The organism is Mucilaginibacter gossypiicola, assembly GCF_900110105.1.
GTDB classification, from domain to species: domain Bacteria; phylum Bacteroidota; class Bacteroidia; order Sphingobacteriales; family Sphingobacteriaceae; genus Mucilaginibacter; species Mucilaginibacter gossypiicola.
The window spans coordinates 808195-865865 of sequence record NZ_FOCL01000004.1 but is presented as its reverse complement, the minus strand read 5'-3'; the positions used below and the strand labels follow the sequence as shown (position 1 = coordinate 865865).

Here is a 57671-nt window from a genome sequence, read left to right as displayed (position 1 = left end):
TTTCGCCCGAGCCAAAAGAAGGCATTGATCTTAAAAACCAGTTTGATGCATGGCAAAAAGGGCTGTTGGCTGTTTTACCAGAATACATGGTTCCGGACGATTTTGTGGTGATGGACGCGATCCCGATTACTCCTAATGGCAAGATAGACCGCAAGGCGCTGCCTAAGCCAGATTATAACATTATCTATCGCGAAGGTGAATTTGTTGCACCACGTACTGATAATGAAAAACTGGTGGCTAAAATATGGCAGCAGAATATGGGTATCGAGCAGATCAGTATCCTTGATAATTTCTTTGAACTGGGTGGCCGATCATTAGTTGCCGTAAAAATCATGGCTGCTATTGAACAGGAAACCGGCAAGCGTTTGCCACTGGCTACCTTGTTTGAGCACGCTACGATCGAAAAACTGGCCGCACGGCTTGAAGGTGATGAGGTTATCAGCTGGGAATCGCTTGTGCCTATTAAGCCAGATGGTAGTAAAATGCCATTGTATATTGTGCACGGAGCCGGTTTAAACGTATTGTTGTTTAATGCCCTTGCCATGAATATGGATGCAGAACAACCCGTTTACGGCTTACAGGCACGTGGCCTGAATGGGATAGATGAGCCACTGGATGTAATGGAAGAAATTGCAGCAAACTACATAGCCGAAATCGTTGCTAAAAATCCGGATGGCCCCTATGCACTGGCAGGCTATTCATTAGGTGGCATTATCGCTTATGAAATGGCAAACCAACTCATTGCAGCAGGTAAAGAGGTAAAAATGGTGGCTATGTTTGATACTTATGCCGACCGTTCAGATATAAATGACAGCAAGGCTAAAAAGATAGTTGATAAAACTGCCTTACGCGCCAAGCAATTTGCCCATAGTTTTGTGTTATTAGCCGAAGATCCTAAACGTACTATTGAGTACAAAGGACTGATGCTTAAACGCCAAATGATAAAGCTTTACTGGAAGGTGTTTAAACCCAACCAAAAACGCGAAGGATTTTTTGCTTACGATAACGAAATTGACGAGGCAAGCGAAAAAGCATTACGCAACTATGTATTAAAGCCGTTAAACATAACGCTTGATTTATTCAGGGCCAAAAAGCGGACCTTTTACATGGAAGATTTCGAGTTTTTAGGTTGGAAGCCGTTCGCCCTAAAGGGTGTAAATGTACACGAAATTCCGGGTGAGCATAACACCATATTTGCTCCGCCAAATGATAAAGAATTTGCCGAAGTATTGCAAAAGTGTTTGGACAGGGTTGCCAAAAATTAAGTTAACTGTATTTACCTGTAAACAATGCAAACCGTATTAAATTTTTCAGTCACGTTAAATTTAACCGGCAGTGTTAAATATGGAGACAACTACCGAAAAAGATATAAAATCAACCGGCAAAGCAAGGGTTTATTTCTCCAACTTAAACGGAGTAAGGGCTCTTGCTGCGCTTATGGTAGTTATATCCCATATCGAGCTGCATAAGGTTGATTTTCACGTAGCCCGGATCCCTTATATAACTATATTTAATTTTGGTAAAACGGGGGTTACTATTTTCTTTGCGTTAAGTGGTTTTTTGATCACTTATTTATTGCTTGAAGAGAAACGCAATTTTTCGGGCGTTAACTTCAAGGCATTTTATATCCGGCGCATGCTCAGGATATGGCCGCTGTACTTTTTGCTGGTAATTATAGGCTTTTTCATCTATCCGGCGCAGGGGGCAACAACAGGTCTGTGGCTGTCGATATTTTTTATGCCCAACCTGGCTTTTTGCCTCCAAATGCTACCGGAAATTTTCAACCCCATCTGGTCAATCGGTACGGAGGAGCAGTTTTACATATTCCATCCCCATTTTTTCAGGATAAAGAAAACCCAAAATATCCTTTATGCTTTTTTGATTTTTATTGTTTTGATATGGTCGTTGCAGCTAACTATAAACAACCTCAATCACTCCAATGAAATATGGAAACTTTTCAGCCAGTTTTTTTACTATGCCAGATTTGACAATATGATGATCGGGGCAATTGTGGCTGTTATATTTCATAACACCAGGCACCCCACATTTAAGTTTAAGTTACAGGGACTGTTTGATTTGATGTTTAAGCCCTATATACAGGTTATACTCTCAATAATTTTTGTGGGTTATGTTTATCTGTACCTCATTCACGATATCCCACACGGCGATGTTCCGCTGGCTATTATTTCTTCGCTGCTTATCGTAAACCTTAGCCAGGCCGAAACCAGCATTTATACTATAAAGGGCAAAACGCTTGATTATATGGGTCAAATCTCATACGGCATTTACCTGCTGCATAAGTATCCATTATTTTTAATTCTCTATCTTGTAAACAAATACATACCAACCATGAATATGGTAATGCAGAATATCATCATTTATGCGGCTACCATTGCATGTGCCATAGGGCTGGCTTCATTATCTTATTTTGGATATGAAAAACCTTTCCTAACCATTAAAAAGCGTTTTCAGAAAATTACACAGTAATATTTACTGCTGTTTAAGCTCAATTACCGATGTAAAAGTGTTTACGCCGGTATCAGGTTTGTGTTTATAATTAAATGCATCGCTGGCGCGTGCAATTATCATCAGGCCATAATGTTCATTTAAGCCCATGATAGTATCCTTGTTAACATACCGCACATCAAAATCTTCGGTAAAAAACTCAAGCTGGTTGCTATTTTTCACCCGGCCCTTTAACGTGCCGAAGTCATCGCCATAAATGGCTATTTCATTTTGACTAAACTTACTATGTGTTAACGGCCAGCTTAATGATACTTGCCTGGTATTAATTTGCAGCGGCTTCCCCTTGTCTTGCTTGCTTATATATAACTTGTTATTTTTCAGGTCGACCCCAATCCGGGTAACATCATTCCCCATGTGTTTGAGCGAATTGGTAAGCAGCTCAATCAGGATAGTTTTTATCCTGAAACCGGCATGATCATCAACTATATCTTTTGCAATATTCTGTATATAGCTGATGATCTGGACAGTTAAAGGATAGATACCTTCGGTTTCGTTATTAAAAACAAATTTTTTCACTGTAATAAAATTCGTTTATGCCCCGGTTAAAGCCTCCTGTGTATTTGTGTAGATCCTGAACACCTTATCAAGCCGCACCAATTGAAATAATGATCTGATATCGCTATTTAACCCTACTACGGCAATATCGGCACTATTGTTCATGGCCAGTTTAAGCGCTGATACCAACGCTCCCAAAAAGGAACTGTCTACATAGGTAACCTGCTCAAAATTTACAACAACAAACTTATTCCCGTTATTGATCAGGCTGATCAGCTCGCCTTTAAACTGCTCGGAATTTGACAGATTTGCTTCTTTAAGCTGTATATCCGCAATTAATGCGTTATTAAGCAAATGTGTTTGTAATATCATTAGCTGTTTTTTGAATAAATATTAAACTGCAATCGTCAATTTGTTCATTCGCTTTCTGGTTCAAAAAGCCATCATGTTTCAGACTTTCGAATGAATTAAATTTACCAAGATATTTTGCAATTTCATTGATAAAACTATCCAAATCCGTCTTTTTTCCAACCGGCGTTTCTTTATCAATTAAGCCGTCGGTTATCAGTAATAATTGATCACCAGGTTGCATCGTTAACAAATGCTCATCAAAACCACCCTCTTTGCTAATCCCGAGTAATAGTCCTGATGAGGTGATCCTGTTAATCCTTTGTTCGGCATAACTAAAATATAAAAGCGGTAAATCCCCCGCACCGGTATAACTCAACGTTTCATGTTCCGAATCAATCATAATGAGTGAAAGCGTCGATAAAACTTCACTCACAACCGGGTCATGATAAATAACCAAATTGATTTTTTGCATGATGCTCCTGGTTGACACATCCCCTTCCGAAACACATAGCCTCACCGCCGCCCTTATATAACTCAAATAACCAAAAGAAAAGAACCAGGCGCCCCATTTTTTCCCCATAACATCCCCCATAATGATAAAGGTATACCTGTTATTAATCGTTATGGCATCGATAAAATCCCCTCCAGGATAATTTTCGAAGGATTTATGCCAGAAATCGATTTCAAAACCTCGAATGCGGGGTGTTTCCTGCGGAACAGAATACAAATTTAAGGCCATTGCCGCGCTGCTTAGCTCTCTTATGGTATGCTCATGCCGTTCGCGGATGCTATTCAGAAAATTATTGATCTTTGAAATAACAAAAGTAATAGGCGTATCCTTGTCAATGTAATCAATGGCGTCCATACTCATTCCCGTTATCATATGGGCATGATCAGTAACAGACGTTAAAAACATAAAAGGAATATTCTTATACTCGGGTATGGCTATTAAACTTTGCCTGAACGCAAAACCATCGGTTCCGGGCATCTGATAATCAGATAAAATAAGATCAGGGATTTCCTTTTCAAGTAATGCCATAGCCTCCTCTACACTACCTGCTCTGCGGCTGTCAAAGCCTTCTTTTTCCAACGCCTGGCCAATAACCAGCAAAACAAGCGGACTATCATCAACCAGGAGTATTTTCGAACGTTTCGGCATGGTTTGTGCTTTCAGGAATTGATTTTCCGGAGTATGGCGTTTATAAACAAATATACACCTGTTAATACTATTAATACAGATATTACATCCATTAAAGTTATGCCGTCATCCTTTGAAAAATAAAAAATGGTAAACATTTCAAAATACGGCGGTGCCGGCATAATGATCATGGCTAATCCAAGTACAATCATAGTAACAGAAATCCCTATCAGTACTATCCGCTTTAATTTTTCATGCAACAGATACTTCTTTGATTCACGGCTATCAACCGGGTGTTGGGTAAGTAAAAGCTCAAGGTTTGTTACCATGTCCAGGCGGCTTTGTTCCTGGTTTAAAACGCTAAAGGCATCAAATTTTTGTGAGCCCGAATTATTGTCGACTGCGTTATTTATTTTTTGTTGTACGGCCTTAATATGTTCTTTATCAATACTTCCCTTTTTGAGCAGCTGTATAAGTTCATCAGCTTTTATGTTAAGCAATGCCTCATCATTATCAGGTAGGTTATTCTTCAAAGGAATATAGTGATATAATTAGTTAACTTTTACTCATATTAGCCGTAAAAAAGCCATATTGATAATAACCCTTTTTAAATGAAAAAAGTTTCTGTTGTAACTGTAAATTTCAATCAGCCTTCGGTAACCGAAGAAATGTTATTATCGATTAAAAATACAAGTACTTATAGTAATATCGAAATAATTGTTGTCGATAACGCAAGTAAAGCGGATCCGGTACCTGCCTGGCGAATAAAATATCCTGAAATAATATTTATCCGCTCGGATATTAACCTGGGCTTTGCAGGCGGTAATAACCTCGGGCTCACAGTTGCAACCGGCGATTATATTTTCATGGTAAATAATGATACCGAGTTTACTCCTGGCCTTGTTGAAAAGCTGGTTGAAGTAATGGACGGTAATGCTGCCGTAGGCATGCTATCGCCTAAAATCAAATATTTTAGTGATAAAAACCTGATCCAATATGCAGGTTATACCCCAATGAACTATTATACCTGTCGTAATAGTGTTATTGGGCTGAAGCAAAAAGATGAAGGGCAATTTGACCATATCACTGCCCCTACTGCATATTGCCATGGGGCCGCAATGATGATCAGGAAAGAAGCCATTGAAAAGGCGGGCATGATGTGCGAAAATTTCTTTTTATACTATGAAGAAGTTGACTGGTGCGAGCATATTATCAGGGCAGGTTTTAACGCCTGGGTTTGTACCGATGCCCTTATCTACCACAAGGAATCTGTGTCGGTAGGCAAAAAAAGTAAGCTTAAGGAATATTTTATGAACCGGAACAGGATCCTGTTTATCCGGCGGAATGCCCCGCTGTTCAAAAAGATTTTCTTTTACTTTTATTTTCTGCTGCTTGTAGTGCCCCGCAACCTGGTTAATTATATTAAAGAAAAACAATACGATTTTATACCAATGCTTCTTAAAGCAGTATGGTGGAATTTTACGCATTCAAAAAACAGCAGCAATTTAGGATATCCCATTAACACCATAGCATGAAAATAATTTTAGCCATAAGCCTTTTTATTGTTTTTTACACTTTTGCCGGATACGGTATTTTCCTGTACCTGATCATCAGGATCAAAAGGGCATTTAAAGGCAAAAAAACACTTCCTTCAGAAAATCTGGATGAATTGCCGTCCTGTACTTTGATAATTGCCGCTTATGATGAGGAATATTTTATTGAACAAAAGATCAGCAACAGTCTTCAGCTTAATTATCCCGAGGGAAAACTGAAACTACTTTTTGTTACCGACGGATCATCAGACAAAACCCCTGATATTATTGCCAGGTACCCGCAGATACAATTATTGCACAGGCCCGAACGGGCAGGTAAAATAGCTGCCGTGCACCGTGCCATGGAATATGTTGATACCGACGCCGTTGTATTTACCGACGCCAATACGTTTTTGAATAAAGATGCACTGATAAAAATTTGCAGGCATTACAGCGATGCAACAGCAGGCGCAATTGCTGGCGAAAAACGCGTGCATATTGATGAAAATGCCGATGCCAGTGCGGCTGGTGAAGGCTTTTACTGGAAATATGAATCGGCCCTGAAAAAATGGGACTCTGAACTATACTCGGTTGTTGGTGCGGCCGGCGAATTGTTTAGTGTACGACGTTCGTTATATCAACCTGTTGAACCCGACACAGTACTTGATGATTTTATGATTTCGATGCTGATAGCCGCCAAAGGATACCGCATTATTTATGAACCAGACGCATATGCTACCGAAACAGCATCCGAAAATGTTTCGGAAGAGTTAAAACGGAAAGTAAGGATAGCCGCCGGCGGCATCCAGTCCATTTTAAGGCTTAAAAAATTATTTAACCCATTCCCCTACCCGGTTTTGTCATTCCAATATATCAGTCACCGGGTTTTAAGGTGGACAATTACCCCCTTCCTCCTTATACTTTCATTTGTCCTCAACATCATCCTCGCCCTTAAACCGGGCGAAACAGCTATGCAAGCGTTATTATTGGCACAGGTATTGTTTTACTTGCTGGCATTGCTTGGCCTGGTAATGGAAAAGCGGCAGCTGCGTATCAAAGTTCTTTTTATCCCTTATTATTTTTGTGTTATGAACTATGCAGTATTGGCCGGTATCATTCGTTATTTCAGCACGAAGCAAAGTGCTGTTTGGGAAAAGGTGCAACGAAAGCAGTAAAACATTGATTATTAGTTAAAAGGACAATTATTTTATAGTTTAATATTTTGAATGAATAAAAACACGCCATTAAAATAATTGGTGATAAAGAAGATTATATTAAAAAAATTATCTTCAGCTGCTTTTCAAATTACCTGTCAACTAATTTAAAAGTATTATTCCGATCGCTAATCACGATCAAACCTTATTGAGCCTGATGAATATTGAGCCGGGGATTATTTTAAAAAATGGGGAATCTATTACCCTCACTGTATATGATTTGTTTGACCAACAGCGGATAAAATTACCCGATGCTGTTGCTGTTGTACACAATAACGAAAAATTTACATATAATGACTTGCACCAAAAGGTAGCGGATTTAGCTGCAACAATAACTGCAAGGGCCCGAAACTCAGAAATTATTGGCGTTAGTACATTTAGGTGTATTGAGACCATAATTAGCGTGTTAGCAATATTAAAGACAGGTAAAGCTTATTTACCGCTTGACCCGGACTACCCCGTTGATCGGCTCAAACAAATCGTAACTGATTCTGGAATTGAGTTCTGCCTCACCATCAAACAACAACGTTCAAAATTTGAGGGAGTAGGATTAACCCTGGTAAATTCAGATGATGAGGGTTCAACGCCCCCTGCTGGTTCTTATACAAATCAAAAAACAGATATAGCCTATGTATTATATACATCAGGTTCAACCGGTACCCCCAAAGGGGTGGCTATGGGTAATGCCGCCCTGGTAAACCTGCTGCTATGGCAACAGGAAAATTCTGCTTCTGCACAGGGGATAAACACCCTTCAGTTTGCACCACTAACATTTGATGTTTCTTTCCAGGAGATCTTTGCTACGCTGAGCAGCGGCGGTACTTTGTTTTTGGTTGATGAAGAACTTCGGATAGATCCGGTTAAACTATTGCAGTTTATTGATGAGCACGCCATCAACCGCATATTTTTGCCCTTTGTAGTATTACAATATCTTACTGAAGCCGCCATAGCCAACAATCACATTCCCGTGTCATTGAAAGAAGTAATGACCGCCGGCGAGCAACTAAAGATCACACCGCAGATAGTAAGCTTTTTTAATGCTTTACCACATTGTGTGCTTTTTAATCAGTACGGCCCAACAGAAACTCACGTAGTTACTGAACTGAGGCTGGAGGGCGATGCATCGTTATGGCCTTCGCTCCCATCCATTGGCACTGCGATCAGCAATACGGAGATCATTTTATTGGATGAAAACCTCAACAGAGTCGCTAACGGTGAAACCGGCGAATTATGTGTTTCAGGTATAAGCCTTGCAAATGGTTATCTCAACAAACCCGAATTAACAGCAGAAAGATTTATAGACTGGACGGAAGGCAATAAAACTATCCGGATCTATCGTACCGGCGACCTGGCCCGCTTCATGAGCGGCGGTAATATTGAGTACCTCGGCCGCCGTGATACACAGGTTAAAATACGCGGTAATCGTGTAGAAACAGGTGAAATAGAAGTACTGATCAATCAGCTTGATAATATAAAACAGGCAGTAGTAACTGCCCCTGCAGATGCTGCCGGACAAAAACGGCTTGTAGCTTACCTCGTATCAGCCGGTGATAAAGAAGATACCGGGGCAGTACGCCAATCTCTCGAAGAACAACTTCCTGATTTTATGTTGCCGTCGGCCTATGTGTGGTTGAAAGAACTGCCTAAAACTACCAGTGGCAAGGTTGACAGAAAAGCCCTGCCCCAACCTGATATCAAGTGCCCGGAACTTGATGTACTTTACAAAGCCCCCTCAAACCCAACAGAAAAAAATGTAGCTGCCGTTTTAATAGAGTTGTTACAATTTGACAGAGTAGGCGTTGATGATAACTTTTTCCAGTTAGGCGGTAATTCATTGCTGGCTTTAAAAACGGTGGCATTGTTAAAGCAGCGTTTCGGCTACGAAGTTCCTATTACTAAGCTATATCAATATCCAACTATAGCCGGCATTGCTAAGCTGGTTAATGGAGTAAATAAACTAACCGCTCCTGTCTTAGCACAAAAAACAAATCCGACAGATAGCAATAGGGACGTTGCCATAATTGGCATGGCGGGTAGGTTTCCCGGGGCTGACACTATCGATGAGTTTTGGCAAATCCTTGCCGAAGGCCGGGAAGGCACGAGTTTTTTTACTCAGGAGGAATTAGATAAATATGTTCCCCTTTACGAAAAAAACAACCCTGCCTATGTAAAAGCGCGGGGCATCATTAACGGTGCCGACGAGTTTGATGCCGGATTTTTCGGTTTTAATCCTCGTGCTGCCGAACTGATGGATCCCCAGCAAAGGATCTTTTTGGAGCTTGCCTGGGAAGTATTAGAAAAAACGGGGCATCTGCCCCAAAAGTACGATGGGCTTACCGGCGTATTTGCAGGCTGCGGCTACAATACCTATTACAACAATAATGTATTAACTAATCCTGAAATTGTTGAAACCGTTGGCCATTTCCAGGTACGTACCCTAAACGAAAAAGACTATATAGCTACACGTACTGCCTATCAGCTAAACCTAAAAGGCCCGGCCGTTGCGGTATATTCAGCGTGTTCAACTTCGCTGCTGGCTATAACACAAGCGGTGAGCAGTATCCGCAACGGGCAGTGCCAGGTTGCCGTTGCAGGAGCCGCATCTGTTACATCCCCCCTGAAAAGCGGCCATATCTACGAAGAAGGCGCAATAATGAGCATAGATGGCCATTGCCGTCCGTTTGATGCCGAAGCTTCGGGCACCGTTTTTAGCGACGGTGCTGGTGTGGTGCTGTTAAAAAGCTTTGAAGATGCACAGCGCGATGGTGACACCATTTATGCAGTTATCAAAGGCATTGGTGTAAATAATGACGGCGCGGAAAAAGGTAGTTTTGGCGGGCCAAATGCTTATGGGCAGGCCGGCGCTATAGCCGCAGCAATTGCCGATGCCGGAGTAAATGCATCAACCATTAGCTATGTTGAAGCTCATGGCACTGCAACCCCACTTGGCGACCCTATTGAGATTGAAGGGCTTAACCTTGCTTTCGGCGAGCAGGCTCAAAAACAATTTTGCGCCATAGGTTCGGTAAAGAGTAATTTCGGGCATCTAACGGGGGCTTCAGGAGTTGCAGGGCTCATTAAAACAGTGCTTGCTATGCGTAACGGACAAATTCCGCCGTCCTTGTTTTTCAAAAAGATCAACCCTAATATTGATATAGAAAACACGCCGTTTTTTGTCAATGCGGAGCTTAAACCCTGGGATGCAGAACTAAAGCGTGCAGGCATCAGTTCTTTTGGCGTAGGCGGCACCAATGTACACGTTGTTTTGGAAGAATATAAAACTTCTGAAATAGTTGAACAAAGTACAGACAAACCCTTGAAACTGATTAGTTGGTCGGCCAAAAATGAGCAAAGCTTAGATAAATATGCCGGTAAACTTGCCCACTTTATAGAGGCAAATAAAGGCATCAACCTCAACGATGTTGCTTATACTTTGCAAACCACCCGCGCGGATTTCAACTATCGCAGGTTTGTGATAGCAGCAGATACTGATGACCTGGTTGTGAAGCTGAATTCGGCAAACACCGATCCTGCTGCTACCAAAAAACTGAATACAGTTGCGTCAGAAGTTGTTTTCATGTTCCCGGGCCAGGGCTCGCAATATATAAACATGGGGCACGACCTGTATCAAAATGAGATTGCGTTTAAGGAAGCAGTAGATGAATGTATAAGCTTATTGCAGGGAAGTATCTACGCTGATTTGCTTGACGTTATTTTTGCAGATCGTTCGGACACACAATCGGCAGAAAGAATAAAGAATACACTATATACCCAACCTGCGTTATTCATTTTAGAATACGCCATGGCCAGGTTATGGATGAGTAAAGGTATCCAACCGTCGATATTAATGGGGCACAGCATAGGCGAATTTGTAGCCGCGCATCTTGCGGGCGTATTTAGCCTAAAAGATGCTTTGATGTTGATATCTGAACGGGCACGTTTAGTGAGCAGCGCTCCGCATGGTCGGATGCTATCTGTACGTATTGAAGAAGAACAGCTAAAAGCTATTTTACCTGCCCAACTTTCCATTGCAGCTGTAAACAGCAAAAAACTATGCGTGGTAGCCGGTCCTGAAGATGCTATAACCAGCTTTACCGAAGAGCTTTCTCAAAAAGGGATTCCTGCAAGACTGCTTTTAACCAGTCATGCCTTCCATTCTTTAATGATGGATGATATTGTGGACCCTTTTAAAGCAGTGGTAAAATCTGTAACATTAAATAAACCGCTTAAACCTGTGGTGTCAACTGTAACAGGTACCTGGCTAAGTGAGGCCCAGGCTACTGATCCTGAATACTGGGCAAATCATTTACGCAGCACGGTCCGTTTTGCAGATGCTTTAAATACCGCAACGGAAGATGATAGCAGGTTACTGCTTGAATGCGGCCCCGGAAATATCCTGGCCACCCTGGCTCGTCAGGAAAATGCCGGTAAAAACATTTCTATAATATCCGGTTTTGAGCAAAATGACTCATTAACAGAATATCACAGCCTGTTAAAAACACTGGGCCAACTCTGGTTAAATGGCATCGATCCAAACTGGGAAGCAACCTATTTAGGTCAAAACCGTAAAAAGATTGATATCCCAACCTACGCTTTCGATCATAAACGATATTGGCTCGAACCCGCCGTAACAATAAATATTGTTACAGAAACCTTAACACAACAACAAACAAATATTAAACCTACGCAACCTGTACTGATGAGGAAGGATATTTTAATTGATAAACTTAAAGAGATTTTTGAGAATGCTGCCGGTATCGAGATAGATACCGCTGCCACGGGCATTACTTTTATTGAAATTGGCTTCGATTCTCTTTCACTTACCCAAATAGCTACCAATTTAAAAAAGATCTTCAACGTACCCGTTACTTTCAGAAAACTGTTTGAAGAATATAATAGTCTTGAACTGCTTGCAACTTACCTGGACAACAATCTACCGGCAGATGCCTTTCGGCCACAGGTAGTACCTGCGGTTAACCCTGCATTTCAGCATAGCCAAACCGGCACAACTCCCCAGCAGCTATTGGTTAATCCTTCGATACCCGGTAATAACGGGGCTTTTGCTCATTCAACCACAGGCCAGGGAAACAACGATATCGCCATCAGCTTAATATCTCAACAGTTGCAACTATTAGCCAGCCAGTTAACACTAATCCAGGGAAATACGCCTATAGTGCAAAATCCGGCTGCACAAACATATAACTCACCTGCTCCCATCGCTACACCTGCCAAATCATTATTGTCACTTGCTGCTGATTTTACCCCGGAAGAACAGGTTGAGCTGAAAAAACCATTTGGAGCAACAGCTCGGATCGAAAAACAGGTGCAAGGCTTGAACGATAAACAGCAGGCATTTTTAAAAGACTTAACAGAAAAATATAACGCAAAAACAAAAGGCAGCAAAGCCCAGACACAAAAAGACAGGCCTTACATGGCCGACCCACGTGTAGTGAGCGGATTTAGACCGTTAACCAAAGAGATTGTTTATCCTTTGGTGGTTAACCGCTCAAAAGGCAGCCGCGTTTGGGATATTGATGGCAACGAATATATAGATGCACTTAACGGCTTTGGATCAAATTTTCTGGGTTACCAAACCAATGTATTGAAACAGGCTGTTTTAGAACAGGTTGAAAAAGGATATGAAATTGGGCCGCAGCATGAACTTGCCGGCGAGGTTAGTAAACTCATCTGCGAGTTTACCAATTTTGATCGTGCTGCTTTATGCAATACCGGCTCCGAAGCTGTTTTGGGTGCGATGCGTATCGCACGTACGGTAACAGGCCGCTCGCTTATTGTTGCTTTCAACGGTTCATACCATGGTATTAATGATGAGGTTATTGTGAGGGGTACCAAAAAGCTTAAAACCGTACCTGCCGCACCAGGCATTATGCCGGATGTGGTGCAGAATATGCTGATCCTTGATTATGGCACCGAAGAATCGTTAAAGATCATTGCCGAACGCGCGCATGAGCTGGCAGCTGTTTTAGTAGAACCGGCCCAAAGCCGCCGGCCGGATTTTCGCCCGGTTGAATTTTTGAAACGTGTTAGGGAGATCACCCGCCAGTCGGAAACCGTTTTAATCTTTGACGAGGTAATCACCGGCTTCAGGATGCATCCCGGTGGGGCCCAGGCCGTGTTTGGGATCAAAGCCGATCTTGGTACATACGGTAAAGTAATCGGCGGTGGTATGCCTATTGGCGCTATTGCCGGTATCAGCAAATATATGGATGCCCTTGATGGCGGTAACTGGCAGTTTGGAGATGATTCATCGCCCGAGGCCGGTGTAACCTACTTTGCAGGCACCTTTGTACGCCACCCGCTGGCTCTGGCTACTGCAAAAGCATCGTTAAACTATATGAAGGAAAAAGGCCCTGCCTTGCAGGAGGGCCTTAACGCCATGACCAAACGCCTGGCCGATGCGCTGAATGCCATTTGCGAAAAAGAAGGTTTACCCTTGCATATCCCCTCTTTTGGCTCACTTTGGAAGATCAAATTTGATTACGAACTGGCTTATGGTGAGTTGTTATTCACTTTAATGCGTTTGAAAGGAATCCACATCTGGGACCTTTTCCCTTGCTTTATTACGGCTGCCCATACAGATGAAGAGGTTGATCAAATTATTAATGCCTTTAGCGAAAGTGTTAATGAGCTGATTGAAGTTGGTATTATGCCAACCCACAAACCCGAGCCTGCAAAAGTTGAGCCTGCAAAAAATGGTTTGCCCGCCGAGCCGCCCGTTCCGGGTGCTAAATTGGGCCGCGATAAAGATGGAAACCCCGGTTGGTTTGTAACCGACGCAAATAATCCAGGAAAATATTTACAGGTAAAGATCAGCAACAACTAATTTTGACTACTACTACCCTATACGATACTATCCCGGTTGAATTTGATCCTTTTGCAGGGCCTGAGCTTGTTGCTATTGCCCCTTCAACCGAGCCTCAGTTAGAGATTTGGGCATCATGCCTTATTGGCGGCGATGAAGCTAACTGTGCCTATAACGAATCTTTCGCCCTTCAGCTTTCCGGCTTGCTTGATCAGGAAGCCATGCTTGAGGCATTGCAGGAAATTACCAACATACATGAGGCTTTGCGCTCAGCCTTTAGTGCCGATGGTAAATCTATCTGCATTTACAGAGAATTGCCGCTCGACTTCAAATTCGCCGACATGTCGGAAAGAAGCGCTAACGAGCAGCAATCATTTATTACCGAACAAAACAACCAAAACGCGTTTACCGCGTTCAATCTCATAACCGGTCCGCTGTTTAAGGTACAACTAATTAAGCTTGGCGAAACCGAGCACCGCTTAACCTTTATAGCACATCATATTATTTGCGATGGTTGGTCTATAGGCATCTTGATGCAGGATTTAAGCAAGCTTTACTCAGCCTACGCAAAAGGTGAATTTATACAGTTACCGGAAGCTCCGGCATTCAGCAATTATTCAATTGAACAGGAATTATTTACTGAGAGCCGGGAATACAGGGACACCGAACAATATTGGTTAAAACAATTTGAAGGCAGCAATTATCTGCTCGACCTTCCTGCAGATTTACCCAGGCCAGCAGTACGCACCTACAAAAGCAACCGCCTTGATTTTGATCTTGATAGAGATCTTGCTTCGGCTTTAAAACAATTAGGCAAAACAAATGGAAGCAGTTTCGTAACTACGCTGCTGGCCGCTTTCGAAGTGTTTTTACAGAGGATTACCGGGCAGGAGGAGATCATATTAGGCCTGCCGGCTGCCGGTCAGTCAGCCACCGGCAATTACCGTTTGGTGGGGCATTGCGTCAATTTGCTGGCATTAAGAAGTTATCCGCAAAATGACCAATCATTTCGTAGCTATCTTAAGCAACGCAATTCGGCCATTTTAGATGCATATGACCATCAACTTTATACATTTGGCGAGTTACTGAAAAAGCTCAGCATCCCCCGTGACGCTTCACGGGTACCATTAGTACCCATAATGTTTAATATTGACATGGGCATGGATGATGATGTTGATTTTTATGGATTAAAACATCATTTAACAAGTAACCCGCGCGAGTACGAAAACTTCGAGATCTTTGTTAACATATCCGGGCGCGACGAAGCTTTGATACTGGAGTGGTCATATAACACCCAGCTGTTTAGCGAAAAAGCCATCCGCCACATGATGGATGAATTTAGCTTTCTGCTCAATGAACTGGTTAATGATCCGGATACCCTTATCGGTAATATACCGGCATCTAACCGTACAGCCATAGTTGAAAAGTTAAAATTTTGGAATAACACAGCTATAGCTTATCCTAAAGACAAGGCTTTATATCAGCTTATCAACTGGCAGAGCGGTTCGATAGCAGTAAAATTTAAAGATCAGGGGCTTACATATAAACAGCTAAACGAAATCAGCAACCAGTTAGCCTCAATGCTAATTGCTAAAGGCGTTAAAAAGGGAGACAAAGTTGCTTTCGCTGTTGATCGTTCTATTGAAATGCTGGCGGTTATCCTGGGTATTATGAAGGCCGGTGGAAATTATGTGCCGCTTGACCCGCAATTTCCGCTTGAGCGAATCAATTATATGCTTAGTGACTCGAAGGCTGTTGTTTTATTAATATCTGAAAAGTATAAAGGCCAGTACCAGTCGAACGCCACTGAACTTACATTAGAAACCGAATGGACAAGCCTTTCGCAATATAGCACCGATACGCCGGATGTTACTGTAACCGGCGATGACCTTGCTTATATTTTGTACACATCGGGATCAACAGGAATGCCGAAAGGTGTTCAAATTAGTCAGCATAGCCTGGTTAACTTCCTGTACAGCATGCAAAAAGCACCGGGAATGACTGCCGGTGATAAGCTATTGGCGGTAACTACCATCAGTTTTGATATTGCCGGGCTCGAATTGTTTTTACCTTTACTAAGCGGTGCACAGGTAATTATTGCCGATACCGCTACTGCAAAAGACGGCCGTGCACTGCTGGATATCATCCGCGCAGAAAATGTAACCACCATGCAGGCTACCCCCTACACCTGGCGCATTATGCTCGAAGCCGGATGGGACGCAAGCTTGCCTGTAAAAGTGATCTGCGGCGGCGAGGCATTACCCAAAGAGCTGGCTGAAAGGATCCTCGGAAAAGCCTCGTCATTATGGAACGTTTACGGGCCTACAGAAACTACCATCTGGTCGACGATTAAAGAGATCAGGGCCGAAGACACGGCAATTACCATTGGCCGCCCTATCGATAATACTTCGATTTACATTTTAGATAAAAACCTTAACCCACTGGATACCGGCTCAGTAGGAGAAATTTTTATTGGAGGTGACGGCCTGGCAGCAGGTTATTTAAACCAACCTGCACTTACAGCCGAAAAATTCATCACCGATCCCTTTTCAAATCATCAGGGTGCTAAAATGTACCGTACAGGCGATTTAGGAAGGTTCATGGACAACGGTGAAACCGAGTGCCTTGGTCGTGCAGATGCACAGATCAAAATCCGCGGTTATCGCATTGAAACGGGCGAGATAGAATATCATCTCATCAACAAAGCCGATGTAAAACAAGCTGTGGTTGTTGCCCAGCCGGATAAAAACGGCGTTAACAAGCTCGCAGCGTACATTGTTATAAACGATAATTATATAACCGGGCACGAATCAGCATTAATAAAAAAATGGCGGGCTTCATTGAAAGATTCCCTGCCGGATTATATGGTGCCCGATGATTTTATCGTGATATCTTCTATCCCATTGACCCCAAATGGTAAGGTAGATAAAAAAGCACTTATCCAAAATAGTGCTGTTGCTCCTACCGAAATTGTCAACTTATATGTAGCACCACGAACCGACGTGGAAAAAATGGTTGCCGATATCTGGAGTGAATTTTTAAGTATCGAAAACATTGGCGTTTACGATAACTTCTTTGAGCTTGGCGGCCACTCGCTTATTGCGGTGCAGGTGATGACCCGTATTGAAAAGATTACGGGAAAGCGTTTGCCTTTAGCGGCACTTTTTGAAAATTCGACAGTAGAGAAATTATCCCTGATGCTTGAAATGGATGGCAAGTCAATAGTATGGGATTCACTTGTGCCCATAAAGCCAACCGGCAATAAAATGCCTTTGTATATTGTACATGGTGCAGGGCTTAATGTTTTATTATTTAATGCTCTGGCTATCAATATGAGTCCAGACCAGCCGGTTTATGGCTTACAGGCCAAAGGCCTTAATGGAATAGACGAGCCGCTAACCGAAATTAAAGATATAGCCACGCATTATATATCGGCCATACAAGCTCAAAACCCTAATGGCCCCTATGCTTTAGCCGGTTATTCTTTTGGTGGTATTATAGCTTATGAAATGGCTCAACAACTGGAAGCACAAGGCAAAAAGGTAAAAATGCTTGCCATGTTTGATACTTATGCGTACCGGTCGCCGTTTTTTGATCCATGGCTTACCATGCAAACCAAACGTGCCAAATTCTTTTTGCGCAAGCTGAAGTACAATTTCCTTACCGGCGAAGGTCTTTCTCAAAACATAGCGGGTAAAACGAAAAACATTAAGCGACAGGCAACAAGGCTTTTGTGGCGTTTTAAGAACGATGAACAACAGGAGGGCTTCTTTGGCTATTCCAACAAAATAGATGAGATGAACCAGCAAGCCGAAAGAAACTATCAGCTAAAGCCTTACAATATTTCGATTGAATTATTCAGGGCTAACAGCCATACTTTTTACATGGATGATTTTGAATACCTTGGCTGGCGGCCTTACGCTTTAAAAGGTATCAACGTACACCCTATTCCCGGCGAACATAACTCTATATTTAAAGCGCCTAACGATAAGATCTTTGCAAAAATTTTGCAAAATTGCCTCGATGAAGCAGCTAAAAAATAAGCTATGGATTTAGTAAAGGTTGAAATCCGTTATCTTGACAATGTTGAATGGCAGCAGGACCTAAACCTCACTACAGGCGCTCATGTTGATGTATGGAGAATTAACATAGCCAATCATCTTTCATTTATCGGGGAGCTTACTAAATTATTGCTGCCCGATGAAATAAACCGGGCAGGCAGATATTACCAGGAAAAAGACAGGCAGCGTTTTGTGATGAGCCGCGGTGCTCTGCGGATCATTTTGGGCAGATATCTCGGCCAGCAACCCGAAGACCTCCGTTTTGACATTGGCCCTAATAAAAAGCCTTTTGTAAAAACTACCGGGGCTACGGTCAACTATAATGTATCCCATTCGGATGAGTGGGTAACCATAGCTGTATCAAAAACCGGAGTGGGTATCGACACAGAAAAAATTGATCGTTCATTCGCCTATAAAGAAATCCTTGCCGATAATTTTAGCGAAGATGAAATCAGTTTCATTAATCAAAATAACCCGGAAGAAAAATTCATTCTCCTTTGGACCCGTAAAGAAGCCATTACCAAACTCACGAGCCAGGGACTGGACGAGCGTCTTAAAGACATTCCTTCTTTAGATGGTAATCACCAGATAAACAATAAGATCATCAATTCATCTAAAGAAATTAAGCTTATAACTTTCAAACTTGACGATAACAATTTGGCCACGCTGGCCTATGAAAGTGAAGATCAGGTTGCAATCCGGTTTTACGACATCGACCTACTTTGATTTAAATAAACCGAATTTAAGGATACAGTAAATGGCCCTTACGCCATCCTTCCATCCTATCTTTTTACCTTCTTCATAGGTACGGCCATAATACGAAATACCTACCTCATAGATCCTTATACGGGGAACACGGGCAATTTTCTGGGTAACCTCGGGCTCAAATCCAAAACGCTTTTCGGTAAGTTTAATAGATTGAATAAGCTTAGTGTTAAATAACTTATAGCATGTTTCCATATCTGTAAGGTTAAGATTTGAAAACCAATTTGAGGCAAAAGTAAGCCACCTGTTACCTATGGTGTGCCAGAAAAACAGGATACGATGCGGGTTGCTTCCCATAAACCGCGAACCGTATACCACATCGGCAAAGCCTGCTACAACGGGCTTTAACAAATCGTTATATTCAGCAGGATCATACTCAAGGTCAGCATCCTGGATGATCAGATAATCCCCGGTAGCTTTTGAGATGCCCGTATGCAAAGCGGCCCCCTTCCCCATGTTTACTTCATGTTTAAAGTATTGTATATTAACATCAGGGTTACCAAGCTTATATTTATAAATGGCAGCTTCTGTATCATCCTTTGAGCAATCATTTACAATGATCACCTCTTTTTCAATATCATTGATAAGGTTTACCTCTTTAATTTTGTCTAAAATTAAATGTATGGTATTACCTTCGTTATAAGCCGGGATAATAATTGATAATTTTTGTATCGTCATTTATTGTATTATTGCCACAATTATAGTTGTATAAACCTGAACTGGCTTAATATTTTTATATTTAGTAATGCAATTTGTGCTAAAACGAGCTAAAAGTTATTTAAAAAAGCCTAAAGTAATAGCATCGCTTTTCTTTTTGTTTGTTTTAACCCTCATATTTTGGTTTTGTTTGCCCAAGCCCTTATTTAATAGTCCAACGTCGTACGTAATTGATGATGATCAGGGTCAATTACTTGGGGCATCCATCGCCAGCGACGGGCAATGGCGTTTCCCTTATAATGCCGATGTGCCTGAAAAATTTAAACAATGTATTATCACTTTTGAGGATAAACGTTTTGAGCGCCATCCCGGCTTTGATATTGTTGCTTTCAGTCGGGCCATCAAACAAAACCTCAACTCAAAAAAAGTTAGCAGCGGCGGCAGCACCATCACCATGCAGGTGATCAGGCTGGCTACCAAACATAAACGCAACATATGGAACAAGCTAAAGGAAATTTTCATGGCCATGCGCCTTGAAATAACCTATAGCAAAGGCGAAATCTTAGCTTTATACACCAGCAATGCGCCCTTTGGCACCAATGTTATTGGATTGGATGCCGCGTCATGGCGGTATTTTGGCCGCAGTCCGGATAAGCTTTCCTGGGGCGAAATGGCGGCTATGGCTGTGTTGCCCAACTCTCCTTCGTTAGTTCACCCCGGCCGGAACAGGGCTATATTGCTCCGCAAACGAAATTCGTTATTGGACAAGCTCCATAAAGCGGGTATTATCGACAGTACCACTGCGGCCCTCGCCCGGTTGGAACCAGTACCCGACAGACCAATGCCTTTACCCCAGCTCGCCCCGCACCTGCTGCAACGCTTTAAAGCGGACCACCAGGCAAATCCCGATGGAGATACGCGCATTACAAGCAGTATCAAATCATCGCTTCAACAGCAGGTAAATGATATCCTGGAGCAACACCATAGTTTATTAAAAGCGAATGATATCAACAATATAGCAGCTATTGTGCTTGACGTTGAAACAGGTTCAACCCTTGCCTATGCGGGCAATATAGCCCATCGTGAAGATCCACAGATGGAAAGCGATGTTGATGTAATAGATGCTCCCCGAAGTCCCGGAAGTACCTTAAAACCGCTGCTTTACGCTGCAATGCTGCACGACGGCCTGATATTACCCAACAGCCTGATGCCCGATGTACCTACCATGATAGCTGGTTATCATCCCGAAAACTTTGACCTGGGTTACGATGGAGCCGTACCTGCATCACGGGCTTTATCCCGTTCGTTAAATGTACCGGCAGTTAAAATGCTGCAGCAATATAAATACGAGCGCTTTTATGATTTCTTGCATAAAGCCGGGATCACCACATTAACCAAACCCGCTGATCACTACGGCCTCTCATTAATATTAGGCGGAGGCGAAAACACACTTTGGGAATTAAGTGGTGCCTATGCAGATATGGCTCGTGTACTCAATCATTACAACAAAAACAACGGCAAGTATAATCCTGCCGATTTTCATAATCCGGTTTACGAAAAAAAGGTAAGTACCCGACTGGAACTTCAAAAATCAGGGTTATTGGATGCGGCTTCCATTTATTATACCTTCCAGGCTATGGAAGAAGTTATGCGCCCGGGCGAGGAAATGCTTTGGCAGCAGTTTAGCTCAAGCCAGCGTGTTGCCTGGAAAACCGGAACAAGCTTTGGCTTTCGGGATGGCTGGGCCATTGGAGTTACACCCAAATATGTAGTTGGTGTTTGGGTTGGCAATACTGATGGTGAAGGCAGACCAGGATTAACAGGTATAAATACAGCCGCCCCTGCCCTGTTTGAGATCTTCAGGCTATTGCCTGTATCGCGTGATTGGTTTGAGATGCCCATAGGCGAAATGGTAAAAATAAATGTATGCAGACAAAGCGGTTATCGTGCGGGACAATACTGCCAGGATGTTGACGAACAATATGTACCTAAAAGCGGCTTAAAAGCACCGGTTTGCCCTTACCATCAATTGGTTCATTTATCAGCCGATGCCAAATGGCAGGTAAACGGCAATTGCGAACCACCGGATAATATCCTCAATAAAAGCTGGTTTGTGCTGCCGCCATCTATGGAATACTATTACAAAGCCAGAAACTATCAATATCATGTACTGCCGCCATTTCGCGCGGATTGCGCCCAGGCCGAAAACGGGAACACCATGGAAGTGATCTACCCCAAAAACGACGCTAAAATATATGTTCCCCTCGAGGCTGATGGCACGCGTGGCCGCATGATCTGCAACGCTGCCCACCGCCAGCCGGGGATGAAAATATTTTGGCATTTGGATGATCAATACGTTGGCGAAACCAAAGACTTTCATCAAATGGCCTTAAACCCGCCTCCGGGCAAACATATCCTCACTTTGGTTGACGGCAATGGCAATACAATCAGCATAGGGTTTGAAATATTGAAGAAATAAAACGCGGTTTTGGCCTTCTTAATTTTTCTGTAAACTAAATCCCTATCGTTATTATCTAATAACATTATCATTATCTTGCTTCCGTAATTTTTAACGGGATGCTTGAACAATACGACCTGCATAATATACTGGTAATTGATATTGAAACTGTACCCCAATACAGCAGTCACGAACAAGTGCCCGAAAATCTGCAGGTTTTATGGGACCTAAAAACCCGGCATCAGCGCAAAGACGAAGCTGCCGACACCCATTACGAGCGTGCCGGCATCTGGGCCGAATTTGGTAAAATAGTTTGCATTTCGGCCGGGATCTTTACTGCCGGCAAGAATATAGGCCTGCGGGTAAAATCTTTTGCATCACATGATGAAAAGGAATTGCTTACCAAATTTTGCAACCTGCTTTTCAGTCAGCCTGCTAACCTTATTTTATGTGCTCATAACGGTAAAGAATTTGACTTTCCCTATATCTGCCGAAGGTTATTGGTAAACGGCATGCCTTTTCCTCAGCAGTTACAAATAGCAGGTAAAAAACCCTGGGAAATTTCCCATTTGGATACCATGGAGCTGTGGAAGTTTGGTGATCATAAACACTATACCTCTTTAAATCTACTCAGCACTATTTTTAATATCCCTACCCCTAAAGACGATATCGACGGCAGCGATGTGGGGCGGGTTTACTGGCAGGAAAATCAATTAGAGCGAATTTGTGCTTACTGCCAAAAGGATGTGGTTGCCACAGCACAATTATTAAGGCGCTACAGGGGCGAAGAACTGATACCTGACGAATTTATAACCATAGTAGGCTAATGCTTCAAGTAACCGACCTGTCAGTTAGTTTTAAAAATGGCAAAAGCCAGTTTAGCGCGGTAAAAGGAATTTCTTTTACACTTAATAAGGGCGAAACTATTGGTATTGTAGGCGAATCGGGGTCTGGAAAGTCTGTTACTTCACTTGCATTGATGCGCTTGCTGAACGAAGATCAGGCTGCAATTGAAGGCTCGGTACTTTTAAACGGCGTATGCCTGTGCAAATTATCTGAAGATGAAATGCAGCATGTACGCGGCAACCAGGTGGCCATGATCTTCCAGGAACCGATGACATCGCTTAACCCGGTGCTCACCTGCGGCTTTCAGCTTACGGAGGCAATCAGGCTGCATTTGGGGGTGAGTAAAGCCGAAGCCAAACAAAAAACCATCAACCTGTTCAACGAAGTTCAACTACCCCGGCCCGAAGCGATATTTGATAGCTATCCTCATCAAATATCAGGCGGACAAAAACAAAGGGTAATGATTGCTATGGCTTTGGCCTGTAACCCGGAGATTTTGATTGCCGATGAGCCAACCACAGCGCTCGACGTTACCGTACAGAAAACAATTATTGAATTATTGCATAAGCTCAAAGCCGAACGGCACATGAGCCTGATCTTTATATCTCATGATTTGGGGGTGATCAAAGAAATTGCCGACCGGGTTTTGGTAATGTACAAAGGCGAAATTGTGGAGGAAGCTACGATAAATGATCTGTTTGCAAACCCTAAACATCCCTACACCAAGGGCTTACTGGCATGCCGCCCTTCGCCGCAACAGCATTTGAAAAAGCTACCTGTTGTAGCCGATTTCCTGAATGAAGATAAACCGGCATTAACCATCGAAAGCATCAGGGAATTATATCATTATCCGGATGTTGAAATTGCCGAAAGAAAACGAAAACTATATGAACAGCAGCCGCTGTTAAAGGCAGAGAAATTAAATACATGGTTCCCCACAGATACAGGACTCTTTAAACGAAAAGATCATGTTGTAAAAGCGGTAAACAATGTAAGCTTTGAAGTATATCCCGGCGAAACCTTAGGCCTCGTCGGCGAATCGGGCTGTGGCAAAACCACTTTAGGACGAAGCATCTTAAGGTTGATTGAACCTACATCGGGCAGAGTATCTTTTGAGGGTACCGATCTCCGTAAACTTAAAAAGGATGAGTTGCGACAGATCAGGAAGGATATCCAGATCATTTTTCAGGACCCTTATTCGTCATTAAACCCTAAACTCACCGTTGGGCAATCACTTATGGAACCCTTGCAAGTGCATCAGTTTTACAATAACGATGCTACCCGAAAACGTAAAGTAATTGAATTGCTTGAACGGGTTAACCTGCAACCCGCACATTTTAACCGCTATCCTCACGAGTTTTCGGGCGGTCAAAGGCAACGGATCGTAATAGCGAGGGCGTTAGCGCTTCAGCCTAAGTTTATCATTTGTGATGAATCGGTTTCGGCACTTGATGTATCGGTACAGGCCCAGGTGTTGAACCTCATCCGCGAACTGCAGGACGAACTTAAGCTTACCTACATTTTCATATCTCATGATCTGGCTGTAATCAAGCATATCTCCGACAGGATGATGGTGATGAACAAGGGCGAGATAGTAGAAACAGGCTATCCTGATGATATTTATTATCGCCCGAAGGAGGAATATACCAAAAGGCTGATAGCTTCGATACCCGGTTGATTAAAACAGCTTTATCCATCGATCTTAGGCCAGGAAGGGGTATACAAAATTCAGTATCTTTGATGCAAATACTATTCTATGTCTAAACGCAAGAAAAACAACTCTTCTATACACCAGGTACTTACCCAAATGGTACTTGATATATTTGAACAAAACGGCAATACGCCACTCAACTATAAACAGGTTTCTGCTAAATTAAACGTTCGCGATCCCGAATCGCGCGAGATCATCTACGATATTTTAAAGGACGAGGTTAAAAAATCCGTACTAAAAGAGATCGCTCCCGGCAAATTCCAGCTGCTCGAACTTAAAACTTTTATTGAAGGTGTGGTAGATCTTACCAACGATGGTTCGGCCTTTATCGTAACCGATGATGAATTTGAAAGCGATATTTTCATCGCTCCACGTAAACTGCGCACCGCCCTTAACGGCGACCGGGTAAAAGTTTATGTATATGCCAAAAGCAAGGGTAAGCATAAGGAAGGTGAGGTTATCGAGATCCTGCAGCGCGCTAAAATGGAGTTTACAGGTATTGTAAAACTGTCGGAGCGCTATGCATTCTTCATCCCCGATGACCGCAAGATGATGCACGATATCTTTATTCCTATCTCCGAATTGAACGGGGCTAAAAATGGCATTAAAGCTGTCGCTGAAATTACCGACTGGCCAACGGAGGCTAAAAACCCTATCGGCCGTATCAAGCATGTTTTAGGTGCTCAGGGTGAAAACGACACGGAGATGAACGCCATCCTTGCCGAGTATGGTTTTCCGCTGGCATTTCCTGCCGAAGTAGAACATGATGCTGAAGAAATTCCGGACGTGATCACGCCCGAAGAAATCTCTAAACGCCGTGATTTCCGCAACATTACAACTTTTACCATCGACCCGTTTGATGCCAAAGACTTTGACGATGCCCTATCCTATCGTGTACTGGAAAATGGCAACTACGAAGTGGGGGTTCATATCGCCGATGTATCACATTACATTATTCCAGATTCGGCTTTGGATAAAGAAGCTCTGGACCGGGCAACATCAGTATACCTTGTGGATAGGGTGATACCGATGCTTCCCGAAAGATTATCAAATGGGCTTTGCTCCCTTCGCCCTAAAGAAGAGAAGCTTTGCTTTTCGGCAGTGTTTGAGATGGATGAAAACGCCAATATCATTACCGAATGGTATGGCAAAACCATCATTTACTCCGACAGACGCTTTACCTACGAAGAAGTACAGGAAGTAATAGAAACCGGCGAGGGTGATTTTAAGGAAGAAATATTTAAGCTTAACGCACTGGCCTATAAACTGCGCGACCGCAAATTTAAAAACGGCGCCATCAGCTTTGAAACCACCGAGGTTAAATTTAAACTTGATGAAACCGGCAAGCCAATTGGCGTTTATGTGAAAGAACGTAAAGATGCCCACAAACTCATTGAAGATTTCATGCTGCTGGCCAACCGTAAAGTAGCTGAGCGGGTAAGCAAAATGGGCAAAGGAAAACATAAATATACATTTGTTTACCGTGTGCATGATTCGCCCAAACCCGACGCGCTGGCTAACTTTGCCCAGTTTGCAGCAAGGTTTGGTTATAAGATCAACACCAAATCTGACAAGGAAACAGCCAAATCCCTTAATTACCTGATGGAAGATGTGGAAGGTAAAAAAGAGCAGAACGTGTTAACACACCTCGCTATCCGCTCAATGGCCAAAGCTATTTATACAACCAAAAGCAGCAGTCATTACGGTTTGGCTTTTGATCACTACACGCACTTTACCTCGCCTATTCGTCGTTACCCGGATGTGATGGTACACAGGCTCCTGTTTCATTATTTAAATGGCGGTCAGTCGGCAAATGCCGAGTTTTATGAAAAACTATGTTCGCACAGTTCTTTAATGGAGAAAAAGGCTGCCGATGCAGAACGTTCATCAGTAAAATATAAACAAGCTGAGTATCTTCGCGACCAGGTTGGCAATACCTTTATGGGCATCATATCGGGGGTTACTGAATGGGGCATGTATGTAGAGATCATCGAAAACAAATGTGAAGGCATGATTCGCCTGCGCGATATTTCGGATGATTTTTATACTTTGGACGAAAAAAACTATGCCATCATCGGTCAGCGTAAAAAGAAGATCTATCAGCTGGGCGATGAAGTAAAGATCAAAGTAAAACAGGTTGACCTAACCAAAAAGCAGATAGATTTTTCACTGGTACAAGAATAATGAACCATGATTTACTTGATTATAAGATTGCTTGATCAAAAAACTTGCTAATCACATCAGGAAATCCTAAAATCGGGCAAATCAGGGTTCCCCCTAAATAAATGAAACAACTTACAGAGTTACAGTTACTAATAATTGATGCGGTAGGCAAATTAAGCTACCCGGCTTACCCGGCCGATTTGTACGAGCCGATAAGCTATATTTTATCTATTGGCGGCAAACGTATGCGCCCTGCCTTGCTCCTGCTGGCCTGCGATCTTTTTGGCGGTGACGTTGATAAAGCTATTGAGCCCGCACTGGCTATAGAAGTATTCCACAACTTCACGCTGATGCATGATGACATTATGGATAAAGCCCCTCTTCGCCGTGGCAAGGCAACCGTTCATGAAAAATGGAATGCCAATGTGGCTATCCTTTCGGGTGATGCGATGATGGTTGAAGCCAACCGCATGATGATGAAGGTTGATGACAACATTTTGCGCAGGGTACTTGATGTTTTCAATGATACCGCAACCGGTGTGTGCGAAGGTCAGCAGATTGACATGAGCTTTGAGCAACGCAACGACGTAAGTATTGAAGAGTATATCAACATGATCCGCCTTAAAACAGCAGTATTGCTGGGCGGCACTTTAAAAATAGGCTCTATTATTGGCGGAGCTGCTTTAACCGATGCCAATCTGATTGATGCCTTTGGCGTAAACCTGGGCATAGCCTTCCAGTTACAGGATGATATACTGGACGTGTACGGCGATCCTGAAAAGTTTGGCAAACAGGTTGGAGGTGATATCATCTCCAATAAAAAAACCTTTTTGCTTATCAGAGCCCTTGAGTTGGCTAAAGACACACAGATACAAACACTAAGTCATTGGCTAAGCGCAACCGAATTTGACAGCGCTGAAAAGGTTAAAGTGATAACTGATATTTACAATGAGCTTAATATCAGGCAACACGCAGAAGAAGCCATGCAAACTTATGCTGACAAAGCCTTTGCCGCCCTTGACTCCATTAACTTACCTGAAGATCATAAGCAGTACCTGCGCGATTTTGCCGATGGCTTGCTGGTGAGGGAGAATTAATTTATATTTAAGGATGAAGAAACTTTTACCCATCCTTATCATCCTGATCTGTTCAATAAACGCCAACGCCCAAAAACTTACGCCGCCACACTTTCGTGGTGGCAATAACGCTTTTCATGAATTTTTGAACAAAAACTTAAAATGGCCTGAAAGTGTTAGTGGAGGAGAAGGCATTGTTACCATAAGCTTTTTTGTTGAAAGCGATGGCCGTTTAACCGATGTAAAAGTGGTTAAAGGCATGAGTGATCCATTTAACAAAGAGGCGTTACGGGTAATTAAGCTTTCAGAAAGATGGATACCGGCTATGCGCGATGGTCATTTTATCAAATCAAAATACACCGTACCAATACAATTTTTCACCATGCAGGCAGTGCAGGTTTTAGATAGTACAAAAGTTAATTGACCGTTAGTGTAAATTTCACTTAAGGAAAATTAGATGAAGAAAATTTTACTTACGGCAATTTTCATGCTGGGTACCATTGCTGCAAAAGCTCAAACAACTGATATAAATACTTTTAAGAAGTCTGTACTTATAAAAACACAACCAGAATTTCCCGGTGGAAATAAAGCCTTAAGCCAATTTTTAACAAAAAACTTGAGATTTCCACCTGACGATGGCACCGACTATGCAACTACTGTCTTTGTGTCTTTCGTAGTGAAAAAAGATGGAAGGCTAACTAATATTAAAGCGTTAAATATCAAATCTTTAAAGAACATCTGTCCTAAATGCAAGGATGAAGCACTGAGAGTTATCAAACTTTCACCAAATTGGCTTCCTGAAAAACTGGACGGGAAGGCAGTAAGCTCAAAATATGTAATACCTATAAGATTTGATCTATACGACGCCAGATAAACGAAGCATTAAAATGAAAAACAGCCTATTAATTATAACAATGCTGCTTTTTGCAGCTTTTACAAATGCCCAAACCTTAACCTCAGGCGGAAAATTGAAACCGGAACAGGCCATCATGGATGTGCGGCATTATACCATTTCACTTGCCGTCGACCCCGTACAGAAAACTATTGATGGTTTTACCACCATTGATGTGATCATGGCCCAGCCAACTAAAGTTTTACTTTTTGATCTGTTGGATTCATTACGCATCAGCAAAGTTTTGGTAAATGGCAAACAGGAACCATTTGAATATAAGAACAACCTTATTACCATTAACCCCTCTAAAGAATTGCCCGCCGGCAAAGTAAGTGTAAAGGTAATTTACGGGGGCAAACCCCATGTTGCCCGCCATCCGCCATGGGATGATGGCTTTATTTGGACCCGTGACTCAACAGGACATCAATGGATGGCTATTACCGCCGAAGGTACAGGCGGCAAATTATATTTCCCTTGTAAAGATCATCCATCCGACGAACCAAACGAGGGTGTAGATATGTTCATCACTGTCCCTAAAGATTTGGTGGTTGCCGGACCGGGATTATTAAAAGGTATTACTAAGCAGAAGGGAACAGCAACATTCCATTGGCAAACCAAATATACCATCAACAATTATAGTATACTGTTTAATGCCGGTGATTATACCGTTGTGACCCGTCCGTACACAACCGTTGACGGGCACCAGGTTCCCATCCAGTTTTATGTATTAAAGGAACATGCCGCCAAAGCCGAACATCACCTGGATATTTTTGTAAAAACTATCAAAGAACAGGAGAAATACTTTGGCGAATATCCCTGGGCAAAAGAAAAGATAGGCATTGTTGAAACCCCTCACCTGGGTATGGAGCATCAAACAATGAATGCTTATGGCGCCAAATTTAAATATACCAAAGTCGGCGGTGAAGATTATGACGGCCTGATGCACCACGAGTTTGGTCACGAATGGTGGGGTAATAAAGTAACTGCTAAAGATTGGGCCGATTACTGGATCCACGAAGGCATTTGTACCTATGGCGACGCACTGTATGTAAGGGAATTTGAAGGCGAGAAAGCTTATATCAAATTCTTCCAAAATTCAGCACTCTCATTCGGCAATAAAATCCCGCTTGTTATCGGGAAAGATATTGATGAAGAATCAGCATACAACGGTGATATTTATGCCAAAGGCGCATTTTTTATGCACACACTCAGGTATATTATGGGCGATAGCACCTTCTTCCCTGCCCTTAAAGGTTTCGTTACCGATCCGCGTTATACTTACAGCAATTTGGCAAGTACCGATGATGTGATGCAGTATTTCAGCAAGGCTGCGGGTCAGGATTTGAAGCCGTTATTCGATCTGTATATCTATTCTATTAATAAACTGGAAGTGCACATAAAAGCCCAGCGAGGCGATAAATACCAGGTTCAGTTGTTAAACATTGATATGCCATTGCCAATTGATATCACGGTAGATGGTATTACTAAACGGTATACACTTGATAAAAAGGGCATCACAATACCCAGCAAGACAATGCCGGTTATTGATCCGGATACCTATTATTTGAAGAAACTGATTATTGAATAAAATAAAGTTCTACTATCTCAAGATGAAACATGTCCTACTTATCACATTTCTATTTGTAATGTTATTATCCACCGTTAAAGCGCAAACAGCGAAGATAGACACCTCTGTTTATACTGAGGTTGAACAACTTCCGGAATTTCCTGGTGGTGCTAAAAAACTTAAAGAGTATATATCGAATATTATAAAAAAGGCCTCGCTTAAAGACCAGCCTTCAGGATTAGTTATTATTACCTTCGTTATAGAAAGGAATGGCAGTGTAACCAATACCCATGTAACCAAAGAATTAACTGCTGAAACTGATTCGCTTGCCGTCGACATAGTAAAAAGAAGCCCTAAATGGAAACCAGCTCAGCAAAATGGCCAAACCGTACGTTGTCTGTACTCTGTACCGGTATCATTTGGAAAGGGTAACGATATGCCGGTTGCTGTAAAAGAGATAAAAGAGCGATAATTTCAAATATTATATTTGGCGCAAGTGTTGTGCGGCGATTACGGGAATGAATATTTTGTACCTATCCAATAAAGCACAAGTCTCCCACCACACATTTCTCCGCTCAAGACTTGCGCTGAAGAGCATATCAATAACAAGCAAAAACATGCCGATTATCAACCCAGATACTTATTATGTAAAGAAATTGATCATTGAATAATCTATGAAGTACCTGTCTGTATTTGGCTTGATTATTCTTCCTTTTTTTGTTTTTGCCCAAAGCAAAACAAAAAAAGGAAGAATCAAACCTGATACAACTGTTTATACGAAAGTTGACGAGATACCTGAGTTTCCCGGAGGATTAGAAAAATTGGGTGCTTATCTTTCAAAGATGAAAATGCCAGCCTTAGATACAACTGAAAATACCCAGGGCCGGGTTATCATACAAATGATTGTAGAAAAGGACGGAAGTTTGACCCATGTTAAAGCAATTCGTGGCGGAAATAGCGCAATGGACAAGGCTTATATCGAATATATCGGCCGTTCGCCTAAATGGAAACCTGGCCTCATTCATGGCAAACCAGTCAGGGTAGTATATAGTATACCTATAACCGTTTGCTTCTCATCTAATGAATAACCTCAAAACAAAAAATCCCGATCAAAACTGACCGGGATTTTTTATATCCTAATATTTGTTAACTGATTACTCAGCTACAGTTTCTTCAGCAGCATCAGCAGCTTCTTCTTTTTTAGCTTTTGGTGCAGCAGCTTTCTTTGCTTTTGGAGCCTCTTCAGCAGCAGGAACTTCAACAGCTACAGCGGCTTTTTTAGCTTTTGGTGCAGGTGCAGCTACTTCTTCAACTTCAGCCTCAAACGGAACTACTGAAACGTATGAACGGTTATCAGCTTTCTTTTTGAAAACTACAATACCTTCAGCCAGTGCAAATAAAGTATGATCTTTACCAAGACCAACGTTTAAGCCTGGGTTGTGTTTAGTACCACGCTGACGTACAATGATGTTACCTGCAATTGCTGGCTGACCACCGAAAATCTTGATACCTAAACGTTTGCTATGTGACTCACGACCGTTTCTGGAACTACCGGCCCCTTTTTTATGTGCCATTTCTTATATTTTTATGGAATTGCAGAACAACTCCGGTTTAACCTTTAATTATAATGTAATACCGGTGATCTCAATTTTGGTAAATTGCTGACGGTGACCGTTTTTCTTTTTGTAACCTTTTCTTCTTTTCTTTTTGAAGATAATTACTTTATCACCTTTTAAATGTGACACGATCTTAGCCGATACCTTAGCGCCTTTCAAATCAGAACCTAATTTGAATTTACCTTCGTTTTCTGCTAACAATACACTGTCAAATTCAATATTAGCGCCTTCATCGCCTTGTAGCCTGTGTACAAAGATCTGCTGGTCTTTAGCAACTTTAAATTGCTGTCCTGCTATACTTACTATTGCGTACATGTTTGTTAAATATTGTTTTAAATTTCGAGGTGCAAATATAGGGATTGATTATTTAATAAACAACATCCCAATATTTTATTTTTTACCGCGATCTTCAACATCAGTGAGTTTCTTCTTTATCTCGTCTATCAACCGCTGATTGGCATCAATCAGTTTAGGGTTACCAAAATAATCGCTATCGAAAATCACGCGCTTGGTTTTTTCCTTGTATTTAAACTCAATGATATACCTAACAGCTTTTTTTGAAGCCGTGGCCGATGTATCACCAATTTCTTTCGACGGAAAATCCCAAAAACCGAGGTCAGCAGCCTTGCGGTGCAGGTATAGCAGATCATCCTTGGTTAAACGCAAATGCTCTTTCACCAGCGAATCACGTTTGTCGAGGTACTGAAACATGCCGGTATGCGAGTCATATTTATTAACAAGGCTATCCTTATAACCATATTGAAAACTGATCGATTCGAAATCAACGAAACGGTAAGGTGCATTCTTGATCATCATACCATAATAATAAACGCAGTACAGTATAAACGGTACCACAACAGTCATGATCAGGAATACTTTTTTTAAACGGGGAGACATGTATAATTATTGAATTAGTGGGTTATTGAATTTGTGAAATTATTTTTCCATTATGTCATTGCGAGGTACGAAGCAATCGCGAACCATACAGAGTGACTCTGTTTATCAGGGCTCATTAATAGCTATAATTGATTTATAGATATTATGAGCCCTCTTTGGTCGATTGTCTATGTTCTTTATAACGACGTAGTTGTAAGTTATTGATTATTATTTCTATTTATAAATGTGGGCGTTACCTGCGGCCCGGGCTTTCCGTTACAAGTCCTCGCTTTTCTTGCCCGCATCCCTGCGCACGCTGTGGGCTTTACACTGCAATCCCTAACGCGGCCTTTGCACTATCCCTAAAATGTATTTTATACGGCATCACTGCTTTTTCAAGGTTTCCCCTGATAATTACCAGCGATAACGCTTGTTTTATTCTCTTATTATTTGAGTACCAACCTCTTCACCTTCCCACTTGCTTACTACCGCCGTAGCCATTGCATTACCAAGCACATTAGTAGCAGAACGGCCCATGTCAAGTAACGGATCAATACCAATCAGCAAAAACAAGCCAGCCTCCGGGATATTAAACATAGCCAGCGTACCTGCGATAACCACCAGCGAAGCCCTCGGTACACCGGCCACACCTTTACTGGTAAGCATCAGCACCAATAACATTGATAACTGGTGCCCGAATGAAAGATGAATATCATATGATTGCGCCAGGAATAATGATGCAAATGTCATGTACATCATGGAACCATCCAAATTAAATGAATAGCCCAATGGCAATACAAAGCTCACTATTTTATTACTGCAGCCAAATTTCTCCAGTTCTTCCAATACTTTAGGGTATGCCGCTTCACTTGTTGATGTACTGAATGCTATCAGCATGGCATCTTTAATACTGTTAAGCAGCCTGAATACCGGTTTTCTTAATACAATATACCCAGCCAATATAATTACCGACCAAAGTACGATCAGCGAAAAATAAAACTCACTGATAAAAATGCCATAGGTTGAAAGTACGCCTATTCCCTGCTTGGCCACTACGGCAGTTATGGCGCCAAATACAGCCAAAGGGGCCATTTTCATTACATAACCGGTAATCTTCATGATCACGTGGGCAAAGGCATCCATCGCTTTGATCACTATTTTACCCTGCTCGCCTATTGCAGCGGTAGCTACGCCAAAAAACAAAGAAAACACAACAATCTGCAGTATCTCGTTATTGGCCATCGCCTCTATAAAGCTTTTGGGGAAAACGTGACCAACAAACTCTGTTAATGACAATGCCGTTTTTTTGATACCTGTACTTAAATGACTATCAGGGAGCGGCAGGTGCATGGTTTTACCCGGCTCAAACAGGTTAACCAGCAGCATTCCTAATAATAAGGATACCAGTGTTGCGCTGATGAACCAAAGCATAGTTTTACCGCCAATCCTGCCAACGGCCTTGATATCCCCTACCTTGGCTACTCCTACCACCAGTGTGGTGAACACCAATGGGGCAACGATCATTTTAATGAGGTTAAGGAAAATCTTGCTCAGGATATTGTAAAGTTCAAGTTTATCTTCCCGTGCATCTGTAGCCTGGCTTTGAAGTTTTACCTGGGCTATTCTTTGCAGTTTAAGATCTTTATAGGCTGATACGGTAGTATCGGATAATGCTTCTATACTTTTGTCGATGCTTTTAATAGTTGCACCGGCAGTGCTAAGCTGTTTATTGAGATCTGCAAAAACATAAGTGTTATAAATATAACCGGCTATCACACCCAATACCAGTGCGATAAAAATGAAGAGCGTCAGTCTGCTTTTTTTCATTTAATTTAATAAGCCTGCAAAACTACAAAATTTACGGGCGGTTTAAACAGGCAACGGAATATTCTATTTTATGATTAAGTTAAATGAAGAAACAAAATTATCGCCTCAAAGAAGTCGTGTTGTAATTTCTCCACTAATTATTTCGAATTAAAACGAAATGCACGAATAGTAGTCCCGTCTGCATTCGTGTAATTCGTTTTAATTTTATTGAACTGCAAAGTCATTCGTGAAAGAATATTTAAACAATTAGTAATTTGCCCGCTTATTTACAACATGAGTACCACAACCTACGGATTACAGCATATAAAAAAAGAAATTCAGCACCTGCCTAATGAGCAGCTGGCCGAATTAATGCTGCGCCTGGCCCGGTACAAAAAAGAAAATAAGGAATTACTGGCCTACCTGCTTTTTGAGGCCCATGATGAAGCTGCCTTTGTTGAAAAGGTAAAGGCCGAAGCCGGGTTCATGTTCAGTCAGCTATCGTCATTGAGCTACAACGCTGCAAAAGGCATGCGTAAAATACTGAGACTGTTAAGTAAGTACACTAAATTCATGGCCTCAAAAGGTGCCGAGATCGAATTACTGATCAATTTTTGCGAAAATTACGTCGAATATGCCGACAGACGCACATCATATAAACCTTTAAGGCTGATATTAACAAGGCAGGTTGAAAAGATCCGTGGGTTGATCAATAAACTCCATGAAGACTTACAATTTGATTACCAGGACAGTTACAATAAATTAATAAGCGATGCCGAGAGCAAGCTGGGTTGGTTTAAAAAGAATGATCATTTGTTGTAACATACAAAGCTTAACATCGTCTAAATATAAAATTAACTGAAGTGGCCAACAAAGAAGCAGCATTCAAGCAGATATATGAAGCTAATTCTAAAAAGATATTCCATCTGTGCTATGGTTATACCGGCGATGACGATGCCGCCAACGACCTGTTACAGGAAACCTTTTTAAAGGTTTGGCAAAATTTAGAGAAATTCCGTAACCAGGCTATGATATCAACCTGGATTTACCGCATTGCTGTAAATACCTGTTTAACCTATTTGCGCTCGGAAAAACGCCAGGCCAAAGACGAACTTACACCACAATTAGCTGAAACAAAACGCGAGGAACTATCGGATAAAAACGAGCAGGTTGCTTTGCTCTATAAATGTATTTCAAAACTGGAAGAATCGGAAAGGATTATTATAACCATGGTACTTGATGAGGTACCGTACCCCGAAATTGCTGAAATTTCGGGTATATCAGAGGGGAATTTGAGGGTGAAAATTTATCGTATTAAACAAAAATTAACGGAGTTATATAACCAGTATGAAAGACTTTGATCATTTGATGTCGGTTTGGCAGGGACAGCCAAAACCAGATCAGCTTTCGGTGGATGAAGTACTGAAGCAGGTAAAGAAGGGAATCCGCAGCATAACTACTAAGTTGTACCGGACTATAGTGGCCATGGTGGTCATCGCGGCATTCGCGTTTATTGTTACATTTTTTCTGGCGTTTAAATCAACTGTAACTACAGTAGGTATTTTAATAGTATTGGTTACTATGCTCATGTACCTCTCTTTAATTTTGAGGCACTACCATATCCTGAGCAAACAGGATGCTACATTAAATCCAACCGAATATTTGCACAGCCTTAAAGAGTATCAAAAAAGCCGGTCGAAGGTAATAGGTTGGTTTTATTATATCTATATACTCATGATAAGCGCAGGGCTGGCCATGTACTTTGTCGAGGTACTTGAACACTCATCATTAGCATTTAAACTGGTAACTTATAGCTCAATTGTTGTATGGTTTCTGTTCACTACGTTTTATTTAAAACCACGTATGTTTAAAAACGAAGAGGAAAAACTAAACCTAATGATAGACAGACTGGTACGCCTGCAGGAACAGTTTGATTAAACAATGATCTCAGCAACTGCTACAATAAAAAACTGACATTGGCAAATGCTGATGTGTTACCACCCTGTTTATTGATAGAGAAAGCGATCTTATTAAGCTAAAAGCCCAAAGCATAGGGCTTTTAGCTTCTGCACATATTAATTTCTTTTCGCTTTATGCTTTCAGTCTTACGCTTTTAGCTCTACTTGTTTCTTTTCGCTTTGGGCTTTCAGCCTTAAGCTTTCAGCTTCATTTGTTCAATAACGGCAACTGGTAATTAACCCCAACCCTTAATGCCTTTAAGCCGGTAACCCCCTGCAATTCTTCCAGTTCAAGATATTCCAGATCATCAAGCAAATAGCCCTGCACTTGCAGGTACCTGATGTATTCGTCATATTCAGCAGCTTCGGTTGGGTTAAAATAAACCATTGCTATTTTGCCGGGCTGGGTAAGGCGTTCAAACGTACCTGCTATCAAAACCTTGTCAATACGTTTTTTGATCACCTCGTAACGGATATTGTAAGCCCCCTCAACATCAAAACGCCTTTCATCATTCCTGAAACTGATATCTATGGCATTTGAATGTATGAATATCAAATGCGTAGTCTGCAACGGGCGCGAAAGCTGATCTCCAAGATCATGCGTCATCCGGGCAATTTCGGCCATCGACCTTAGTTGCCACAAACGAATATTTTTAAGGTACAGCGTATCGAAAACACGTTGAGGCGCTATTGATTGTCCAATGTAAATATCATACTCAATCCCATCAGTTCTGAACTTTTCAAAATAACATGGGAATGATTCCTGTACTTCGGTCTGAGCCTGCTCCAGGTATTGATTAATGGAAGTATTGATTAGTTGCATGGATGTTTCGAGATTGCGCCTGTGCTCAAATGAAGCACCGGTTTCTTCGTTCATCGCGTCGAAATACTTATCAATTGTTTCTCTTTCGGCAGGATAATTATTTCTGAAATGTTCCAGAAACGGATTAACCTCATTATGCAGAAAGGTGTCCAGCATCAACTCATCGTTGGTAGTAATGTAGCCGCTGATGCGTTCAAGCCACTCCTCGCATTTAGATACCAGCTTCCCGGTAAGGCTTAAATGAATATGTTCATTTAAAACCTGCAGGGTCTCAATCAGTATGCTAAGCAAGCTTTTTAAATCCTCCTGCAGCGCACTGTTTCGCTCAACTGTAGAATTACGGATGTCAATTGCACCAAACAATGGGTAAACATGACTGAATGATACCGTTTCAATTTCCGGACTCTTTTTCTTCTTTCTTTTTTCTTTAAGATAGTTCCACGCTACCTCATTAAACTTCCATTGAACAGATGGTTGCAACGAGGTAAATTTATGCTTGATAACCCCTGCAATGCGTGCCTCAAACTGATCGATGCTGTTTTGAAGCAACTGCGCTATGAGCGGAATGGTGGCCTGTAATTTTGAAAGCAATTTCTCATAAAAAACAATTTCCTTATAAGAATACACTTCCATTATACCCACATTCTTCTTGTTATAATACACCGGAAAAATGCCGTACGATTTAATACCTGCTTGTTTCAAAACCTGTAAAAAGGGGAATTTACCTATCTTATCGTCGGTTATGGAATTGAAAAAGATAGGCCTGGGGTTTTGGTTGTAATCTTCAACAACAGCATCAAAAGTCTCTTCAGCAAGATTGAAATCTTTGGCAGCTTTAAGCAGAATACTCCTGGAGCATTCGTCGTTGTCAAATATAGGCTCGTTATTGATAGTTAAAAAAGGCATCAGCCCAAACTCAATACCCGGGCTTTCGGCGAGAGATTTAAGCGAACTGATGATGTGGGCATACTGCTCCTCTTCATTTGCCGAATGATTTACCAACTCAGTACGGATACTATCAAGCGCGTGGGTTAGCGTTACATCTGTTAATGTAATTATTGAGAATCCTTTAAATTTAAAAATATTAAGCGGTATTGCCTTTTCAATTAACTCGAGGCTGGTGTGTGAATGTAAATAGGGTTCAATAGTATCAAAACTAAGTTCGGGCAATTCGCCATTCAATTCAATCTCTACAAAACGGGCATCAGTTTGAATATTAAAATATCGCGAAAGGCCTGTTTCGGGATCCTGGTATGAAAACAGCAATTCATTTTTCATTGCTGATGAAAAGCCATACATCCGCTCAAGGATCAGGTTGTAAATAAACCGTTTTTGCCTGTCGCTGAACATTTCGTTCTTGGATACATTCAGCGTATATAAATTGGAATGGTGGCTTGAGTGAAATTCATAAAAAGCCTCGGTACTGAAAAAGATCTTATCAGGTACCGGTGTGCTCAGTGCCCAGTGAAATTCCTTTTCGTTGGCTATTGGCGGTGTGAGTATGGAGTAAATGAGCTCCAGCATTTCCCGGTATTTTTCGGCATCGGTTGGCCGCATATCCAGGTCAATACATATATCATGCTCAAAACGCTCCAAAACATAGCGATAGAACTCGCTCTTGAGCGTTTTTTCGGTAGCAATCCGTTCTTTTAAATGCGCAACGAACGGGTTAAATGTCAGGCATGTTTCAACCTGGCAAATAGTGCATTCGTTTTTGCTTATATTGAGTACTTCTGTGTGCATTTTTAAATTACAATTTCACCCTTTATTAAAATCTGAAACTGGTTGAAAGATAAGGGTACCATCCTTCTTCAGAGTAAGCGGCAACCACTTTAATGACTGCCAGTCGTGCAGGCGCTACATAAAAACCTGCTCCGGTGCCGTTGTGCCATTTATCTGAGCTTTGCCCGTTTTCCCAAACCCGGCCTATATCATAAAATCCGATAACACCTATCTGGCCGGGAACTATATAACTTGCAAAATCGCTCAATTTTATCCTCAGCTCCAGGTTATTATAAAAACTGTGCTGACCGGCAAACCTATAAAGCCTGTAACCTAATAAATTATCCTGCCCCCCTAAAAACAACGATTGATAAAAGGCCGTTTTGCCAATGGTGATACCGCCACCTACCCTATCGGCTAAAACAATAGTGCTTTTAGCGTTCAGGCTTTTATATAAAGCAACCTGGGGTATAAGCTGAGCAAAACTTGTGGAGTTGTTATTTAAACCGTTAAACTCCTGTAGTTTGATATTAATAAAGCTTCCCCACGCCGGGAGCACCTTGTCATTCCGTTTATCGTTGATAAAATTAACAACTACACCAGCATGTATTTTTGTTTTATCAAAGGTATAACTGTCGGGCGCATTTGTCAGTAACGGATATGTAATAAATCGGCCTGTATTGTCATCAATATTTAATTTATAGTACTGAAACGCAGGGCCTACGGTTACAGAAGTACCCGATTCATTGCGCCACCTGAAAGCCGGACTAAACGTAAGATTAGTGAAGCGAGTACGATGATATTTACGATAGTCGCCAATCTTAATAAATGGTGTCTCGTTACCTCTGCCAAAAAAGTTGATATTGTCCGGATAGTCAAACTGGACATTCATTAAATAATCAGCTTTACCAAAAGCATGGATCCACTCACCGCTGTAACTAAATTTGAAAGCCTTTGTACTAAACGAGTGACTGGCAAATACCGTTTGCACATCGTTATAAGGCAATTTTTGAAAGCCTTCCTGGTGTGTGTATTTAAAACCAGCACCAAGCAGTACACCTTCATCCGGGTTATAAGAGATATTGGCCAGCGGTGCTATTACATTCATAAGGTTAACCCGCAGAAATGAGGTATTGGCACTATCCTTACTGATATGTTTGTTAACGCTTGATTCGTCGCCGGTTATGTTCAACTTTTTGCCACGGTCATAAAGCTGTACCGTGTTACGCGATTTTACAATATTGTACGTTTTAGTCCCTGTACTATCAATAAACCGCAGTTTTATTGGCGAAGTAGCGTTATCAAGCACCACCTTGTCATCACCACCGCCAACATAAATACGAAGCTCTTTGGTAATATCCGGGTGATAACTCTGGTTCATAAGGGTATCCTTAACCTCACCATTTTTATTGATCTTATTAATTACTACATTCAGGCTGCCATTAGGTTCATCCTTTACCGTTACCAGCTCATTTTTATTTGAGGCATGGATATCAACTATTTTATTTATGAACTTGTAGTAATACTCCATTTCCGCCGGGATATTAGCGCGGCGTTCTTTCAATTGTTTCAGCAATACATCATGCCTTAGTTTATATGATGATTCGGGCAGGCGCCTTAAACCGGCTTCCAGCACCTCATCCGTTTCGGCAGCAACAAAATCATCGACAATTTTTGTCCATTGCTCATGACTGTATTGTACCGACGGCCATCGTTGCATAAACATGGTTTTCCATAAGGAATATTTTACGCTGTAAATTTCACCGCTAAAACCCTGCAGGTTCGGCGCGATCCATGGCTGCGCTGCTATGGTTGGCAATACTCCCTGGTTGGTGTAAAATACCTGGTCGCGGTCGCGCGGGACGGCAGTATAAAATTTACCTTTCCCTTTATCCTCATCGCGCCAGCGCCATTGATCGCCATGCCTGTCCCAGTCGCCAATGAGCAGATCGAGCAGACGGGCACGTAGAAACTCTTCGCCATCTACGGTATTATCATTGTCCTCCAGCATCTTGCCTATCATTTTTACGGTATTGTCAGATTTGCCACCCGGTTCGCGCTCTTCAAGCAAACAAACTTTATTAGCAAAAATATGGGCATACTGGCCTAAAACAGGATCGGGCGAAACCACACCGATTATCGGATTGGCATGCGGCACACGGGCGGCAGTAGCCAGCGGCGGCACAATCAAAGCCGAGAACGGATGCTGGGCACTCATGGCATCGTTAACCCAGTCTTTGGCAAATGTTTCCTGAAATTCATCGGGCAGGATCTTTTCCGGTTGTTTCTCTACGCTACGTAACACCCATTCCTTCCCATCCTTATCAATTAAACGAAGTGAGTGGGTTTGGAAACCACCGCCAATACTTTCGGCTTTTAAACCGCCATGAATTTCTGATAGCCTGATCACCGGCAGCTTAGTTTCGGCGGCCCACTCCTTGCGGTAGTTTTCGCCAAACCATCGGCGGTGAAAGTTGCTTACGCTATCATATTTAGGGTGTACCCTAACCATGATGCTGTCGGCCTTAATAGGTGTATGCAGCGTATCAGGAACATTTTTTACCGAGGTATAAGGTTGGGTATAGGCAAACACCTGCTTAACACCTTGCTCGCTATCAATATAATAAGTAAAACGCATCCGTTTATCTATCAACAGATCGGCAATAACGTAGCCCTGCGTAGCATCGGCAAAAAGCGAGTATCTGCCTTTGATGGCATAGGTTTGCTTAGCTCCCGCTCCGCTAACCACCTGTACCTGTTTACTTTTGATAAACTGCAGACCATGTTCATGCCCTGCCACGTGAATCAGGTTTGGAAAACTGCCAAAAACTGCATCCACTTTTCTGATCATCTCTTTGTATAGCGGATGTCCCAAATCTTCGGGGTTTGAAAATGTGGAGCGCAAAAACGGGTAAAGCGACCCGATAACCGGCAGCGGTACCCAAAGATCTTTGTTAACCACCGTAAGCGGGAAAATATGATCCTTAAGCGAAAAATACCCGCCATGCGTACCATAACTCTGGAACGGGTGATGCGATGCCAGAATGATCACCTTGTCTTTGTTACGTTCAAAAATCAGCTTGATCTTATCGGCAATATCATCTTTGTTTTTGCAATCGCACTCGGCACCGGGGTTACTTTTATTGAATGGATATAACCACCATTCGCTGTCAAAGGCTATTACTGTAAGTTCATTGGTAAGATTAATCTCAACCGGATCAGGGCAGCCATTTTCAGGCACCATTTTAAGCAGTTTATCGCCCTGCTGATCAAGGTACGCCCACTGTCGCTTTATTTTGGCTAAGCCAAGCGGGCCCATCTTATCCCAGTCGTGATTACCGGGTAAAAAGTAAACAGGCGCACCGGCAGTCCGCATAGGCTGGTATTGCGATTGCAGGATTTTTTGAGTTTGGGCTTCTTCCGGGCTGCCGGGCAGCCCCATACCGCGTGGATAGATGTTATCGCCCAGATAAAATACCGAAGTTTTATTTTTGAGCACATTCGCGGCCGCATGTTTTAAAACGGCACTTTGCTGCATATCTATTTCGCCGGCATCTCCAATAAGGATCATCCTGTACTGCACCGAATCCTGGGCCTGGGTTTTTAGCATGCCCAATAGTAAAACAAACAACAAGGGTAGTTTTTTAATCATGAGGTTTGGTTGAGATGTATTGTAGTATTTGTATTATCTGTGCTTCAATAGCACTATTTCTTAAAGCTGAATTTCAATATGTTACCGGCGCTCAACTGATCGCCCTCGTTAGAGATATACAGGTTGCGCTGGTTATCAAATGCCATACCTTCGGGTTGCCCAAATATAGTAACACTTAAAGGGTAAACATTTTTCACTTTCCAGTTAACATCAGCAACTACCAGCATTTTATTTACCGACGAAAGGATGTACCACTCGTTGGTAAATGTATTTTTTGCCATTGCTGAAGGGCGAAACGGCACGCGTTTTTTATCTGCCAGCCGCTCAATTTCCTTAACATCTATCGCAAAACTGCCCGTCTGTTTCAAGGTCCCGTCTGCCTGAAGTTTCAAAATATAGCCGCTGCTACTTTTGGATGTTTTTTCATCGGCACAATGCTTGCAAAGCACGTAAACCAAGCCGGTCTTTTCATCGGCACACATAGCTTCAAACTCCCCTTCAGGTAGCTGGCCTTTAGTTTTTTGTACCTTGGTTACTTCTTTGGTCCTAACCTGGCTAAAAGGGAACGTGAATAATGTACCATCGCTTTTAAGCATGATCACCTGTTCCCGGCATATGGCTACATCTTCATAGTCGCCACTTTTGCCAAATTTGGTATAGCTGGCTTTTTTATCGCCCAGTTTCAGGTTAAATAAAAATCCTTCTTCGTCTTGCTCTGCATAAACCGAATCATTTTTGCCATTGTGAAAAGCAAAGCCGGAGATTTCAGTAAGATCTTCGGGCATTTTGTATTTAGCAGGATTATTAAGGTCATATCCCGGCGGACTAACAGGAATTGCCTTCTGTTTATTTTTACATGAGATGATTAAAAAAACAACTGCCACAGCAAGCATACCGGCTGCATAAAGAGCCAGTACATGTTTAGCACCCTGTTTTTTAACCCCTGTCATATTTTTTTTGCTGTAAAAGTTCATAAATAGCCTGCTGCGATTGTACCAGCGGTTCAGTTTTATCAACCCTTATGTTTTGCAATTGTTCATTTAAATTTACAGCCTGCACGTTATCTGCCAATTGGATATCAAGCATTGCTATTACTTCGTTCCTGATACGTTCATCGTAAACAGGGAAACATACTTCAATACGGCGATAAATGTTACGGTTCATCCAATCGGCCGAGCCCATAAAAACCTCCTGGTTACCCCCATTGTGGAATATAAAAATACGCCCATGTTCCAGGTAGCGGTCAACAATACGCCTTATGGTTATATTTTCGCTCATGCCTGGCACTCCGGGTATCAAGCAGCAAATACTACGTACAATCATCCTGATCTTCACACCAGCTTGTGATGCTTCATAGAGTTTGCCAATCAGCACCCGCTCCTCCAGGTTATTGAGCTTTATGGTAATCCCTGCCGGGTTCCCTTTACGCGCCTGCTCAATTTCCCTGTCAATGAGCTCAATAAATTTCGATTGCAGGTTAAATTGCGCCACCAGCAGGTGTTTAAAGTCTATATCATAGCCTTCGGCCGATTTTGCTTTTTTACCAAGATAGATAAACAGCAGGTCCATTTCGCGCAGCAACTGCGGATTGGCCGTCATCATGATGTGGTCGGTATAAAAGGCAGCCGTGCTTTCATTAAAATTACCCGTTGCCAAAAGCCCTGCATATTTTACCCGGCCGTCAACCAAACGTTTTACTAAACCTACTTTAGCATGCACTTTTATAGCCTTATCACTGTAAATGATATTGGCACCGGCAGTTTTTAACCTCTTAGCCCATTTGATGTTGTTAGCTTCATCAAAACGGGCCTTTAGTTCAACAAGCACCCGTACTTTTTTACCACTTTGAGCAGCGCTGATGAGGGCATTAACGATACGCGAATCGCTGGCTACGCGGTAAAGCGTAACAGAGATCTCCTCAACATTTTCATCAATAGCGGCCTCATTAAAAAACCGGAGGATAGCGTTGTATGACTGGTAAGGGGCATGAAAAATACAATCGCCTTTATCTATATAATCAAATATAGATTCGTCTGCGCTGATCTGCCGGTTTACCAGCGGCGCCCATTTGGTGTATTTTAAAGATGGGATACTTACCGGCAAACCCATTAAATCTTTAAGGTTATGGTAAAAGCCGCCCTCCACAATGCTTGATCCCTGTACTCCCAGCTTATCTTCAATTAAATGCAATATGCGCAGCGGAATACCTGGCTGGTGCAAAAAACGTGTTGCCAAACCCTGATCGCGCTTTTGCAATTGTTTTTCAATCTGCTCCTGAACATCTCCATCGTAATCATCACTTAACTCAAGTTCGGCATCGCGGGTTATTTTGAAACTGTAACAGCCTTTTATTTCTTCCGTTTTGAAGATCTTGTTAAGGTTGTAGCGTATAATATCGTCAAGAAAAATGATGTATTGTTTACCATCTTCATTAACACTAAAAAATCGGGGTAACTGGTTCGACGGAATATTGAGGATCACTGACCGCTCTTTTTCCTTCTCCAAACCAAGGTTTACCAAAAAGTATAACCGGTTATTTTCGGGAAAGAATTGTTTCTTACCGCCTACGATATCAATAGGTTGCAAAAAGGCAAGTACCTGGCTGTAAAAATAATCGCTCACCCTGTCGGCTATAGAAGCCGGGATAGCCTCATTGAACAACAGGTTTACATTATTTTCTTTCAACAACGGAATAAGCCTGCCTGTAAAAACCATCCCAAAGCGGTTTTGTTGGGCTTCTACCAACTGCTGGGCTTTATATAACACATCCTCACTTTCATCGGTTTTATTATGCAGGTTAAGCTTATGCAAGGCCATTACTACCGGCATCCTAACGCGATAAAATTCGTCGAGATTGGATGAGAATATAGCAAGAAAATTTACCCTTTCCATTACAGGGAGTTCTTCGCTTTCGGCCTCCATCAATATGCGTTCATTGAAAAGCAACCAGCTCAGGTCCCTGTCGAAAAATGAGTATTCCATAGGTGTAGATTTTGTTTTTGGCAGTACCCCGACCGCCTACAATAATGAAGATATGATGAATGCTACCACCGATACGATAAGGCCGAACATGAATATATTGTACGATGCCCTGAGCAGCCTGTATTTTTTGCCCAGCACAACCCCCTGCGAATAGTTATCGCGGATTAAGCTGCCATACAGAAATTCGCGGTCTTCCATCATTTTTTCCATACCATCGCTGTAGTCCTGATATGACATGCGGTAGAAGTTACCGAAAAACAACAGGTTAACTGTTTTTTTATTGATATCCTCGGGCGTAAACAAGCCCGGTGGAATTGACGGACGGGTTGAAAGTATGGAGAAGATCATAGTAGCTAAACTAACAGACAGGAGCATGAAAGTTGGGATCAGCAAATTTGAATGCTCATCAAGCTTACGCAGTACTAAACTGATAATAGCCGAAAGGATAATGGAATTAACCGTGATCATGATATGGGCCTTATTATCGGCCATATCGCTCAAACGCTGGTGATTGCTGGAGCTGATCCTGAACATGGTTTCGATACCACGGTCGGGCCTGTCGTTCTTATGCTTTTTGCCACCATGGTCGTCATCATGATCTTTGTCTTTATCCTTCTCTTTTTCATAGGCAATGCCAGAGGCCCCATCTGTATCAGTTGTTAAAATTTCAGGTGTTTCCTTCACTTCAACATCAGCCTGCTTTTCTATCAATTTTTTCAGATTTTTATGTTTTTGATCATTAAGCAACAGCCGGCAGTAGTCGGTAAAGTATTCATGTCCCTGTAAAAACTCGATGTTATAGCTGCGCCATTCGTCCTTATCAATATCATGTTTTTTGATGGCTTCCATCTCTTTGCGCAACAACTTATTTTTATCGCGAAAGTCATCGGTACCTAAATGGAACAAATCTGCATCGCAAATGATCTGCTGCAATAAATCGGCAGGGCTTTGCGGCATTTTAGTTGCCAAAATACAGCCGGATACCTTATCAATAACGGGTTGGTCAACTTTATGCTGTTTAAGAAAATGGGTAGCCAGCGCAACGCTTTTTGCTTCGTGATCCTTTTTATCAGTAAAATATCCGGTATCGTGAAACCAGGATGCAGAGATCACCACAAAAAAATCTTCATCACTTAACTGATAATGGTTAGCTATTTGAGTGGCCGCTGCAACAACATCTTTCGTATGCCTCAGGTTATGATAAATTAAATCGGAATCATGATGTACGTCAAAATAGGATATAGCGTACTGTTTTACCTGTTCTAACAGCGGTTGAAATTTCATCGTAGTTTTTGTTGTTAAAAGTAAATCAAATTTATTTTAAAAATTCCTATTTGCAGCAATGCACCGGGGACAAACATCAATTTATCGGACATTGTTTATGCAAAAGACACGAAAATGGTTGCCTTGCATTTACAAAGTGCATACCATATAAGCATACCACTGATTTACAGTACTTTGAATTTAACCCACCCAAATCACATGGCGATATTTCGTTAAATACCGAAAATTTATGTCAATTAAAAGCTAAAACCCAATTATAAGGAGCCCCTAACCAGCCAATAATTTACGATGCCGGTTCTTCTGCAACTCCGGGGCCCTCGTAACTATAGTTATAGGACGGATGTGGCACAATAAAAGTTTCCTGCACACGCGACGATTTTTTGAAGTAAGGGATCCATATGGCTGCCGTAACTATTGATCGTAAAAGCGGGCTGAGCGCTGTTTCTGCAAGCTTACTACTGATGTTGGCAGCCAAAATATAATCCGTCAGAAAGAAAACGAAACCAAAAGCAAAATAACCGGTAATACAAACAGGCAGTATGTCGCGCTTATTTAATAGCAACACCAGGCAAAAAAGGGCGTAAACCATTAATGTAATATTACCAATTGCCTCTATAACAACCAGCGACCTAAAATTAAACTCATGCTGATTGCCCTGGTATACATTCCAGGTGTGGAGGCTAAAATAATCGCCTGTAACCATGTTTGAACCGGTTACCAAAGTAGTAGCAGCTAAGCCCAACGCAATTAAGATGAGCCATCCCCCTATCGGCACAAAGGTTGATCCGTAAGCAAACACAATGCCTGGCGTTTCCCTTTGATAAAGCCACACGCCCAATACAACAAGCCCAACCGTTAACAATAACACAACCAAAACTAATGTGCTATTTGTGGTTGACGTGCTAACCGCACCTTGCGGCGTATAAGAAAAACTGTAACCCAAACTGGTACCGTTAAGCTTTTTTATATCGGCTTTAAACTCATCGAGTTTGTTTACCGGTACATAGTCACTCAAAAACGATAATTTATAGTTAAGCGATAAGGTATCGCCGGCTGCAGTAAAATCCGATTCATAATGATAATAATCCCGCTTAATGGAATCATGATCTTCATTAATATTCCACCCGCCTGGTAAAACCACCTTAATGGCATAACTGGCATCGTAAGGGTAGGTAAGAGATACCGGTGTTTTGATACGACCGGTTATTGAGGGAAACTGGTTGTAAATAAAATTGGCAAACAAATCGGCAGTAAGTTTGCCGCTGGTGGAATCTTTTTTAAAGAAATCACCTATTTTATAGGACTCTATAGTAGTAAGCTTATTGGCTTTCAAATCATCCTTTACGGTAATTGAATCTTTAGCTTCTATTTTATTATAGATTTTTGCGTAATAGTCGAGGTAGCTCTTTTCTGTTTCGGCCATGCCCGATGATTCCAGTTTACCCCGCATATAATCGGCTTCATCGCCGGTGTAGGTAGTTTTTACGGTGAACAGCACCGGTGATTTCCCGTCCTTTACAGTGTAAATATCTTCTCCAATAACTTTGCCGCCTTTTGATGGCGGAATGGACGCGAGCGCGTTGCTACCTTCTTTCAATACTAATCCTTTACCGTAACGCGGGAAATAAATATCGGTGCCCTCACCACCCTGGTTATCCATAGTGGCATCAACCCAAACCTGCTTTCCGTTCACATTGGCAGTTACTACGGCATGGTTAAAGGCATAAGCTGTAGGTATATATTGCTCAACATGTTCGTTCATATCGGCATTTACCAAAACCATCGAGGCGTCAATCCCTCCCGCTTTCAGCATCGACACCAACAACAACGACTTATCCTTGCAATCGCCATAACGTTGTTTAAATACTTTTTCGGGATTATTGGCCCGGTGGGAGTATTCACCTATTTCAATGCCCATGTAACGCACTTCCTGCTGCACTGTACGTACCGCGTCTCTGAAATATTTCTCCTTGTTATTACCTGCATCTTTTTTCAGTTTCGTAATCCGCTCACCAAGCTCACCTTTGATATTTAGGGCTGGAGGATTAATACTTAAGGCCCAATTAACAACTTCGGCCCAGTTAGCAAACTCACTTACCTGGATAAAGCCGCGTTCATTATACCATGATGGCTGGCTGTCATCATCATGCGCGGGCGGTATCTGGAAACCTTCATACTCGTAGTGTTTTAAGCCATTTGCCTCGCTGATGACAGGTTTAGGCACCGTATTAAAAGTTTTAAAGTTCAGCTTCCGTTGAGATGATGCAATAATAGCCATATAGTGATGTGCTATTGGCGTATACCATTGCACATACATATTTGAACAAAATTTACCGTTCAATATAGGATTGCGGCCTGTGAGGGTATACGAATATTCAATCCGGTCGCCTTTGCGGATATCGTCAAGAATACATAAAGCAGAGAAACTTCCCTGGTAAATAAAATTCGATAAATCCTGCTCATCGGCCAATACCTTAAAGGCCGAAGCTTTTAAGCGGTTTAAAGGTTTACCATCGCGCCAAACAGTAATATCATGAAAGTCGAGCCGCTCATAAGCCGGATCAAAGCTAACGGAGATCTGCGAAGCATTTTGGATGCCGGTTTCAGAAACTATATCCCTGATAATATGATTATAATCGGCTTGTTTTTCAACCTGCACCTGCTCTTCAATAAGCTCGTAATAAAAGCCCCGCTCAATGGTACGTGACGAAGGTTTCTGATTATAAGGCTTTATCGCGCTAAGCCAATTCGGCTTTGCAGAAATATGCACCGACGGTGTATCGCCAAAAGCAGCCCCGCTGCACCAAAACAACATCACCAAACAAAGGGAAAACGTAAAACGCATTTTAAAAGCTTTTGTATACCGGCTTTGAAAATAAAGAAAACTGCAATAATTTAATGTAACTATTTTAATATTAAAAGGGGTATTTGTATCGATAATAAAGGATTAAAAGAAGATGGCCGCGCGAAGAATTTACTCACCCCGGCGTTGCTTCGCTCGCCACCCCTCTCTACGCTTTGCGTAAAGAGGGGATATAAAAGAGCACAGGTCTTCGTAGTTTTATGGGATTAATCCAGATTTAAAATAATTTTACCCAACACTTCATTCATGTTGTTTATTATTTCATCGTTTTCAAAGCGCAATATTTGTAATCCTAAATCTGATAACACTTTATCACGGTTTTTGTCATATTCTTTTTTATACAAATGAATTGGCCCATCTGCTTCGATAACCAACTTTGCTTCATAACAATAGAAATCGGGGATATAGTATAAACTTTTCCCAAAATATGATTGTACACAAAGAGGGTGTTGCCTAAGGAATTTTTTGCCGGCCAACTTTCTATTTCTTAATTCAAACCAAAGCATTTTTTCAGCAATGGTTTCCCGTTGCCTTAATTCCCGGCAAAACTCAATAATATTGATCATTTTGATAAGGTGATATAAACAATAAATATATCACTTAAATCCCAAATTGGAATTTTCCTATCCCCTCTTTACGTTTGCGTAGAGAGGGGTGACAAGCGCAGCGATGTCGGGGTGAGTCAACTCCCAAACCAACAAAGCCACCCCGAAACCGGGATGGCTTTGCGAATAAAATATTATTTAGGATTACTATTGTCCGCCGCCTAATACAGCACGGAATTTTGCTTCGTAACCTTTTAATTGATTTTCAAATTTGGTAGCAAGGGCGGTTTGGTGATTGTCTTTGGTAAACTGCACCAGGCCATTTAACACCTGCATACCTATCTGCACATCGCGGCCATTGATGCTGTTTACATCCTGACTAAGCAGGTAGGCATTATAATCCAACTGATCGGTAAGGTAATTGTCAATATTACCTGCCAGTTTATTGCCCAAAACCACGTCATGAAGCTGATATGCCAGTTGTGTTAAATACAACTTACGACCGGCAACATCAACATACGGATAGATATCGGGCAGCTCAGCATCATACCTCTGAACAACTTTTAGCGCTTTATCGTTTTTACCTTCCTGAACAAGGTTTTGAGCCAAATCAAGGAAAGTTGTTACCATTACCGGGTAAAACATGGAGGTTGATTCATGATCAAGATATTTGGCTGTTTTGAACTTGCCGAATTTAAACTTGTTCATCACATTATCATACATCACATCGGTATTGGTTTTGCTCAACTGATCATGTAAAGCTGTATCCGGTTTAAACGGTATCAGGTGATAGGTAAAACCTTCTTTGTACAGGTAAGGCTGTAAACCTATCAGGTTTTCATTACCAATAGTAGTAGTAAAGCAAATAGGGCGTTTCCAGTGGTTGTGTGCCAAAATATCAAACATGGCCAGGTTTTCTTTGGTTACATAGTTTGAAGTATACTTCCACTCCATGGCAGTTGCCAGCTTATCTTTCTGATCGGCTTTTACAACACCATTGGCAATTACCTCATCAGGATTAACGGTAACTTTCAGGTTTTTGGTTGGCAGGTAGTTGCCATAATCGCCGCTTTGATATTGCACCTGGGTAGCTTTGTCATCAGAAGTGATGAAATCAAATACCTCTTTAATATCCTGGTAACCGGACAGTTTCTGATCGTTAAAGTAAATAACGTCCCTCACTCCTTCCTTATATTTATCAAAAGGCATAGTGATAGGCAGCGGTTCAGAAGCGTTCATTTTTTTCTGCATCTGGCGGATGTACCAGTCACCGGTAAACAAGCTCAGGTTTACAATGCGCACATCCGGGCGGATACCTTCAACTTCCTGATCATACCACAATGAGTAAGTATCATTATCGCCATAAGTAAACAAAATAGCATTTGGCGGGCATGAAACAAGGTAGTTGTAAGCCATATCATGCGGCGTCATTTTAGTTGAGCGGTCGTGGTCTTTCCATTCTTTTGCGGCTAAAAGCACCGGGCAAACCAATAAACCAATCACGGTTGAACCGATAGCAGCCATTTTTGCGTCGATATATTTACGGCCAAATTCGGCAATGGCAATTACACCGAGTCCTATCCATATGGCGAAGGCATAAAATGAGCCCACGTATGAGTAGTCACGTTCACGCGGCTGTACAGATGCCTGGTTCACGTATAGCACAATAGCCAAACCGGTAAAGAAAAACAGCAAGCCTACAATCAGAGCGTCTTTACTGCGACGGTTAACATGGAAAAACAAACCTATTAGGCCAATTATTAATGGCAAGGCATATAACGGGGTATAGGTAGTAGCAGCAGTTACTGATTTTGGTAAATGTTTGCCGCCGTCAAACAAACCAGTTGTCCAGTTGCCGTCGATACCCTCTGTGCTGGTTTGTCCGTCGGCATCGTTGTAACGGCCAACAAAGTTCCAGAAAAAGTAGCGCCAGTACATCTGGTACATTTGCCAGCTAAACATCCATTTCAGGTTATCGCCCATGGTTGGCGCTTGCCCTTCAGGAATGCGCAACCATTGTTTGTAAAACTGCACATCATTAGCATCAGTGCTGTACATACGCGGCAATGCCGTTGTATGATCATAAACATAATCTGTTTTACGACCTGCATTTTCATATTGGGTTTTACCTTTACGGTAAATGATACTCCCCTGCTTTTGATCGGTAACCTGCGAATCATACATAGGACCGGTTAGCAAAGGTACTTCACCGTATTGAATACGATTTAAGTAACCGTAAAGCGTAAACGCGTTATCAGGGTGTGAGTTATTTAAATTAGTGTTAGCTGTTGCGCGGATAGGAATGTAAGCAAATGAGCCATATCCAAAATAGATAAATGCAACGCAAAGTAAGGCAAGGTTTAATACCGGCTTCTTTTTGCGGATACTGTAAAGGATACCCAGTACCAGGGCAACAACTATCAATAAGATGAAAAAGAAAGCTCCGCTGCCAAAGCCCATTCCTAATGAATTAACAAAGAAAAGATCAAAATAAGCGGCAAATTTGATGGTATATCCCCTGATGCCGTATTGTACCAACCCAAGGATCACTACGCCAGCTAAAAAAGTAAGGATGCTGTTACCAACGGTAATGTTTTTAGTACGGCGGAAATAGTAAACCATTGCAATAGCAGGGATTGTCAACAAGTTTAACAAGTGGATACCGATTGATAAACCTATAACATAAGCTATAAAAACAATCCATTTATCGGCACCCGGCTCATCGGCATGTTCATCCCATTTAAGGATTGCCCAAAATACGATGGCAGTACATAATGAAGATAAGGCAAATACGATAGTTTCAACAGCCGAAAACCAAAACGTATCCGTATAGGTGAAAGCAAGCGCGCCTACGAGGCCGGCACCCATAATCACGTATAGTTTATAACCGTCAATAGCTTCATCACGTTTTTCAACCATCAACTTTTTGGCAAAAGCGGTGATTGTCCAAAATAAAAACATAATGGTTGCACCACTGGCCAATGCCGAACCCATATTGGTAAAGAAAGGCACTTTAGTATTATCACCAAATGACAGCAGCGACAAAACCTTGCCAATCATGGCAAAAACCGGATAGCCGGGTTGGTGGGCTACCTGTAAACGATAGGCGCATGAAATAAATTCGCCGCAATCCCAAAAACTTACAGATGGCTCTAATGTTAAAATATAGGTTATTGAGGCTATAATGAAACAAAGCCAGCCTAAGAGGTTATTGATTTTTTTGTACTGCATTTAATAATATATCAATTGATTTAATAGCGCGGCAAATATCATGATTTTTATAACTTAATAAAAAAAAACACCCGGGCGTGACAAAATTTAACATTAATTAACTTTTTAAATATCGCAATTAAAGAAATTTTATTTAGCGACTAATTTACATATAACAGAAACAACATACCGTCTATTTATGTATATACCCTTATTTATGATATGAAATTTTTATCTTAGAATAATTAACACTTATTTTGTTGTAATGCAAAAACTCTACTCCCTAAGCTTTCGAAAAACATTTATAATAGCTGTAATTACCTTATTCGCAGCACAATTAACCAAGGCCCAATCTGTTTATTTACCCAATTCATATCAGTTGTATCAAAAATTCAATTCGGATATTTATTCTGTAAAAAGCTCGGTTCATACCTCATTACGGCCTTTTTTAATTGACAGCACCATTTTGCACACCTATGATTCGGTAATGAATGTTGGCGTTAAAGACCGTAAAACCTGGGGGGGGCGTAAATTGTTTAACGAACATCTTTTTGATGTAAAAGCCAAAGAATATACTTTTTATGCCGACTATATCACTGACGTACAAGCCGGCAGAGACTTTACCAACAGTAAATCAACCAACTTAAACGTGCGTGGCTACCAAATTGGCGGTACAGTTGGCGATAAATTTTCGTTTTATACCAGCGGTTTTGAAAACTCGGCTAAGTTTGTTTCGTACTATAATGACTATGTAAATGCTAATGGCTTTATCCCAGGCCAGGCATATGCCAGGAAATATAACGGGCAGGCACGTAACTCTCAGGATTGGTCGTACGTAACTGCAATACTCTCCTATTCTCTCACAAAAAAGCTCAATATTACTTTAGGCGAGGATAAAATGTTTATTGGCGATGGTTACCGTTCGGTATTGCTGTCTGATTTTGCTGCTAATATGCCGTTATTGAGGCTTACGGCTGATTTGGGACCGGTACGGTATATGGTAGCCTGGGCCTATATTGAAGACCTTGCCTCTACCGCGCAAAAATTTGATTATTTTGGAGGTAACCGCCGCAAATGGGCTTTGTTCCACTACATCGACTGGAATATAACCAAACGCGCATCATTTGGCATGTTTAATGCCCTGATTACTCCCGAGGCTGATAACCAGGGTAACAGATCAGGCTTTGATGCCAATTTTGTAAACCCTATTTTATTTGCAAGCTCGTTGGGGCCAGGCGGATACCAAAAAGACAACGTATTTTTAGGTTTTAATGCCAAATACAAAATCTTTGATAAAGCTGCGCTTTACGGACAGATCATGTTCGATAGATTTAAAGGCAGCGATTTCTTTTCGGGCAATAGCACCGATAACACCAATGGCTGGCAACTGGGTATCCGCGGTGCAGATATTTTCAAAGTTAAAAGGCTAAACTATTTATTTGAATATAATACAGTTAAGCCATACACTTACAGCAACCAGCAGCCAATAAGCAGTTATTCATTCTACGGCGATCCGCTGGCCCATCCTTACGGCGCAAATTTCAGAGAGTTGCTGGGCATCCTGAATTACTCGGTTGGCAGATTTGATTTTCAGGGACAGCTTAATTATGCCAAATATGGTTTAGATGCCAGCAAGACCGACAATAATGGTAAAATAATTACCAAACCATTTATCCCTTCAACAAATACGACTACTACCGTTGGTCAGGGTTTAAGCACTCAGTTATATTACGGCGAAGGTACGGTTGCCTATATCCTGAACCCTAAATATAATTTACGCCTTGAACTTGGTGCATTATACCGCCAGGAAAAAAATGATCAGAAAGATTCAAAAAACACCCTGATCACTTTCGGATTGAGGAGCTCATTCAGAAATTTATACCACGATTTTTAATCCTTGTTAAGCCTTACGAAGTTTTTAAAATTTCGTAAGGCTTGTTATCATCCTCTTTTCTTTCTTAAGCCTAATAAAAATCCTAATATTAAACCTATTGCTAACCCTACTTCGATATTATGCAGTAGCAATCCAATAATAATACCGAGGACCAATCCCCAAAAGAAAAAATCAAAATTCACCCTTCTTAACATCAGAACATGCGGCTTAACTTACCAGTACCTGCTAACCGTATATGAAAAATCCTCGTCTCCTTCATGGATTAAATTAAAATCATCACAGCCCGCTTTTTTTGATATCGCATCTCCAATTTTGGCAACATCGTCAAAGTTGATTTTTGTATGCGAATTACGCGGGATAAAATGATACTCTTCACCGTTTACACTTACTACAACATACCCCATTTTACGATAAACCGTATCCAGCTTACCATCAATTTCAGCATTATGAAATTTATTATATTTCGTGACCCGTGGAATAAATAAAACAAGTATAGTAGTTGTCACGCAACACAAAATAAACAGCTTTTTCATTTATGGAATAAAAGCACAAATTACAAAGAAACTTTTTATTTCTCCTGCTGACAAACTGTTGTCATAACCATATATTTATTTTGAATAGTATTAAAGCTTCTAAAAAAATGACCGAGCCTGATATTGCCAGCCTGCGGGTATATAACCAGCATCTTAATCACAGCAAATTTAAAAAACCTGAAGAAGTGATTGGATATATGTGCGCCATGCAGGCGCAGGAATACACCCATGCAAAATGGGCAATTGGTTTGCGGATGTTATCGCCTGCGGATAAAATGGTAGAAAAGGCTATGACAAACGGAACTATATTACGCACCCACGTACTAAGGCCAACCTGGCATTTTGTTTTACCACAGGATATCCGCTGGATGCTTAGCCTTACAGCACCCAGGATCAATGCCGGCAATGCCGCTATGTATAAAAAGCAGGAAGTTACTGATGCCATTTTCAATAAAAGCTTTAATGTATTTACAGAAGCTATGCGCGGCGGCAAACAACTAACCCGTACCGAAATTGTTACGGCCCTGAACAATGCAAACATAGCTACCGACGATCTGAGGCTTACCATATTATTGATGAAAGCCGAACTGGAACAGTTAATTTGCAGCGGAGCAAGACAGGGCAAACAGTTCACTTACGCATTACTTGACGAAAGAGCGCCAGCAACACCAACCATAGATCGCGAAGAGGCTGTTGCCACGCTGGTTTTACGTTATTTTACAAGTCACGGCCCTGCTACAGTTAATGATTTTGTACATTGGAGTGGTCTTACCGTTGCTGATGCCAAAACCGGGATTGAAATAAACAAAGATTCTTTAACAAATATCACCGTTAGCGGAGTTGTGTATTGGATGGGGGCCGATATCGATTTAGGCAAAGCAAAAAAATCCGGGGCTTACCTTTTGCCGGTTTATGATGAGTTAATTATTGCCTACAAAAACAGGGATGCAATGGTGCCCGCCGGGTTTCGTGATAAGATGGGTGCTATTACCTTTTTCCCTACTATTATGGTGAACAACCAGGTAGTTGGCAACTGGGGCCGAAACATAGGCAAAAAAAGTATTGATATCGAACTTAAACCGTTTGCCAAACTTAACAAAACACAAACCCAGTCCATTGAAACGGCACTGCAGCATTTTAAGAAATTTAACGATTTAGCTTAACAAACATTAAACACATCATTTAGTTACTCATAAAAACAATACATCATGCCCGAACTACCCGATCTGCAAGCTTTTAGCCACAACCTGCAAAAAATGCTCGCCGGCAAAACCATAAAAAAAGTAGAAGTCCCAAACGCAAAAAAACTAAACGTTACAACAGCCGAACTCGATGAGATTTTAAGCGGACAAAAGCTTGAAAAAGTTTATCGTGAAGGTAAAGAACTGCACATTAAGTTTAGCAAAGGAGATGTGCTTGGCCTACACCTGATGCTGCATGGCAAATTATTTTTGTTCGATACAAAAAACGAAAACAAATACAGCATTATTGAACTGCACTTTGAAGATGGCAGAGGGTTGGTACTTACCGATTTTCAGGGAATAGCCACTCCTACCCTTAATCCCGACAAAAAGGACGTGCCCGATGCACTTGATGTTGATGCTGAATATTTTAAAAAACGGCTCGCAAAAA

At 41.7% G+C, this 57671-nt stretch carries 41 protein-coding genes (2 of these 41 only partly in view); 23 read left to right on the top strand and 18 right to left on the bottom strand.

Going from position 1 to position 57671, the window contains the following annotated elements:
• A protein-coding gene (locus BMX50_RS17165; protein WP_091211747.1) for a non-ribosomal peptide synthetase crosses the window boundary here: on the top strand, nt 1–1265 show its 3' end. It extends 1387 nt beyond the left edge of the window; only the last 1265 of its 2652 coding nucleotides appear in the window; its start codon lies off the left edge, out of view; its stop codon occupies nt 1263–1265.
• A gap of 79 nt (nt 1266–1344) precedes the next feature.
• Nucleotides 1345–2487, top strand: coding sequence for an acyltransferase family protein (locus BMX50_RS17160; RefSeq protein WP_091211746.1), 1143 nt, complete (start codon nt 1345–1347; stop codon nt 2485–2487).
• A gap of 3 nt (nt 2488–2490) precedes the next feature.
• On the opposite strand, the gene BMX50_RS17155 is transcribed toward BMX50_RS17160, so the two are convergent.
• The 4 genes from BMX50_RS17155 to BMX50_RS17140 are packed head-to-tail and all read right to left on the bottom strand — an operon-like array spanning nt 2491 to nt 5043.
• Nucleotides 2491–3042: a hypothetical protein gene (locus tag BMX50_RS17155; RefSeq protein ID WP_091211745.1), complete on the bottom strand. Its 552-nt coding sequence runs from the start codon at nt 3040–3042 to the stop codon at nt 2491–2493.
• Between the two features lie 15 nt (nt 3043–3057).
• Nucleotides 3058–3393 (bottom strand): STAS domain-containing protein, encoded by a 336-nt coding sequence (locus BMX50_RS17150; RefSeq protein ID WP_091211744.1) that lies wholly within the window; start codon nt 3391–3393, stop codon nt 3058–3060.
• Entirely contained in the window at nt 3368–4531 is a 1164-nt protein-coding gene (locus BMX50_RS17145) for a PP2C family protein-serine/threonine phosphatase (RefSeq protein WP_091211743.1), read from the bottom strand. The genes BMX50_RS17150 and BMX50_RS17145 overlap by 26 nt, the downstream gene beginning before the upstream one ends.
• A gap of 11 nt (nt 4532–4542) precedes the next feature.
• Nucleotides 4543–5043, bottom strand: a complete 501-nt coding sequence (locus BMX50_RS17140) for a hypothetical protein (RefSeq protein ID WP_091211742.1) — start codon at nt 5041–5043, stop codon at nt 4543–4545.
• Nucleotides 5044–5121: 78 nt separating this feature from the next.
• Here BMX50_RS17140 and BMX50_RS17135 point away from each other — a divergent pair, with 78 nt between their 5' ends.
• The 5 genes from BMX50_RS17135 (at nt 5122) to BMX50_RS17115 (ending at nt 18866) form a co-directional block, all read left to right on the top strand.
• Complete coding sequence (locus BMX50_RS17135; protein WP_091211741.1) at nt 5122–6045, top strand: glycosyltransferase family 2 protein; 924 nt, start codon at nt 5122–5124, stop codon at nt 6043–6045.
• Nucleotides 6042–7217 carry a glycosyltransferase family 2 protein gene (locus BMX50_RS17130; RefSeq protein ID WP_091211740.1) on the top strand — a complete coding sequence of 392 codons (1176 nt, stop codon included), beginning with the start codon at nt 6042–6044 and terminating at the stop codon, nt 7215–7217. The genes BMX50_RS17135 and BMX50_RS17130 overlap by 4 nt, the downstream gene beginning before the upstream one ends.
• Before the next feature lie 196 nt (nt 7218–7413).
• On the top strand, nt 7414–14100 hold the full coding sequence (locus BMX50_RS17125) for a type I polyketide synthase (protein WP_091211739.1): 6687 nt from the start codon (nt 7414–7416) through the stop codon (nt 14098–14100).
• Between the two features lie 2 nt (nt 14101–14102).
• The gene (locus BMX50_RS17120; RefSeq protein ID WP_208864732.1) at nt 14103–18122 is read left to right on the top strand and encodes a non-ribosomal peptide synthetase; all 4020 of its coding nucleotides are present in this window, start codon (nt 14103–14105) and stop codon (nt 18120–18122) included.
• A 3-nt stretch (nt 18123–18125) separates the two neighbouring features.
• Nucleotides 18126–18866 carry a 4'-phosphopantetheinyl transferase family protein gene (locus BMX50_RS17115; protein WP_091211737.1) on the top strand — a complete coding sequence of 247 codons (741 nt, stop codon included), beginning with the start codon at nt 18126–18128 and terminating at the stop codon, nt 18864–18866.
• On the opposite strand, the gene BMX50_RS17110 is transcribed toward BMX50_RS17115, so the two are convergent.
• On the bottom strand, nt 18858–19583 hold the full coding sequence (locus BMX50_RS17110; RefSeq protein WP_091211736.1) for a glycosyltransferase family 2 protein: 726 nt from the start codon (nt 19581–19583) through the stop codon (nt 18858–18860). The two genes, BMX50_RS17115 and BMX50_RS17110, sit on opposite strands and share 9 nt — an antisense overlap.
• Nucleotides 19584–19650: 67 nt before the next feature.
• Between BMX50_RS17110 and pbpC the strand changes: the two genes are divergently transcribed.
• The 10 genes from pbpC (at nt 19651) to BMX50_RS17060 (ending at nt 31363) form a co-directional block, all read left to right on the top strand.
• Entirely contained in the window at nt 19651–22041 is a 2391-nt protein-coding gene (gene pbpC / locus BMX50_RS17105) for a penicillin-binding protein 1C (protein WP_091211735.1), read from the top strand.
• A gap of 98 nt (nt 22042–22139) precedes the next feature.
• Entirely contained in the window at nt 22140–22847 is a 708-nt protein-coding gene (locus BMX50_RS17100) for a 3'-5' exonuclease (protein ID WP_091211734.1), read from the top strand.
• Nucleotides 22847–24544 carry an ABC transporter ATP-binding protein gene (locus tag BMX50_RS17095; protein WP_091211733.1) on the top strand — a complete coding sequence of 566 codons (1698 nt, stop codon included), beginning with the start codon at nt 22847–22849 and terminating at the stop codon, nt 24542–24544. The genes BMX50_RS17100 and BMX50_RS17095 overlap by 1 nt, the downstream gene beginning before the upstream one ends.
• Before the next feature lie 78 nt (nt 24545–24622).
• On the top strand, nt 24623–26761 hold the full coding sequence (rnr, locus tag BMX50_RS17090) for a ribonuclease R (RefSeq protein ID WP_091211732.1): 2139 nt from the start codon (nt 24623–24625) through the stop codon (nt 26759–26761).
• Nucleotides 26762–26862: 101 nt separating this feature from the next.
• A complete protein-coding gene (locus BMX50_RS17085) occupies nt 26863–27837 on the top strand; it encodes a polyprenyl synthetase family protein (protein WP_091211731.1) in 975 nt (324 codons plus the stop codon).
• 13 nt (nt 27838–27850) lie between these two features.
• A complete protein-coding gene (locus tag BMX50_RS17080) occupies nt 27851–28240 on the top strand; it encodes an energy transducer TonB (RefSeq protein WP_091211730.1) in 390 nt (129 codons plus the stop codon).
• A gap of 33 nt (nt 28241–28273) precedes the next feature.
• Nucleotides 28274–28690, top strand: coding sequence for an energy transducer TonB (locus BMX50_RS17075; protein WP_091211729.1), 417 nt, complete (start codon nt 28274–28276; stop codon nt 28688–28690).
• Nucleotides 28691–28703: 13 nt separating this feature from the next.
• Nucleotides 28704–30296: a M1 family metallopeptidase gene (locus tag BMX50_RS17070; RefSeq protein WP_091211728.1), complete on the top strand. Its 1593-nt coding sequence runs from the start codon at nt 28704–28706 to the stop codon at nt 30294–30296.
• A gap of 58 nt (nt 30297–30354) precedes the next feature.
• Nucleotides 30355–30747: an energy transducer TonB gene (locus tag BMX50_RS17065; protein WP_167667976.1), complete on the top strand. Its 393-nt coding sequence runs from the start codon at nt 30355–30357 to the stop codon at nt 30745–30747.
• Between the two features lie 202 nt (nt 30748–30949).
• A complete protein-coding gene (locus BMX50_RS17060) occupies nt 30950–31363 on the top strand; it encodes an energy transducer TonB (protein ID WP_091211726.1) in 414 nt (137 codons plus the stop codon).
• A 66-nt stretch (nt 31364–31429) separates the two neighbouring features.
• On the opposite strand, the gene rpmA is transcribed toward BMX50_RS17060, so the two are convergent.
• The 4 genes from rpmA to BMX50_RS17040 all read right to left on the bottom strand — a co-directional run bounded on the left by rpmA (nt 31430) and on the right by BMX50_RS17040 (nt 34594).
• Nucleotides 31430–31849, bottom strand: a complete 420-nt coding sequence (gene rpmA, locus BMX50_RS17055; protein ID WP_091211725.1) for a 50S ribosomal protein L27 — start codon at nt 31847–31849, stop codon at nt 31430–31432.
• A gap of 48 nt (nt 31850–31897) precedes the next feature.
• Complete coding sequence (gene rplU / locus BMX50_RS17050; RefSeq protein WP_091211724.1) at nt 31898–32206, bottom strand: 50S ribosomal protein L21; 309 nt, start codon at nt 32204–32206, stop codon at nt 31898–31900.
• Between the two features lie 75 nt (nt 32207–32281).
• Nucleotides 32282–32788: a hypothetical protein gene (locus tag BMX50_RS17045; protein WP_208864731.1), complete on the bottom strand. Its 507-nt coding sequence runs from the start codon at nt 32786–32788 to the stop codon at nt 32282–32284.
• A 414-nt stretch (nt 32789–33202) separates the two neighbouring features.
• Nucleotides 33203–34594, bottom strand: coding sequence for a dicarboxylate/amino acid:cation symporter (locus BMX50_RS17040; protein ID WP_091211723.1), 1392 nt, complete (start codon nt 34592–34594; stop codon nt 33203–33205).
• Between the two features lie 273 nt (nt 34595–34867).
• Between BMX50_RS17040 and BMX50_RS17035 the strand changes: the two genes are divergently transcribed.
• The 3 genes from BMX50_RS17035 to BMX50_RS17025 are packed head-to-tail and all read left to right on the top strand — an operon-like array spanning nt 34868 to nt 36511.
• Nucleotides 34868–35395, top strand: a complete 528-nt coding sequence (locus BMX50_RS17035; protein WP_091211722.1) for a hypothetical protein — start codon at nt 34868–34870, stop codon at nt 35393–35395.
• A gap of 41 nt (nt 35396–35436) precedes the next feature.
• Nucleotides 35437–35934 carry an RNA polymerase sigma factor gene (locus BMX50_RS17030; protein ID WP_090525007.1) on the top strand — a complete coding sequence of 166 codons (498 nt, stop codon included), beginning with the start codon at nt 35437–35439 and terminating at the stop codon, nt 35932–35934.
• Nucleotides 35921–36511 (top strand): hypothetical protein, encoded by a 591-nt coding sequence (locus BMX50_RS17025; protein ID WP_091211721.1) that lies wholly within the window; start codon nt 35921–35923, stop codon nt 36509–36511. The genes BMX50_RS17030 and BMX50_RS17025 overlap by 14 nt, the downstream gene beginning before the upstream one ends.
• 228 nt (nt 36512–36739) lie before the next feature.
• Here BMX50_RS17025 and BMX50_RS17020 read toward each other — a convergent pair whose 3' ends face one another.
• From BMX50_RS17020 to BMX50_RS16985, 8 genes are all read right to left on the bottom strand, one after another.
• Nucleotides 36740–39097, bottom strand: coding sequence for a GAF domain-containing protein (locus BMX50_RS17020; protein WP_091211720.1), 2358 nt, complete (start codon nt 39095–39097; stop codon nt 36740–36742).
• A 25-nt stretch (nt 39098–39122) separates the two neighbouring features.
• Nucleotides 39123–42728 carry a BamA/TamA family outer membrane protein gene (locus tag BMX50_RS17015; protein ID WP_091211719.1) on the bottom strand — a complete coding sequence of 1202 codons (3606 nt, stop codon included), beginning with the start codon at nt 42726–42728 and terminating at the stop codon, nt 39123–39125.
• 53 nt (nt 42729–42781) lie between these two features.
• Nucleotides 42782–43678, bottom strand: coding sequence for an SdiA-regulated domain-containing protein (locus BMX50_RS17010; protein ID WP_091211718.1), 897 nt, complete (start codon nt 43676–43678; stop codon nt 42782–42784).
• Nucleotides 43665–45710, bottom strand: coding sequence for a polyphosphate kinase 1 (gene ppk1, locus BMX50_RS17005; RefSeq protein ID WP_091211717.1), 2046 nt, complete (start codon nt 45708–45710; stop codon nt 43665–43667). Before ppk1 ends, BMX50_RS17010 begins: the two co-directional genes overlap by 14 nt.
• Before the next feature lie 36 nt (nt 45711–45746).
• Nucleotides 45747–46994: a Pycsar system effector family protein gene (locus tag BMX50_RS17000; RefSeq protein ID WP_091211716.1), complete on the bottom strand. Its 1248-nt coding sequence runs from the start codon at nt 46992–46994 to the stop codon at nt 45747–45749.
• Between the two features lie 283 nt (nt 46995–47277).
• Nucleotides 47278–49839 (bottom strand): DUF3857 domain-containing protein, encoded by a 2562-nt coding sequence (locus BMX50_RS16995; protein ID WP_091211715.1) that lies wholly within the window; start codon nt 49837–49839, stop codon nt 47278–47280.
• Nucleotides 49840–50063: 224 nt separating this feature from the next.
• Complete coding sequence (locus BMX50_RS16990; protein WP_091211714.1) at nt 50064–50423, bottom strand: endonuclease domain-containing protein; 360 nt, start codon at nt 50421–50423, stop codon at nt 50064–50066.
• A 186-nt stretch (nt 50424–50609) separates the two neighbouring features.
• On the bottom strand, nt 50610–53633 hold the full coding sequence (locus tag BMX50_RS16985; RefSeq protein ID WP_091211713.1) for a glycosyltransferase family 117 protein: 3024 nt from the start codon (nt 53631–53633) through the stop codon (nt 50610–50612).
• A 244-nt stretch (nt 53634–53877) separates the two neighbouring features.
• On the opposite strand from BMX50_RS16985, the gene BMX50_RS16980 reads away from it, so the two are divergent.
• Nucleotides 53878–55506, top strand: coding sequence for a gliding motility protein RemB (locus BMX50_RS16980; protein ID WP_091211712.1), 1629 nt, complete (start codon nt 53878–53880; stop codon nt 55504–55506).
• Nucleotides 55507–55718: 212 nt separating this feature from the next.
• On the opposite strand, the gene BMX50_RS16975 is transcribed toward BMX50_RS16980, so the two are convergent.
• A complete protein-coding gene (locus BMX50_RS16975) occupies nt 55719–56039 on the bottom strand; it encodes a hypothetical protein (protein ID WP_091211711.1) in 321 nt (106 codons plus the stop codon).
• Nucleotides 56040–56119: 80 nt separating this feature from the next.
• Between BMX50_RS16975 and BMX50_RS16970 the strand changes: the two genes are divergently transcribed.
• Nucleotides 56120–57202, top strand: a complete 1083-nt coding sequence (locus tag BMX50_RS16970; protein WP_167667974.1) for a winged helix DNA-binding domain-containing protein — start codon at nt 56120–56122, stop codon at nt 57200–57202.
• Between the two features lie 45 nt (nt 57203–57247).
• Nucleotides 57248–57671, top strand: partial view of an Fpg/Nei family DNA glycosylase gene (locus BMX50_RS16965; protein ID WP_091211709.1) — the 5' portion only. Its footprint extends 347 nt past the window's final position; 424 of the gene's 771 nt are visible here — the first part of the coding sequence; it begins with the start codon at nt 57248–57250; the stop codon falls past the right edge of the window.

What these genes read in the sequence shown, in the direction of transcription:
- BMX50_RS17160 (WP_091211746.1), top strand. Translation starts at nt 1,345, where the DNA reads ATGGAGACAACTACCGAAAAAGATATAAAATCAACCGGCAAAGCAAGG.
- BMX50_RS17150 (WP_091211744.1), bottom strand. Translation starts at nt 3,393, where the DNA reads ATGATATTACAAACACATTTGCTTAATAACGCATTAATTGCGGATATA.
- BMX50_RS17145 (WP_091211743.1), bottom strand. Translation starts at nt 4,531, where the DNA reads ATGCCGAAACGTTCGAAAATACTCCTGGTTGATGATAGTCCGCTTGTT.
- BMX50_RS17135 (WP_091211741.1), top strand. Translation starts at nt 5,122, where the DNA reads ATGAAAAAAGTTTCTGTTGTAACTGTAAATTTCAATCAGCCTTCGGTA.
- BMX50_RS17130 (WP_091211740.1), top strand. Translation starts at nt 6,042, where the DNA reads ATGAAAATAATTTTAGCCATAAGCCTTTTTATTGTTTTTTACACTTTT.
- BMX50_RS17125 (WP_091211739.1), top strand. Translation starts at nt 7,414, where the DNA reads ATGAATATTGAGCCGGGGATTATTTTAAAAAATGGGGAATCTATTACC.
- BMX50_RS17115 (WP_091211737.1), top strand. Translation starts at nt 18,126, where the DNA reads ATGGATTTAGTAAAGGTTGAAATCCGTTATCTTGACAATGTTGAATGG.
- BMX50_RS17110 (WP_091211736.1), bottom strand. Translation starts at nt 19,583, where the DNA reads ATGACGATACAAAAATTATCAATTATTATCCCGGCTTATAACGAAGGT.
- pbpC (WP_091211735.1), top strand. Translation starts at nt 19,651, where the DNA reads ATGCAATTTGTGCTAAAACGAGCTAAAAGTTATTTAAAAAAGCCTAAA.
- BMX50_RS17100 (WP_091211734.1), top strand. Translation starts at nt 22,140, where the DNA reads ATGCTTGAACAATACGACCTGCATAATATACTGGTAATTGATATTGAA.
- BMX50_RS17095 (WP_091211733.1), top strand. Translation starts at nt 22,847, where the DNA reads ATGCTTCAAGTAACCGACCTGTCAGTTAGTTTTAAAAATGGCAAAAGC.
- rnr (WP_091211732.1), top strand. Translation starts at nt 24,623, where the DNA reads ATGTCTAAACGCAAGAAAAACAACTCTTCTATACACCAGGTACTTACC.
- BMX50_RS17085 (WP_091211731.1), top strand. Translation starts at nt 26,863, where the DNA reads ATGAAACAACTTACAGAGTTACAGTTACTAATAATTGATGCGGTAGGC.
- BMX50_RS17080 (WP_091211730.1), top strand. Translation starts at nt 27,851, where the DNA reads ATGAAGAAACTTTTACCCATCCTTATCATCCTGATCTGTTCAATAAAC.
- BMX50_RS17075 (WP_091211729.1), top strand. Translation starts at nt 28,274, where the DNA reads ATGAAGAAAATTTTACTTACGGCAATTTTCATGCTGGGTACCATTGCT.
- BMX50_RS17070 (WP_091211728.1), top strand. Translation starts at nt 28,704, where the DNA reads ATGAAAAACAGCCTATTAATTATAACAATGCTGCTTTTTGCAGCTTTT.
- BMX50_RS17065 (WP_167667976.1), top strand. Translation starts at nt 30,355, where the DNA reads ATGTTATTATCCACCGTTAAAGCGCAAACAGCGAAGATAGACACCTCT.
- BMX50_RS17060 (WP_091211726.1), top strand. Translation starts at nt 30,950, where the DNA reads ATGAAGTACCTGTCTGTATTTGGCTTGATTATTCTTCCTTTTTTTGTT.
- rpmA (WP_091211725.1), bottom strand. Translation starts at nt 31,849, where the DNA reads ATGGCACATAAAAAAGGGGCCGGTAGTTCCAGAAACGGTCGTGAGTCA.
- rplU (WP_091211724.1), bottom strand. Translation starts at nt 32,206, where the DNA reads ATGTACGCAATAGTAAGTATAGCAGGACAGCAATTTAAAGTTGCTAAA.
- BMX50_RS17045 (WP_208864731.1), bottom strand. Translation starts at nt 32,788, where the DNA reads ATGTCTCCCCGTTTAAAAAAAGTATTCCTGATCATGACTGTTGTGGTA.
- BMX50_RS17040 (WP_091211723.1), bottom strand. Translation starts at nt 34,594, where the DNA reads ATGAAAAAAAGCAGACTGACGCTCTTCATTTTTATCGCACTGGTATTG.
- BMX50_RS17035 (WP_091211722.1), top strand. Translation starts at nt 34,868, where the DNA reads ATGAGTACCACAACCTACGGATTACAGCATATAAAAAAAGAAATTCAG.
- BMX50_RS17025 (WP_091211721.1), top strand. Translation starts at nt 35,921, where the DNA reads ATGAAAGACTTTGATCATTTGATGTCGGTTTGGCAGGGACAGCCAAAA.
- BMX50_RS17020 (WP_091211720.1), bottom strand. Translation starts at nt 39,097, where the DNA reads ATGCACACAGAAGTACTCAATATAAGCAAAAACGAATGCACTATTTGC.
- BMX50_RS17015 (WP_091211719.1), bottom strand. Translation starts at nt 42,728, where the DNA reads ATGATTAAAAAACTACCCTTGTTGTTTGTTTTACTATTGGGCATGCTA.
- BMX50_RS17010 (WP_091211718.1), bottom strand. Translation starts at nt 43,678, where the DNA reads ATGACAGGGGTTAAAAAACAGGGTGCTAAACATGTACTGGCTCTTTAT.
- ppk1 (WP_091211717.1), bottom strand. Translation starts at nt 45,710, where the DNA reads ATGGAATACTCATTTTTCGACAGGGACCTGAGCTGGTTGCTTTTCAAT.
- BMX50_RS17000 (WP_091211716.1), bottom strand. Translation starts at nt 46,994, where the DNA reads ATGAAATTTCAACCGCTGTTAGAACAGGTAAAACAGTACGCTATATCC.
- BMX50_RS16995 (WP_091211715.1), bottom strand. Translation starts at nt 49,839, where the DNA reads ATGCGTTTTACGTTTTCCCTTTGTTTGGTGATGTTGTTTTGGTGCAGC.
- BMX50_RS16990 (WP_091211714.1), bottom strand. Translation starts at nt 50,423, where the DNA reads ATGATCAATATTATTGAGTTTTGCCGGGAATTAAGGCAACGGGAAACC.
- BMX50_RS16985 (WP_091211713.1), bottom strand. Translation starts at nt 53,633, where the DNA reads ATGCAGTACAAAAAAATCAATAACCTCTTAGGCTGGCTTTGTTTCATT.
- BMX50_RS16980 (WP_091211712.1), top strand. Translation starts at nt 53,878, where the DNA reads ATGCAAAAACTCTACTCCCTAAGCTTTCGAAAAACATTTATAATAGCT.
- BMX50_RS16975 (WP_091211711.1), bottom strand. Translation starts at nt 56,039, where the DNA reads ATGAAAAAGCTGTTTATTTTGTGTTGCGTGACAACTACTATACTTGTT.